Source organism: Burkholderia territorii (assembly GCF_001718335.1).
Classification (GTDB): Bacteria; Pseudomonadota; Gammaproteobacteria; order Burkholderiales; family Burkholderiaceae; genus Burkholderia; species Burkholderia territorii.
The window spans coordinates 3,352,074-3,409,744 of the sequence record NZ_CP013366.1 but is presented as its reverse complement, the minus strand read 5'-3'; the positions used below and the strand labels follow the sequence as shown (position 1 = coordinate 3,409,744).

Here is a 57,671-nt window from a genome sequence, read left to right as displayed (position 1 = left end):
ACGTGTCCTTCTTTCCCGATACGGCCGCCGCACGCGCGGCCGGGTTCCGCCCGTGCAAGCGCTGCCAGCCGGAAGGGCTGCCGCGCGAGCTCGAGATCGTCAACCGCGCGTGCGCGGTGCTCGACGCGCAGCCGGAGCGGCTCACGCTGCAGCAGCTGAGCGACGCGGTGCACGTGAGCCCGTTCCACCTGCAGCGGCTGTTCAAGCGCGTGGTCGGCGTGTCGCCGCGCCAATATCAGGCCGCGCAGCGCGGCGCCGCATTGCGCGAGGCGTTGCAAAGCGGGCAGCCCGTGACGCAGGCGGCCGTCGACGCGGGGTTCAATTCGCCGTCGCGGCTTTACGCATCGGTGCCGCGCGAGCTGGGGATGGCGCCGTCCGCGTTTCGTCGTCAGGGCGCGGGACTGCGAATCGATTATGCGACCGCGTCGACGCCGCTCGGCACGGTGCTCGTCGCCGCGACCGAACAGGGCATTTGCCGGATCGCGTTCGGTGACGAAGCGGCGCCGCTCGTCGGCGAACTGAAGGACGCGTTCGCGCGTGCCGAACTGGTCGAATCGCCGTCGCGGCTCGCGCCGTTCGTCGCGCAGATCCGCGCGTATCTCGACGGCACGCGGCACGCGTTCGACCTGCCGCTCGACATCGCGCCGACCGCGTTCCAGCAACGCGTGTGGGAAGCGCTGACGCATATCCCGTACGGCGAGACGCGCAGCTATTCGGAGATCGCCGAGGCGCTGGGCACGCCGCGCGCGGTGCGGGCCGTCGCGTCGGCCTGCGCATCGAACCCGGTTGCGCTCGCGATTCCGTGCCACCGTGTCGTGCAGAAGGGCGGCGCGCTCGCCGGATATCGCTGGGGCGTGCGCCGCAAGGCGACGCTGCTCGCGTCCGAGGCGCGCCATGCGCGCGACGATGAAACCGAAGCCGTTGCGGAGGGCAACGCAGTTTGAGCATCGATCAAACCACGATCACGTCGATCGCGAACGGCGGCCACGTGCCGCCGTCCGCGCAGATGGCGCTGCGCTTCAAGGCGCCGTACGACTGGGCGCGCGTGCTGCGCTTCTTCAGCGGACGCGCGATTCCGGGTGTCGAACAGGTCGTCGACGGCATGTATCGCCGGATCGTCGACCTGAACGGCGACGCGGGCAGGCTCACGGTCACGAAGCATCCGCGTCGGCATTGCCTGATCGCGACGCTCGAGGGAGCGGCCGCGCGCCATGTCGACGACGCGTTCGCACAGCGCGTCGCGTCGATGTTCGACCTCGGCGCCGACCCGGCCGCGATCGGCGGCGGGCTCGCGCGCGACCCGTGGTTCGCGCCGCTCGTCGAGGCCGCGCCGGGGCTGCGCGTGCCGGGCGCCTGGTCGGGGTTCGAGCTCGCGGTGCGCGCGATCGTCGGCCAGCAGGTGAGCGTGAAGGCGGCGACGACGATCGTCGGCCGGCTCGTTCAGCGGGCCGGCGAGCGCGTCGCGAACGACGACGGCATGGCGGCGCCGGACGGCGCCCCCGCATGGCGCTTTCCAACCCCGGACGCGCTCGCCGCATGCGATCTGGAGAAGATCGGGATGCCCGGCAAGCGGGCCGCGGCGCTGACGGGCATGGCGCGCGCGGTGGCGGCCGGCCACGTGCCGCTCGATCCCGCACAGGCCGATCTCGCGACGCTGCGCCGCGCGTGGCTCGAGCTGCCCGGCATCGGCCCGTGGACCGTCGAATACATCGCGATGCGCGCGTGGCGCGACCCGGACGCGTGGCCTGCGTCCGATCTGGTGCTGATGCAGTCGATTACCGCGCGCGATCCGTCGCTCGACCGGCTCGCGAGCCAGAAAAACCGGACCGAAGGCTGGCGGCCGTGGCGCGCGTATGCGGCGCTTCATCTATGGAACGACGTGGCGGACCGCGCAGGCGGCGCGCGCGGCGGATGACGTCGCCGCGCGCCGGTCGACCGGCGCGACCGTGCAGCACCGCGATGCAACCCGCGACGGGCGCCCGCCGGGCAAGGATCGGTCGGTGGTCCTCATCGTTGCAGTGTTTGACGGCGAGCGATCGGCTGCCCCGGGGGTCGGATGCATTCGGAGAGACCTTGACGACGATGCGTCGCCGATGCGGTTGCGCGGTGGGTTGCTCCTGATGGCGCCGCCGTGCCCGCCGCGCACGTTCCTTCCGACGAATGTCGCGCGATCGCAGCGTTCGTCGATGCCGACGACGGTCTGCCGCGCGCGCGGCCATCGGCCCGTCAGACGGCCTGCCACGGCCCGCGCGCACCGCCCGGCGCCACCTCAAGCGCGCGTTCCGGCGAGATGTTAAAGTGCCCGCTACCAACGAAGCGACCAATAATCCAGCCGGCCGCGCGCGGCATTTCGCGCGCGGCCGTCACGCACTTGCGTCTCCATGCCGAACACCATGACTCACCGCCAGTCCGAACTGCTGCTGAATCGTCTCGAAGCGCTGAGCTCGGGGCCGACGCGGCAGCATCTGCCCGACGGCCTGCGCGGCATCGAAAAGGAAAGCCTGCGCGTGACGCGCGACGGGATGATCGCGTTCACGCCGCATCCGCGCGCGCTCGGTTCGGCGCTCACGCACCCGTCATTGACGACCGACTATTCCGAGGCGCTGATCGAACTGATCACGCCGGCGGAAAGCGACGCGTCGATCACGCTCGAACGTCTCGACGATCTGCACCGCTACGTCTATGCGTCGCTCGGCGACGAGATGCTGTGGAACGACTCGATGCCGGGCCTGCTGCCGGCCGACGATGAAATTCCGATCGCCGACTACGGCACGTCGAACATCGGCCGCCTGAAGACGGTGTACCGCCGCGGGCTCGCGTATCGCTACGGCCGCACGATGCAGTGCATCGCCGGCATCCACTACAACTACTCGCTGCACGAGGAAGTGTGGCGGCGCCTGCATGCGGAAGAGGGCTCGACGGCCACGCTCGTCGACTACCAGTCGGAGCGCTATCTCGCGCAGATTCGCAATTTCCGCCGCCGCAGCTGGCTCCTGATGTACCTGTTCGGCGCTTCGCCCGCGCTCGACGTGAAGTTCCTGCGCGGCAAGCCGCACAAGCTCGACGTGTTCGATGCCGATACGCTGTACCGGCCGTACGCGACGAGCCTGCGCATGAGCGATCTCGGTTACTCGAACACGACCGCGCAGGCGGCCCTGCATGTCGACTACAACACGCTGCCCGGCTATCTCGATGCGCTGTCGAAGGCCGTGAGCGAGCCGTATCCGCCGTACGAGGCGATCGGCACGCATCGCGACGGCGAGTGGATCCAGATCAACACGAACGTGCTGCAGATCGAGAACGAGTTCTACTCGACAATCCGGCCGAAGCGCGTCACGTATTCGGGCGAGCGTCCGCTGCATGCGCTCGCGTCGCGCGGCGTGCAGTACATCGAAGTGCGCTGCCTCGACATCGATCCGTTCGAGCCGACCGGCATCGCGCTGGAGACCGCGCGCTTCATCGACGCGTTCCTGCTCGCGTGTGCGCTCGACGACAGCCCGGCGCTCGACTGCGATGCGTACAAGGAAGCGAATGCGAACTTCGCCAGCGTGACGATGGACGGGCGCAAGCCCGGGCTGACGCTCGTGCGCGACGGCCAGCCGGTCACGCTGCAGGCGTGGGCGGACGACCTGATGGCCGATATCGAGACCGTCGGGCGCCGTCTCGACGAGATCCGCGGCGGCGACGAGCATGCGCGTGCGATCGCCGAGCAGCGCGAGAAGCTCGCCGATCCGGAGCGCACGCCGTCCGCGCGTGTGCTGCGCACGATGCGCGAGAACGGGCAGTCGTTCCTCGCGTTCGCGCGCGCGCATAGCGAAGCGCACGCCGCGCATTTCCGCGCGAACCCGCCGTCGGCCGAGACGATGCGCGCCGAGCAGGCGCTCGCGGCGAAGTCGCTGGCCGAGCAGGCCGAGCTCGAAGCGAAGGAGGCCGGATCGTTCGATGCGTTCGTCGCGGCCTATCGGGCCTATACGCTGAACCGCTTCAGCGTTTGACGGCCGTCGCCCGCTGCGCGGCGCGCGGCGGGCATCGGGCTGCGGGCCCGGTGGTCGAGCGCTCGCGCGGCCGGCACGGCTTCGGCCGCTTCAGTGATGCGCGTACGTGTCGCGGTCGATCACGTGCGGCAGCGTCGGCTTTCCCGATTCCACATTCGCGTGGCCGTCGCTACCGTGGCCGGCCGCGTCGCCGCGCGCCTGCGCGGCGCGCTGCATGATCGTCTGCATGTTCTGCGGAAAATCGGGGCCGCTGGCGAGACTCGGTCGATAGCCGGCGGCCTGCAGTTCCGCGAGTTCCTGGCGAACTTGCGCGCGCGTCAGCGTCGACTCGGCCTGAGCGTGGGCGGCGACGGCCGAGCCGATCAGCATCAACGCGCATGCCGCACGTTTCATGGTCTTCATCTTGTTTGCTCCGTGAGCGTTCCGGAGCCGCGCCTTGGTCTGTGTCGGCGCGGGCGGAATCGATGCAGCGAGTCTAGGCTTCGGATCCCAAACGAAACACCCTGCGCTCCGTCAGTCACCTTTGCCGGTTGAGCAACATTGCGCGGCCGCTTGCTGGCGCGCGCGTCAGCGGGGCGCCAGCGGTCGTTCAGCGGTCGTTCAGCGTGCGGCGGATGCCGCGTAGCGGCACCGCGCGCATCGGGCTTGCCCTCCTTGTAGAAGCGCGATGCGCCTCCTAACCTCTTTTTAAGCGACCGATCGGTCGGCGCGCCGGGATGGTTGCGTGCGCAAGCGTCGGAGGATCGTTGCGGCCGTGGAACGGACGTTTGAACGGGATCGAGGTGTGCGCGGGCGCTGATGCGCGAACCTGGGTCGACCGCGAAGCATGGGATGGGAGTAAGCGCTAAAGCGCTAACTCCGGTCGACTGCAAAGCATGGGACGGGAGCAAGCGCTGAAGCGCTAACTCCCATCGACCGCGAAGCATGGGACGGGAGTAAGCGCTGAAGCGCCAACTCCCGTCGACCGCGAAGCATGGGATGGGAGTAAGCGCTAAAGCGCCAACTCCCATCGACAACGGAGACACGATGAATCCAACTGGAGCCCTGCCGACCGGCATCCTCTTCGCGCAGCCGTTGACGCCCGTCGCCAACTCGCTGTTCCTGTCGTTCCTCGTCGCCGTGATCCCGATCGCGGTCGCGCTGATCGCGCTCGGCGTGCTGCGCCGGCCCGCGTGGCAGGCGTCGCTCGCCGGCCTCGTCGCCGGCCTCGCGGTCGCGATCGGCGCGTGGGGCATGCCGGCCGGCCTCGCGTTCAACGCGGTCGGCGCCGGCATGGCGCTCGCGGTCGTGCCGGTGATGTGGATCGTGTTCAACGCGCTGCTGCTGTACAACATCGCGGTCAAATCGGGCCGCTTCGACCAGTTCCGGCAGTGGATGCTCGACAACCTGCCCGACGACCGCCGCCTCGTGCTGCTCGTCGTCGCATTCTCGTTCGGCTGTCTGCTCGAAGGGATCTCCGGGTTCGGCACGCCGGTCGCGATCACCAGCGCGCTCTTGATCGCGCTCGGCTTCCCGGCGCTCGAAGCACTCACCTACACGCTGCTGTTCAACACGGCGCCGGTCGCGTTCGGCGCGCTCGGCGTGCCGATCACCGTGCTCGGCGCGGTCACGTCGCTGCCGCCCGCGACGCTCGGCGCGATGGTCGGCCGGCAACTGCCGTTCTTCGCATTGCTGCTGCCGTTCTATGTGGTCGGCGCGTACGGCGGCCTGCGCTCGATCTCGAAGCTGTGGCCCGCGTTGCTCGTGTCGGGCGGCAGCTTCGCGATCGCGCAGTTCGTCACGTCGAACTTCCTCGGCTATCAGCTCACCGACGTGCTGTCGTCGCTCACCTCGCTGATCGTCACGATCGGCTTCCTCCAGGTGTGGAAGCCGCAGCCCGATCCGCAATACGCGCTCGCACGCAGCGCGCCCGCTGCAGCCGGCGCCGCGCGCGCAGGCTTCGGCGGCTGGCTGCCGTGGATCGTCGTGTCGGTGGTCGTGATCGTCTGGGTGCACGCGAACGTCGCGGCGATCGGCGACGTGAAAATCAAATGGCCGGGCCTGCACAACGCGGTGTTCGTGTCGCTGTATCACAAGCCGTATGCGGCGATCTGGGACTTCCAGCCGCTCGGCACCGGCACCGCGATCCTCCTGTCGGCAATCATCACGGCCGCGCTCACGCGCACCGGCATCGGCGCGTTCTTCGAATGCGTGGTCAAGACCTGGCGCCAGACATGGATCGCCATCGTCACGGTGATGATGATCGTCGGGCTCGCGTACCTGCTGAACTATTCGGGCATCAGCTATACGCTCGGCACCGGCGTCGCGTCGACCGGCGCGCTGTTCCCGCTCGTGTCGGCGTCGCTCGGCTGGATCGCGGTGTTCCTGTCCGGCAGCGACACGTCCGGCAATGCGCTGTTCGGCAACCTGCAGGTGGTCGCGGCGCGGCAGCTCGGCTTCGATCCGGTGCTGATGGCCGCGACCAACTCGTCGGGCGGCGTGATGGGCAAGATGATCTCGCCGCAGAACATCGCGACGGGCGTGTCGACAACCGATCTGAAGGGGCAGGAAGGCGTCGTGTTCGCGCGCACCTTCTGGCACAGCGTGATCCTCACGCTGCTGCTCGGCGTGCTCGTGTTCCTGCAGCAGCACGTGTTCACGTGGATGATCCCGGCGCTGCCGAAGTGACGCACGGCGGGAAGCAAGAAGGAAGGCACGAGGAAAACGACGACGGCGGGCGCGGGAAAAGCGCCCGGAATATGCAGCGGCGTGCGGGGGAATGCGCGAAATCCGGTGAGCGCGCGGCGGCTCAGCGCGCGTTCGCCGGCCGCGCCGCGTGTGCGCGCTCGTGCGTCGCGGTCGGCACCGGGAGGATGCACGCGAGGAACGCATCGATCGCGGGGCTCTGGCGGCGCGCCTTCAGGTAGTACACGTATTCGTCGATCGTCGTGTCGACGCCGCGCAGCGCGACGACGCGCAGGTCCGGATGGCGCTCGGCCTCGCCGCGCGGAAACAGGCTGCCGCCCACGCCATGCAGGATCGCCTCGCGGATCGCTTCGCGGCTGCCGATCTCGGCGACGGATGTGGCCGCCACGCCGGCGGCCGCGAGGATCGTCTCCGTGCAGCGGCGCGTGACCGATCCTTCCTCGCGAATCAGCAGCCGCACGTCGGCGAGCTGCGCGGCGTCGATCGCGTCGAAGCGCGCGAGCGGATGGTCGCGATGCACGACGAGGACGAGCGGATCGGTGGAGATCACCTTGCGTTCGAGGCCGTCCGCGTCATTGCGTTGCGACGACACCGCGAGATCGATGCGGAATTCCTGCAGCGCCTGCAGGATTTCCTCGGAATTGCCGATCCGGCACGTGAGCGCGATCGACGGATGCGCATGCGAGAAGCGGCCGACCGCGTCCATGATGTAGTACGGCCCCGTCGCGCCGATCCGCAGGTGTCCTTCGAACAGGCCGCCGACGTTGCGCAGCATGATGTCGGCCTGCGCCTCGAGCGCGATCATCTTCTCGACGAGCGGCAGCAGCTCGATGCCGGTCTCGGTGACCTCGAGCTTGCGGCCGCTGCGATAGAACAGCTCGACGCCGTACAGCTGCTCGACCTGCCGGATCTGCGCGGCGATCGTCGGCTGGCTGACGCCCAGATGGCGCGCGGCGCGCGTGATGCTGCCCTGCCGGACCGTCGCATGAAACGCCTTCAGCTGATCGAACACGGCTCGGCTTCTCCCCCCTCTTGATCGCGCGTCAGCGTAGCGCAGGCATGTGTCGGCCGGATGAAAGGCGCGCCGGGAGCCGCTTCGAAAAAAAGCTGGGGATGAGCGCAAGAAACCTGCTGGAACCGGTCACGGCCGGGACACGCCGGTGCGGAGTAATAACGGCAACGCACCGACCGCCGGCCCCGCTCGACCGGCGCCACCCTTACCGACCCACAGGATCTTCTTCATGTCCGCCACCAATCGACGCGATTTCCTGCGCCTTGCCGCCCAGTCGGCCGGCGCGATGGCCGCCTACGCCGGTTTTCCGCCCGCGATCCGCAAGGCGCTGGCCATGCCGGCCGCCTATCGCACGGGCACGATCCGCGACGTCGAACACGTCGTGATCTTCATGCAGGAAAACCGCTCGTTCGACCATTACTTCGGCGGGCTGCGCGGCGTGCGCGGCTTCAACGATCCGCGCCCGCACCTGCTGCCGAGCGGTGCGCCGGTGTGGCAGCAGCCGCCGGCGTCGGTGTTCACGAAGAACTACCATTCGCGCGGGCTCGACCCGTCCGCGCCGTACGTGCTGCCGTTCTACCTCGACCCGAAGCAGACGACCGAATTCCAGCCGGGCACCAACCATGGCTGGAGCAGCGGCCACCTCGCATGGAACAACGGCCAGTGGGACCAGTGGGTGAACCAGAAGCAGGACGTGCTGACGATGGGTTACCTGAAGCGTCAGGATCTTACGTACCACTACGCACTGGCCGACGCGTTCACGATCTGCGATTCGTACTTCTGCTCCGCGCACGCGGACACGGCGCCGAACCGCATCTACCTGTGGACCGGCACGGTCGATTCGCGCAACGTGTACGGCACGCAGCCGAACGGCCCGGGCATCGGCGAGCGCAACGACACGAACGGCTACACGTGGACGACCTACGCGGAACGTCTCGAGAACGCGAAGATCAGCTGGAAGGTGTACCAGGGCGGCACCGGCATCCCGGGCGACCCGACCGACAACTACACCGACAACTCGCTGATGTTCTTCAAGAAGTTCCAGGTGAAGGAGGGCGCGAGCGGCCCGCTGGTCGACAAGGGCGCGTCGAACCACACGCTCGCCGAGCTGAAGGCCGACGTGCAGGCGAACCGGTTGCCGCAGGTGTCGTGGATCGTGTCGCCGTACAAGTACAGCGAGCACCCGCAGGCGTCGCCGACCGACGGCGCGTTCTACATCAACATGGTGCTCGAGGCGCTGACATCGAACCCCGAGGTGTGGGCGAAGACGGTGTTCATCCTCAACTACGACGAGAACGACGGGCTGTTCGACCACGTCGTGCCGCCGGTGCCGCCGGTCACGAGCGGCGTGGGCGGCCAGGGCATCGTGTCGTCGAACCTGCTGTCGAACCTCGGCGACGAATTCCTCGACCTGAACAAGTACCCGGGCGAGATGAGCCCGCTGGTGCCGGGCGCGGATCCGGGCGGCATCCAGCCGATCGGCCTCGGGCCGCGCGTGCCGCTGATCATCATCTCGCCATGGACGAAGGGCGGCTGGGTCTGCTCGGAGACGTTCGACCATACGTCGGTGCTGCGTTTCCTCGAGGCGCGCTTCGGCGTGCAGGAGCCGAACATCAGCGCGTGGCGCCGGTCCATCTGCGGCGACCTCACGTCGGCATTCGACTTCTCCGCGCGGCCCGATACGCGCACGGTGAGCTTCACGGTGCCGCAGCACATCGCCACCGCCGGCCAGGCATACCAGGTGCCGGCGCAGCAGACGATGCCCGCGCAGGAGCCCGGCACGCGCCCGGCGCGCGCGCTGCCGTACGAGCTGTTCGTGCATGCGCGCGTGAACGGGCGTGACGACAGCGTGTCGCTCGACTTCGCGAACTCGGGCGACGCGGGTGCCGCGTTCCACGTGTACGACCGCCGCAATCCCGCGACGCCGCCGCGCCGCTACGCGGTGTCGTCGCACGACCGCTTCGCCGATACCTGGAGCACGTCGGCCGCTCGCGGCGACTACCATCTTGCCGCTTATGGCCCGAACGGCTATCTGTGCGAATTCCAGGGCAACACGCGCCTCGCCGCGGACGGCCGCCACGCGAATCCTGAAGCGAAGATCGGCTACGACGTGCGCAATCGCCACGTGTACCTGCAACTGCGCAACAGCGGCCGTGCGGCATGCCGTGTGGTCGTCGACAACGCGTACAGCCACGCGCATGCGCGCACCTACACGCTGGAGCCGGGCGAGCGCATCGAGGATCACTTCGAGCTGTCGTCGAGCCACGGCTGGTACGATCTGACGATCACCGCGACGACGCTGCGCGGCGGCGACGACAAGGTGGTGCGCCGCTTCGCGGGCCACGTCGAGACGGGCCGGCCGAGCCAGAGCGATCCGGGGCCGGTCAAGCAGACGGCCTGACGGCAGGCCCGCGTCGCGCGGCCCGGCGTGCTCGCGCCGGCCGCGCGGGCGGTTTTTGGAAACTGAAAACTGTTGACAATATTGCGGGCCGAGGGTATACAACGATCATTCGCCGACATGGCGCCCTCGTTCTCATCCGCAGCTTCGCTGCCTGCCCGACCATGACTGCCCCGAACGCGCTCAACGCCATCGAACTCCTGCAAAGCCAGTCGCTCGCGATGATTGTCCAGGACATGCTCGAGCGCGCGATCGTGTCCGGCGAATATGCGCCGGGCGAGAAACTCAACGAAGTCGATATCGCGACGAAGCTGAACGTGTCGCGCGGCCCGGTGCGCGAGGCGTTTCGCGCGCTCGAGCAGGCCGGGCTGCTGCGCAACGAGAAGAACCGCGGCGTGACGGTGCGCGTCGTGCCGCTGCGCGAGGCCGAGGAAATCTACGAAGTGCGCGCGATGCTCGACGAGTCGGTGGCGCGCGCGCTCGCGAAACGCATTTCGCCCGATACGCTGAAGGTGCTGAAGGGCATCATCCAGTCGATGAAGGATGCGGCGAAGACGCACGACGTCACGCGCTACACCGAGCTGAACGTGCAGTTCCACGATGCGATGGTGGTCGGTGTCGGCAATACGCATCTCACCGACACCTATCGCCGGCTCGTGCGCCAGCTCGGTCTGCTGCGCCAGGCCGCCATCGAGGCCGAGGAGAATGCGATCGCGGTGTCGGCCGCCGAGCACGACAAGATCGTGCAGGCGCTCGCGAACGGCGACGAGGAGAAGGCGGTCGCGCTGGTGCGCGAGCACGTCGCGCACGGTCTTGCGCGGATGCGCCGCACGCACGAGCAGGGGCTGCCCGCGGCGGGCAAGGCAGCGCGCGAGAAAGCCGCGCGCGCGTGACGTAGCCGCACGGACAGTCGCGCCAAAGGCAACGGGACGCTTCGCAGCGTCCCTTTTTCATTGCGCGTCACGTCATCGCATCGGCGCATCGTCACGCCTTGTCCGCTTTCCCCGCCGCGCTCGCGAATTTCGCGAGCCACGTGTCGATCCTCGCCGGCCGTCGGCCCTCGTCTTCCGCGCGCTCCTTGCGGCGGATCGCATTGCGCACGACGTGCGCGCCCACATAGCGGATCGGCTCCGGCGGGAAATGGCCGAGCGGGCCGCGCACGATCGGACTGCGCGTCCACGCGTTGTCGAGGCCGAGCACCAGCGACGACAGGATCTGCCCGCCCATGTAGGTCGGCCCGACGCCGTTGCCCGAATAGCCGAACCCGTAGAACACGTTCGGCGCGTCGTCGAGACGGCCGAAGAACGGGAACCCTGTCACCGAGCGGTCCGACGGCCCGTTCCAGCTTGCGGTAACCGGCACGCCGGCGAGCGACGGGAAGAATTCGCGCAGGCTCTGCGTGAGCTGCGCCTCGTACGGCGAACGCCGGTCGAACACCGGCGCGATGCGGCTGCGCCACGAGAACGTGTTGCCGCCCTTGCCGAGCATCAGCCGCCCGTCGGCGGTCGTGCGGTAGTAGTACACGAAGATCCGCGAATCGAGCACCGACACACCGTCCACGAGGCCGGTCCGCTCGAGCAGCTCCGGGCATTTCTCGGTGATGACCATGTCGCTCGACACGACCGCGATCGTGCGCTCGAACTGTGGGAAGCGGCTCGCCATCCACGCGTTGATCGCGAACACCAGCTGGCCCGCACGCACGCTGCCGGACGGCGTGCGCACGACGGCCGGCTGCCCCGGCGTGAAGTCGACGAGCGGCGTGCGCTCGTAGATCCGGATTCCCATGTCGAGCGCGACGCGGCGCAGCCCGCGCACCAGCTTGCCCGGATGCACGGTCGCGGCGATCGGCGAGTACACGCCGTCGAGATTGCGCGCGGAACCCGAGCGGCGCGCGACTTCGGCGGCCGGCAGCGGCTCGTAGCTGTGGATGCCGCACGCGGCGAGCGCATCGAGCACCGGCGCGAGCGTGCCGACCTGCGCGCGCGACGTTGCCGTGTACAGCGTGCCGTCGAGCCGCAGCTCGGCATCGATGCGATGCGCGCGGCAGAAGTCGGCGATGTGCTGGACAGCCGCCTCCGACGCCTTCACGAGCCGGATTGCCTCCGCTTCGCCGAACAGTCGGCGCAACGTCAGGAATTTCGCGGACCACGTGAGCAGGCATCCGCCGTTGCGCCCGCTCGCGCCGGCGCCGCACAGGTCGGCCTCGAGTATCGCGATGTCGAGCGCGGGGTTCTGCTGCTTCGCCTGGATCGCCGTCCAGAGCCCGGTGAAGCCGCCGCCGACGATACAGACGTCGGCCTGCGTTGCGCCTTGCAGCGCGGGGGCGAGATCGCCGTCGTTGAACAATGCTTGTTCGATCCAGAAGGGTCGCATCGGATGTCGTGCCGGTAAGGGTAGGCCGCCGTGCCGCGCACGGCGGGAAAACATGACGAACGTGCCGCCCGGCGATGCATGTCGCCGGGCGGCGGGGCATCGCGTCAGGCCGCCGCTTCGGCGGACACGCGGCGCACGCCCATCGCTTTCAGCGTGTCGGCGATCGCGGCGACCGCGCCGGGAATGCCGCCTTCGCCGAAGTGCCCGATGCAGCCGACGCGGAACGTGTCGACTTCCGTCAGCTTTCCCGGATACAGAATGTAGCCGCGCTTTTTGACCTCCTGATAAAACCGCTTGAAGTCGTAGTTCGGATCGTCCGGCGCATGGAACGTGACGATGATCGGCGCCTGGATCGCCGGATCGAGGAACGGCCGGAAGCCGAGCGCGCGCATGCCGTCGACCAGCGCGCGGTAGTTGCGCTGGTAGCGGCCGCCGCGTGCGGCGAGCCCGCCTTCGTCGACGTACTGCGCGACGGCCGCGTCGAGTGCCGCGACCACGTGCGTCGGCGGCGTGAAGCGCCATTGCGTCGTGCGCTGCATGTAGACCCACTGGTCGTACAGGTCCATCGCGAGCGAGTGGCTGTTGCCCTCGCAGCGTTCGAGCGCCGTGCGCTTCGCGATCACGAAGCCGAGCCCCGGCACGCCTTCGAGACACTTGCCCGACGCCGCGATCACCGCGTCGAACGGCGTCGTGCGCGCGTCGATGTCGACCGCGCCGAACGAGCTCATCGCGTCGACGATCAGCCCGCGGCCGTGTTTCGCCACCACCTGCGCGACGTCGTGCAGCGGATTCAGCACGCCGGCGCCGGTTTCGCAGTGGACGAGCGCGACGTGCGTGATGGTCGGATCGGCGGCGAGCGCACGCTCGACGTCGGCCGGGTCGACACGGCGATCCTCGCTGTAATCGATCGTCGTGAGCGTGCGGCCGAGCACGCGGCAGATCTTCGCGATGCGCTGGCAGTACGCGCCGTTGTTCGGCACGAGCACGTGGCCGTCGCGCGGCACGAGCGTGCCGATCGCCGCCTCGACCGAGAACGTGCCGCTGCCCTGCAGCGGCACGCATTCGTGCGTGCCTTCGCCGTGCACGATCTGCAGCAGCCGTTCGCGCAGCCGCGCGGTGATCGCGTTGAAGTCGCTGTCCCACGAGCCCCAGTCGCGCAGCATCGCGTCGCGGGTGCGCTCCGAAGTCGTCAGCGGGCCGGGGGTGAGCAGGATGGGCTGGGTGGCGAGCGTCATGGTGTCTCCTGGGTGAGGTCGGAACGTCACGTGAATGCGGCGAGGGAATCAGCGGCGATGCGTGGTGCGCCATGCCTGCGTGCGACGCAACAGGCGGTGCGAGATGCACGCGAACAGCACGCACGCGAACGACGAGGTCGCGAGCACGAGCGTCGCCATCGCGGCGGCGGGGCCCATCTGGCCCGCGTCGTCGAGGTTCAGGATCGCGACGGAGGCGGGCTGCGTGTCCGGCGAGTACAGGAACGCGACGGCGGAAACCGTCGTCATCCCGTTGACGAACAGGTAACGCGCAATCAGCAGGATCGCTGGCATGCATACGGGCACGGTCACGCGCAGGAAGGTCTTGTAGAACGGCACCTTCAGCGACGCCGACACGGCCTCGAACTCGCTGTCGATCTGCCGCAGCGCGGTGACGGCGGTCAGGTGGCTCGACGCGTAGTAGTGAACGACCGTGACGATCGCGAGCAGCCACAGCGACCCGTACAGCCCGTTCAGCGGATTGCCGGGCGCGTTGAACAGGAAGATGTAGCTGATGCCGAGCACGAGGCCCGGTACGCCCATCGGCAGGATCGCGCACAGGCTGATGAAGCCGCGCAGCCAGCGCGCGCCGCGCGTCTTCTCGATCAGGTAGGCACCGCCGAACACGACAATCGTGCCGCCGAGCGCGACGGTTGCGGCCATCCGCAGGCTGTTCTTGTACGCATCGAAGATGCCGGCCGCGATCAGGCCCATCCGGTAATGCTGTAGCCCGACGCTCATCTGGTACGGCCAGAACTTCACGAACGACGCGAACACCGAGATGCCGACTACCGCGATGAAGAATGCGCACACGAGCGCGCAGTACGCGAGCATCGCGGCGTCGAAGCCGCGCGACGGCTTCGGCTGGTACGGCGTCGAGCGCGCGCCGAGCTGCGACTGCTGGCGGCGGCGGATGAAGAAGTCGACGCCGAATGCCACGAGCGCGGGGCACAGCAGCATCAGGCTGACGACCGCGCTGCGGTTGAAATCCTGCAACCCGATGATCAGCTTGTAGATGTCGGTCGACAATACGTTGTACGAACCACCGATCACCACCGGCACGCCGAAGTCGTTGATGCACATCGTGAACGCTACCATCGTCGCGCTGATCAGCCCGTACTTGGCACCGGGCAGCGTGATCGTGAAGAACTTGCGCGTGCGGCTCGTGCCCATCGCGTCGGCGGCCTCGTAGAGGCGGCCGTCCGCGAGCGACAGCGCGGTGACGAGAATCATCAGCACGTGCGGAAACGATGCGTACACCATGCTCAGCACGATGCCCGGCAGCCCGTAGATCGAGTGGCCGTGCAGCAGCGGCTTGAGCAGCCCCGCGTTGCCGAACCAGTAGATGAACGACACGGCGGACAGCAGCGTCGGCGCGAGTAGCGGCAGTAGCGCGATCGTGCGCGCGGCGTTCTTCAGCGGCATGCACGAGCGCGTCAGCGCATACGCGAACGTGAACGCCATCGGCACGACGATCGTCGTGACGAGCGCGCCGACCGTGAGCGAATGGAGCATCGAGCGCAGCACGCCGCTGTCCTCGAGATACTCGACGAAGTTGCGCGTGCCGACGAAGCGGCCGTCCGCATCGACGAAGCATTTCTGCACGACCAGCGCGAGCGGCAGCAGCAGGAACAGCGACATCAGCGCAGCCATCGCGACGAGCGCGAGCTGCGCGATGCGATCGTGCCAGTGCGTGAGCTGCCGCACGTCGGCAGGCGCCGCCGCGCCGCGGCGGCGTTCGGTGAGGACGGTGCTCATTGCAGTCGCTCCTTCGCGCACGGGAACACGCGGACATGCTCGCGATCGAGCGCGAGATCGATGCGCGCGCCGGCCTCCACGCCGGTGCGGTCGACGTCGTGATACGACAGGTCGGCGACGATCTCCTGCCCGTTGAGCCCGTCGATGCGAAAACTCACGCGGCAGAACGCGCCGAGGAATTCGAGCTTCTCGACGCGGCCGGCCAGCACGTTGTCGGCCGTTTCGCCCGGCACGCGGATGCGCAGGTCCTCGGGCCGCACGTAGACCGACACGGCCGCGCCTTGCGCCGTGCCGTGGCGGCAGTCGAAGCCGATGCCGCCCGCGCGCAGCGTGCCGTCCTGCGCGACTTCGGCGGGGATCGTGTTGACGCGGCCGATGAAGTCCGCGACGAACGGCGACGCCGGCTGCCGGTAGATTTCGAGCGGCGTGCCGATCTGTTCGATGACGCCGTGGTTCATCACGACGATCCGGTCGGCCATCGACAATGCTTCTTCCTGATCGTGCGTGACCATGATCGTCGTCACGCCGAGCCGTTGCTGCAGCGCGCGGATTTCCTGGCGCAACCGCACGCGCACGCGCGCGTCGAGCGCCGACAGCGGCTCGTCGAGCAGCAGCAGGCCGGGCGAGCTCGCCAGTGCGCGCGCCAGCGCGATGCGCTGCTGCTGGCCGCCGGACAGCTGGCCCGGGTGCTTGCGATGACTGTCGGGCAGGCCGACCAGCGCGAGCAGCGTATGCACGCGTTCGTGGATCGCGTCGCGCTTCATCTTGCGATTCACGAGACCGTATGCGACGTTGTCGTAGACGGTGAGATTCGGAAACAGCGCGTACGACTGGAACACGATCCCGTAGTCGCGCAGTTGCGGCGGCAGCCGCGAGATGTCGCGGCCGTCCTGCATGATGTGACCGGCGCTTTGCGCCTCGAGCCCCGCGATGATCCGCAGCAGCGTGGTTTTCCCGCAGCCGGACGGCCCCAGGAAGCAGATCATCTCGCCCTTCATCACGCTCAGGTTGATGTCGGTGAGAACCTGTGTGTCGTTGTACCGCTTTTCGATGCGTTCTACGCTCAGATAGGGTGCCATGCACGCCTCCACGCTGCGGGCGGCCCGGACGCGGGCCGGTTACGACCATGGAAAGGGATGCGGGGCGGCGCGTGGCGCTGCCCCGCCGCCGGTTGCGGCGTTACCGCCGGGTCATTGCTGCGCCTTCGCTCCGTAGCGCTTCTGCCAGGTCTCGAGGATCGACTGGCGGTTCTTCGCGGACCACACGAAGTCGTTCTTCACGAGCAGGTCCGCATAGTTGTCGGGAATGCCGGCCAGCTTGCGCGCGACGCCCGGGTACGCGACGATCGCCCACCACCGCGCGGTGATCTGGTTCGCTTCCTTGCTCGCCATGAAATCGGCGAGCTTCTTCGCGGCATCGGGCTGCTTCGTCGTCTTCATGATCGCCGTGCCTTCCATGTCCCAGCCGAGCCCTTCCTTCGGGAACACCAGATCGATCGGCGCGCCCTGCGACTGCAATTCGTGGCCGCGGAACTCGAACGAGATGCCGATCGGGAACTCGCCGGTGCCGGCGAGCGTGCACGGCTTCGAGCCCGAGTGCACGTACTGCGCGACGTTCTTGTCGAGCGCGTCCATGAATTTCCAGCCGCGGTCCTCGCCGAAGGTCTGCAGCCATGCGGTGACGTCGAGATAGCCGGTGCCCGACGACACCGGGCTCGGCATCACGATCGCGCCTTTGTAGACCGGTTTCGTCAGGTCTTCCCACGACGTCGGCTTCGGAATGTTCTTCGCCTGTGCGGCGACGCGGTTGTAGCAGATCGTCGCGCCCCACACGTCCATGCCGACCCAGTGCGGCGGCGTGTTCGCGTCGCTGTACTTGCGCGTGAGCTGGTCGAAACCCTTCGGCGCGTACGGCATCAGCATCCCCTGCAGATCGAGCAGCGTGAGGCTCGATGCGGCGAGGCCGAGCACGACGTCCGCGCGCGGGTTGTTCTTTTCCGCGAGCAGCTTCGCGGTAACCGAGCCGGTCGAGTCGCGCACCCAGCGGATCTCGATGTCGGGGTTCGCCTTCTCGAATGCGTCCTTGTAGGGCTTCATCGCCTCGTCCTCCAGCGCGGTGTAGACGAGCAGCGACGTCTTCGCATGCGCCGCCTGCGCGGCGCCGAGCGCGACCGCGACGGCCAGCGCGACGCGCGCCGCACCCGTCGCCCATGCATTCAAACGCTTCTGTACCGGCACTTCGTTCATCTTCAGACCCCTTGACTGTGGCGCCGCCGCTGCGGCGGATGAGTGGAGACCAGCCCTCTTGCTGCTACGTTGTTTTGCTTTCTGTTCTCTGCATGTTGTTGACAATCTACAAATCATCAATTTTAATGTCAAGCATGGAAAACACCTCCTCGGCGCGGCGCGGGCGCCGACAGCTCAACCCTCTTCGAACCGAAAGGACTGAACGTCATGAGTGAAACGCCTGTATCCGTGGAAGTGAACGGCCGCCGCTACAACTGGATGAGCCGCCCCGTGGTGGTGGTTTGCGTCGACGGCTGCGCGTATGAATATCTCGAGATGGCGGCCGAGGCCGGCGTCGCGCCATTCCTGCGCACGCTGCTGAAGCCGGGCACGGCGCTCAAGGGCGAGTGCGTGGTGCCGAGCTTCACGAACCCGAACAACCTGTCGATTGTCACCGGCGTGCCGCCGGCGATCCACGGGATAAGCGGCAACTACTTTTACGATCGCGACACCGGCGCCGAGGTGCTGATGAACGATCCGAAGTACCTCGTCGCGCCCACCGTGCTCGCGACCTTCGCCGAACGAGGCGCGCGCGTCGCGGTCGTCACCGCGAAGGACAAGCTGCGCCGCCTGCTCGGCAAAGGGCTCAAGGGCATCTGCTTCTCGTCGGAGAAGGCCGATGAGGCGAGCCTCGAGGAAAACGGCATCGACAACGTGCTCGAACTGGTCGGCAAGCCGGTGCCGAGCGTGTACAGCGCGGAGCTGTCCGAGTTCGTGTTCGCGGCCGGCGTGCGCCTGCTCGAGACGCGCCCGATCGACCTGATGTATCTGTCGACGACCGACTACGTGCAGCACAAGTGCGCGCCCGGCACCGCCGGCGCGAACGCGTTCTACCAGATGATGGATGCGTACCTGAAGCGGCTCGACGAACTCGGCGCGATCGTCGCGATCACAGCCGACCACGGGATGAACGCGAAGCACGACGGCGAGACCGGCGAGCCGAACGTGATCTACCTGCAGGAGCTGTTCGACGAATGGCTCGGCCACGACGCCGCGCGCGTGATCCTGCCGATCACCGATCCGTACGTCGTGCACCACGGCGCGCTCGGTTCGTTCGCGACCGTCTACCTGCCGGCTTCCGTCGATGTCGATGCGCTGCGCGCGCGGCTCGCGGCGGTGGACGGCATCGAGGTCGTGCTGACGGGCGCCGAAGGCTGCGCGCGTTTCGAACTGCCGCCCGCGCGGATGGGCGACCTGATCGTGATTTCGAAGCAGGACGTCGTGCTCGGCACGCGCCGCGTCAAGCACGACCTGTCGGGCCTCGACGTGCCGCTGCGCTCGCACGGCGGGATCTCCGAGCAGATCGTGCCGCTGATCTTCAGCAAGCCGGTCGCGACCGACGTCGCGGGCCGCGCGCGACTGCGCAACTTCGACATCATCGACATCGCGCTCAACCATCTGCAGTGACGCGGACGCATCCGCGAGGGAGACATCATGAACGCCATTGCAGCATCGACGGAAGCGGGGACGGTTCATCGTGAAGCACTCCGAATCGACGGAGAAAGGATCCATCGCGACGCGGTGATCGAAGTGCGCAATCCTTACGACGGATCACTTGTCGGCACTGTGCCGAAGGCGACACTCGACGACGTGCGGCGCGCATTCGCCGTCGCGCGCGCCTACCGGCCATCGCTCACGCGTCACGAGCGTGCGGCGATCCTGCGCCGCGCGGCCGACATCGTGCGCGCGCGCACGGCCGCGATCGCGGCGCTGATCACGGCCGAGGCCGGGTTGTGCATCAAGGATTCGACGTACGAAGCCGGGCGCGTTGCCGACGTGCTCACGTTCGGCGCGGGCGAAGTGCTGAAGGACGACGGTCAGATCTTCTCGTGCGATCTGACGCCGCACGGCAAGAAGCGCCGCGTGTACACGCAGCGCGAACCGCTGCTCGGCGTGATCTCCGCGATCACGCCATTCAACCATCCGATGAACCAGGTCGCGCACAAGGTCGTGCCGTCGGTCGCGACCAACAACCGGATCGTCGTGAAGCCGTCGGAGAAGGTGCCGCTGTCGTGCTACCTGTTCGCGGACATCCTGTACGAAGCCGGCCTGCCGCCGCAGATGCTGCAGGTGATCACCGGCGACCCGAAGGAAATCGCGGACGAGCTGATCACGAACCCGGCGATCGACCTGATCACGTTCACCGGCGGCGTGTCGATCGGCAAGTCGATCGCGTCGCGGATGGGCTACCGGCGCGCGGTGCTCGAACTCGGCGGCAACGATCCGATCATCGTGATGGAAGACGCCGATCTCGACGAGGCGAGCACGCTCGCCGTGTCGGGCTCGTACAAGAACTCCGGGCAGCGTTGCACCGCGATCAAGCGCATGCTCGTGCACGAGGCGGTGGCCGATCGCTTCACCGAGCTGGTCGTCGAGAAAACCCGCGCGTGGACGTACGGAAATCCGGCCGATCCGTCGGTCGACATGGGCACCGTGATCGATGAAGCGGCCGCGAAATTCTGCGAGCAACAGGTGAACGACGCGATTGCGCGCGGTGCGCGGCTCCTGGTCGGCAACGTGCGCGACGGTGCGCTGTATTCGCCGACGGTCGTCGATCGCGTGACGCCCGACATGCCGCTCGTGAAGTACGAGACGTTCGGGCCCGTGTCGCCGATCATGCGCTTTCGCGACATCGACGAGGCGATCCGGATGTCGAACAGCACCGACTATGCGTTGTCGTCGTCGGTCTGCACGAACCGCTTCGACAACATCACGCGCTTCATCACGGAGCTCGAGGTCGGCAGCGTGAACGTACGCGAGGTGCCGGGCTACCGGCTCGAACTCACGCCGTTCGGCGGCGTGAAGGATTCGGGTCTCGGCTACAAGGAGGGCGTGCAGGAGGCGATGAAGAGCTTCACGAACACGAAGACCTATTCGCTGCCGTGGTAAGCGGCATGTAACGTGCCCGCGCCCGCATCGGCTTCGCGGTCGGTGCGGGTGTTGTTCGTTCCGCGCATTCGTCGGGTGGTCGCGCAGGCGGCGGTGTTTGTCGCGGATGGCCGTGCCGGCGCGGCCGGTGCATCGCGCGGCCGGTTCGGGCGACCGCGCGAGCCGCGAACTGCGTCGCGATGCCCGCGCAGAGCGTGCCGGTAATCCTACGGCCACACGACATGGCTGCGTGGGCGATCAATCCGGTCGGTGGCCGTCGAGCACGGCGGCGACGATCGCTTCCGGCGCATCTTCCTGAACGAGATGGCCCGCACGCGGCACGCGGATCAGTCTGCCGCCCGCGATGCGATCGGCGAGGGCTTGCCCCTGTTCCAGCGGAATCCACGCATCGTCCTCGCCCCACACGATGCGCACCGGGAAGTCCGGCGGCGCATAGCGTGCCTCGGCTTCCTCGATGTAACGCTGGCGCATCTGCGCGATCTGACGATAGAAAGCCGGCTGGCCGGCCGGCGTGAGCCATGGCGAGCGATAGATCGACAGCGCGTCGTCGCTCAGCGGTTGTGCGACGGCATTGCCGATATAGGCTGACACGAGCGCATGGTGCGCATACGCCGGCAGCCCGGCGAACGCGGCTTCGTGTTGCGCGACGTGCCGCACGAACGGCGAGCCTTGCGGCGCGATCGCGACCGGGTTCACGAGCGTCAGGTCCGAATACGCGATGCCGTCGAGGAAGTGCGCGCGCAGCACGGTCGCCCCGCCGTAATCGTGCGCAAGCACGCGCGGGCGGGAAATATTCCATTCATCGAGCAGGGCGCCGAACAGCACGTTCTGCCGGCCGAGCGAGACGTCCGCGTCGGGCATGTCCGACGCACCGTAGCCGAGCAGGTCGTAGAAGAACACGCGATGGCGCCGCGCGAGCCACGGCGCGATCCGGCGCCACACCTGCGACGAAAACGGCGTGCCATGCACGAGCACGAGCGGCGGCCCTTCGCCGAGCGTGCCCCATGCGATCCGGTGACCGTCGAAAACGAAGCGATTCGCGAGATCGAGCATCGGTGCCTCCGTGATAACCTGTTTCTGTTGATAACAGGTTACGCCTGTTCATCCGGATATGAAACCGATAGGTGGAAATAAATGGTTACTCGACATGAGCCGGCGCGACGGGCGCACGCGTGGAGCGCGGCCGATTTCGTCGGCGGTCATCCGGCGCTCGACTTCCTGAATACGGTGGCGGACACCGGCAAGACGCGCGACGAGGACAAACTCGTCGACTGGGCGGCCGTGCACGCATGGGCGGGCAAGTCGGGATTGCTGTCCCGGGCCGACCTGACGCGGTTCATGCGTCATACCCGGCACGACGGCGCGGACACGCTCGCCGCGCTGCACGATTTTCGCGAGGATGCATACGTGGCGCTCGAGCACCTGACGAGCGGCGGCGGTAGCGTCGGCACCGGCGCGCGAGCGGTCGGCCGGCTCGCGGAGGCCATCCGCGATGCGATCGGGCGCAGTTCGCTCGACGCGGTCGATGGACGCTTCGCGTGGCGGCCCGATGCGCGTGGCGTGTCGCGCTGGGTCGACGCGGCCGCGCTCGGCTTCGAGCATCTGCTGCGGGGCGACGACTTCGCGCGCGTGCGGCAGTGCGGTCGCTGCACGTGGTTCTTCGTCGACCGCGGCCGTGGCGTCGGGCGGCGCTGGTGCGACATGCGCACGTGCGGGAATCGCGCGAAGGTGGCGGCGTTCAGGGAGCGGTGAGGCCGCGATGTCGACGGCCCGGCCACTGCGCGCTCGTTATTCAGCGAGTTCGTGCGGCCGGTGGTCGGGCCACAGCGCGCCGATGACGAACAGTCCGCCGACGAGGAACGGCGCGCCGATCGCGAACAGGATCGCCGTAAGCCCCCACCGGTCCCAGAACCGGTCGATGACCGCGCGCTCGGGTATGACGGGGTCGTACAGCACGTTGACCACTTCGCCCTCGTACAGCCCGGGGCGCGATGAAGCCGAGCCTTGCGCGAACGTGACCGGGCGGCCGCTGTCGGTCGTGAACGCGATGGTTGCCGAATAGAGCGGCGACGTGCGTGTGCGGGACGATTGTGCGGATTCGTTGATCTCGACGACGTGGCCGGTCGAATGCGCGTAATGACGCGCGATCTGCCACTGGCGCAGCCCGGCCGCGCCGGCGCCGGCCAGGAAGCCGGTGCCGATCACGATCGGCATCAGCGCGATCGCGATGTTCCAGCGGCGCCGGCCCGGCTTGCCGCCGGCCGGCGCGGGCAGCGAGTCGGCTTGCCTGCCGCGTTGCCCGTTCGCGTACAGCAGGCTGCCGATCGCAAGTGACGCGACCGCGAGCAGTGCCGGCACTGCGACGGGAAGCCAGCGCTGCGTGAAATCGTCGATCAGCGCGGGGCGATCCGGATGGTCCGGATCGACCAGCACGTCCACGCTTTCGCCGATGTCGTATGCCGGGACCACCGATGCGGTATTGCCGGCGACTTCCCGGCGGCGGCCGTCGTTCGCGAGATAGGCGACGATCGGCCGATATCCACGCATCGCGTCGCTGTCCTGCACGATGCGCACGACGGTGCCCGGCGCCCGGACCAGCCCGCCCACCGCATGGTTCGCGGTGACGGCGAGCATCGCCGCGACCACGAGCAGCGCGATGCCGAGCGCGAGTGCGACGAGCGCGTCCTTACGTGGCATGACCGGATCCGCGGCGTGCGTCGTGCGATGCGGCCGGATGCGATCGGAGGCGTGGCGCGACTCGACGCGCGCGCCGCTGTCGGCGTGACCATGCCCTCTGAATGGTCGCGTCTCGCTCACATGATTCCATGTCTGACGTCCCATGCTCTCTCAGTGCCGGCGGCGATACGGCGTTCGCCGTGCCGGTCGTGTGATAATTTTGTCGGACGATTCTAGCGGAAAGTGTCGGCGGCGAGGCATGTATGTAATTGCATGCCGTGATGCAGCGAGTCGGGCGGGCGTGTGAATCGCGGCGCCGAAAATGGAAAAAGGCCGGTCAGCTTGCGCTGACCGGCCTTTGGAATTCCTGGTGGGGCGTGAGTGACTCGAACACTCGACCTACGGATTAAGAGTCAAACCAAGCGCCTTGTAGGTTACAGGCAATGCCTTGATTTCTCAAGAGATTTCGTCACCGGCGATCATCTGCGGTATGTGGAATTTACTCACATAGTCCGTCAAAATTCCGGCAGAAGGGGAGTATTCATAAGGGGCGTTCATGAAGGGATTTTTCGTAGCTTGAGCGTCGCGACCATCCCTGATCGACCCAGAATCGATAGCCAACCGCCCTGAAAGTGGACCCGAAGAGGCCTACAGCCCTAGGTGTGCGGTTGCCATCCAAGTGACAACCAAAGTACAGACGAATAGACAAACTACTGCGAATACTGCATATTTATACAGTATTCGCGTGTCAACCGGGGGAAATTCGTGCGAACGATCGGTATCAGAGCTGCGCCCAAAGCAGTGACCTTTGTCGTGTTCGACGCGGACGCAGATGCCGTGTTGAACGTGGAAGACATTCGCATACCGATCGCGTTCCACACCCCCGAGGCCTTGAAGTACGTCCGCAATAACCTGCTCGATATCCTGCGCGAGTATGGCATCGAGCGCGCTGGTATTCGTGTGACGGAACCGAGTGCTCAATCGCCCAACATCGCAAGGATTCAGATAGAGGGGGTTGTACAAGAGGCGTTTGCCAGCAGCCTTCTTAAGTCGTATTACGTCGGGCAGATTTCGTCCATCTCCGCACGGCTCGGCATCGAGCGTGCCGACTTCAAACGGTACGTCGATGGCCAGCTCGACTGGCCAGTGGAGAATTGGGCCAGCCTGCGCAAAGAGCAGCGTGAGGCGCTGCTGTGCGCGATGGGAGCCAGTCGTGCTTAAGCCATATAGCAAAGCAGAAGTTTCCTTCGATCTGCGCCAGGAGATTGGACAGGAAGGCGCGAACTCCAATACGTATGTCGCCCACGACAATCAGTTGGATGCTGAGATCGTGATTAAGAAGATTCCGAAGAACTCACTTGACTCAGTCGACACCTTCTTCGAGGAGTCAAGGATTCTGTACCTCAGCAGCCATCCGAATGTGGTGCAGATTTACTACGCATGCCAAGATGCTGACAGCATCTTTATCGCGATGCCGTACTACAGGCGCGGATCGCTCAATGCCTTGATCAATAGCCGATATCTCACTGTCCGTGAGATCGTTGTGCTCGGCTGCCAAATCGCGAGTGGACTTCATAACATCCACTCGAAGCGGCTTGTGCACTTCGACGTCAAGCCGGACAACATCTTATTGTCTGACCGAGGTGAGGCATTGATTTCCGACTTTGGACTTTCGCGGCGGTTGACCACTGCGGGAACGGCCGGGCAAGACCGCATGTACTTCAAGATGCGACCGCCGGAGGCTTACGGGACTTCAGATTTCACACGTGCCTTCGATATCTACCAACTCGGCCTCACTTTGTATCGTATGTGCAGCGGCAATGTTGCTTTCGAAGAGCAGTTTGCGCGATTCGGCACCACGCCGAGCACCTTCGACCGAGACGGGTTCAAGTTTGCAGTGAGGAATGGGCGGTTTCCAGACCGAGACGCCTTTGAAGATCATATCCCCGATCGTCTCCGGCGACTTGTGCGGAAGTGCTTGGAGCCAGCCGCGGCGGATCGCTTCCAGGCCGCGATCGACGTTTCCAATGAGTTGGCTCAGGTCGAGGATCGTTTGGACTGGCAGTTCGAGAGGCAAGGAACGACGCGTATATGGACTAGAGTTGACGGTAGCAAGCGCTACCAACTTACGGTCGATGCTAGCGATACCTCTCTTGCGGAGAAGACAACTGAGTCAGGGCGCACGTCACGGATCACAGGCTACTGCAAAACGGGGATCACCAGTCGCGAGATCCGACGTTTCTTGGGAGAAACCTGATGGCCTCTAAGATCAAGAACGATTCATCTCGCTACCTAACTCGCGCGGCGTTGGCTGGCCGCTCCTTGGATTCGAAGGGGGATAAGCCGCCCCGAGCCACCGATCGAGCGCGCGCCGAGGCAGAGCACCGTGACGCCAAGGGGATACTTGATAGTCGATGGTACATCCAGCTCCCACCCAAGCACTGATGGGCGTTTCATCGCCGTTGGTGCGAAGCAGTCAGCATCCCGGCGAAGACTCAGTAGAAACATTCCGTAGATTCTGAGTAAGGGGAAATCTTGGGAAAACGTCGTAGCGCTCCGAAGCAGACGAATGCGTCGCGTGAAACTCAACTGCAGCACGGGGAAATTTGGTGGAAGCGTATATTGATCGCACTCTTAGCAGCTACTGCCAGTGTCGGCTTGATGGCATATCAATCGAACCTCACGCATATCGTAGAGCCTTGGATATCTGACGCCTTCGGGTGGGCCGAGGATCACATCAGACCGATGCCTGATGACAAGCTCATCGGCATTAGTCTTCGGTTTTGGCAGCCCTCCGATACCGATAGAGGGGAGCTTTTTGAAGGTCTGAGCATCACCATCGGCCCGAAGCAATGTCGACAGCCGGGAGGCTATGAATTAACTAGGATTTTCAATGATCACGATTCCAACGCCTATACGCATGCTTTCGTTCATGTGACTTGCCGCGCTTCGGGTCGAGTAATCGTTACATTGGTACCGCGCGATGGGGCTGCCACGAACGTATATGATGGACTCGCAAAGGAATGGGTGCAGCTTCCGTTTCCCGGTGTTAAAGGCAGCTATTCTTACGGTGATGTAGTGGTCACGACATTAAATCGCGACCCGCCTGCCGGGCCTTGGATTCCTGCTAACAAGTGTCAGCTAACTAACAGCTGTGCAGCGGAACTTGCTGCTGACCTTGGCGCAAGTTCGCTCCCCTCAGAAAAAAATAACTAGGCTCTGCTATATCGATAGGACGCGGAGTCATGAGCGCAGTCGCAGACGTGCACGTTCTTGTTTCGCAGCCTGAAACACGCTGCGGATGACTACGCATGCAGGGGTTCCCGCTGGAAATCCATAATCGGGGCGAGATAACCAAGGAATACCTCGGTCCCACAGAACCCCCCATTGCCAACTGTATAGGGCGAGCATCTCCGGCCAATCCTCGGGGCTGGCCTTGCGGTTTACCAGTGAGCAGATCGATTCGAGGCTATCGGACCATTCGGCATATTTGAGCCTGCGGTATGTCGGCCAATCGCCCTCGTAGCCGAGTTGAAGGTCCGTCGAATTGCTCTCGCCCAAATCGAGCTCATCTGCCGGCGTGCCAACCACGAGGTCTAGGCGATGAGAGCCTGGGCCGCCGAGCAGGGAATTGTTCTCGACCACAACTACATGGGCAGGCCTTTTCAAAAACCTCGCCACCCTGACTTCCAGCTGCTGGACCGAACCAGCTTGTGGCGCACGCGTCTTCGCGACGATCGGATATTGTGAATAGCGAAACGCCTGCCCATCGGGAAGCCCGAGAGCTTGATCGAGTTTTGGATAGCTCAGACCGGAAACGTCACGGGCCTCTTCAATCAACATTGCCGCGAATCGCGACAGAGCAAGTCGGAGCTTTCTTCCTTTGTTTGGTCCGATGTTCGCCATAACATCGACCTCCTCACGAAAAACTGGCCCATGCGGCCCGCTGCTTGAAATTCTACGATTGCCATTAGCTAAACCACAAGTAACTGGTGATCACGAATGGCGAAAGCAGACATGAATTTTCGGCAGGCATTTGCCAGGATGGCGCCTCAAGCCATTATCAATCGCGAGGAACTGGCGTCATTGCTCGCGACGACAGCGGGCGCGGTAACGCAGATGGCTTACCGAGGTGAGCTGCCGCCCACTGCTTTTCCCGGAAAGCGGCGCGCATGTTGGTTTGTGTCGGATATACGGGCGTGGCTCGACGATGTGGCCGCGAAGGCACATGTGTCGAGCACGCAATCTAACGATACCGAAGCAAAACGTCGCGTCGGCCGGCCGCGCCTCCCGTTGTCAGGAGAGATCTACTGATGGCCAAGTACCGCCCGATTTCGCCGGCGCAGGCTTGGCGATCATCAATATCGTGCGATCTGACAATCAGCGAGAGGTTTGGTGAGTACTACGCACTTACTAGCCCATTCACCAACACGATTGGCTGCTATCCGATCGTGCCGCGCATTGCCGCAGCCGAAATGGGGTTGTCCGTTGACGAGTTTACGAACGTCCTCGCCCGTCTCGGCGACCGCAGAATCGTCGTATTCCAAGATGGCTGGCTTTTGGTGAGAACTTGGTTCCTTCATAACCAATGGGAGGCGACCTTCGTGGGCAATGTGGCAAAAGCAGTTCGAAGAGAAGTGGCCTCGCTTCCCACGGCCTTGCATGACGAGTGGTTGATAGCGTGTCGGGATGCTGGCGTCCCGGAAGATACCTTACGACCTTTGGCGCACGTATCAAGCACGGCATGCACGATCGGTGGGCGTGACGTGAATCGCTTCGAAGTTGTCAGCGAGTCACTGGCAAGGGGATCGGGAGGGGCTTCAAAGGGGCTACCAAGGGGCTCCGAAGCGTTCGACAAGGGTGTTGCACACAACAACAACAACGACAACAAACCGAACTTGAACATAACGACAACGACAACCGCGTCGCGGTTTGCGTCGCTCATTTCTCCGCATGAGCCCATGCTCGACCAGCTATTCAAAGATATCGATGCAGCAACGAAGTCGAAGGTGATGCAGGAACTGGTCGGAGCATTGGATGCCGCGCGGCGGGGGAAGCGTCCTCCAATCGATAGTGTGCGCGCGTGGGTTGCTGATCTCATCAAAAAGGAAAAGCAAGGGCTGTTCTTTCCCGAATACGCGTCCCTGGACGCAGACATCGATTCCGAAGCGCTTCATCAGAGAGACGACAGTTCGCGCATTACTGCCGTCGGAAGCTTCGCGCTGAAAGAGGCGTTGCGCGGACTGAAGGGGGAGGGTCAATGATGGTGATTGATGTGCTGTCCTCTACCGCAGGGGGCAATCGGGCTTCTCGTTGCAAAGCGGCGGGAGCCGCCATCGAGGGGGAACCCCTCGCCTTTGATGGCAAACATGGAAGAGTCGCGCGGGAGCGCGACGGTGCCTTCCGGACGCTATGTCAATCGTGTATTGCGCAATACAGAACTCAAGGAACTTTCGTCAACGAAAGTCGCGAAGTGTCTTGTGATCTAAGGCAGGAAACACTTTCTTCTAGAAAGTGGGCGCAAACCGGAGGTTTGGCATGACTGAGTACACAACAATTCGAGTCCGCGTTTCTCGGGCGACGAGCTTGAAGCTTGCTGCCGCAGCGAGGCATCACGGATGCAGTAGCTCACAGCTTTTGAGGCTGATGCTTTCGAAGGTGTTGCATGACGAGCCGCCCGTGGCGTCTACCGTCAAACCTGCATCCGCCGAGAAGATTCAACTGAATATCCAGCTCACGCAGGATGAGCATTCGGCGCTTTGTGCCGCAGCGGCATCGGAAGGCCTGCGGCGCACCGAATGGGTCGTCAAGCTCATTCGCGCCACGCTTACGAGAAAGCCACAATTCAATCGCGCCGAGCTCGACGCCCTGATGGAATCGAACCGGCAGATAGCTGCGATCGGACGGAATCTCAACCAGATCGCGCGCAACATAAACATGGATCCGAATGCCAGCCGAAGCGTTACCGTCGAGCGCATCCGCGAATTGCTTGCGGAGATCGACGAGCACCAGGTCGAGGTTCGCATGTTGACCGACGCAAGCTTGAACCGCTGGAGCACGTCATCATGACGGAGCACGCGATCGAAAGATTATTCGATACGCTCGGCGTACTTGATTCGATGGACGCTGACGAACTTCGTCGATTGGTATCCGGCCAGTTGGGTAACCAGTCGGCGAAGCGTCTGCGCCTACCGAACCTGAATACACGAGCCAAGGGGCAACGCTCCTCCGCCGGGCAGAAAGGGGCTGCGCGAGCTGCTATCTCTCGCGTTGTTCACCGGGCTCCCGAGGTCATCGTCAAAGTGAGCAGCGTGGCTAAAACCGAGGGCCGGGTATGGTCGCACCTGACTTACATCACCCGAAATGGGCAGATCGTAGCTGAGACTGACGGGGAGCAGGAGCTCTCGGGAATCGACGATATTCGCCTGTTGCATGAGGACTGGGCTATGTGCCCTCGTAAGCGTCGGGCGAACGAGAAGCTCACCGTGAACATGGTGCTTTCGATGCCGGTCGGCACGAACGTTGAGCGATTGACCTCGGCCGCACGAACATTTGCCCGGCAGGCGTTTTCTGGGCACGAATATGCCTTCGTATTGCATACACCGGATACCGACCCGGATCACGATGCACCGCTGCACCCACATGTTCACATTTGCGTCAGGTCGAGGGCGGTCAACGGTCGTCGCCTTCTCCACGGTCCTACCGAGCTACAGGCGTTCCGGCAATTGTTCGCCGAGAAGCTTCGTGAGCAGGGCATCGAGGCCGCGGCCACGCCTCGCTCAGTACGCGGTGTGGTGCGCAAACCTAAGCGCCAAGCGATTTATCACGCTTCGCGTGGAAATGCTCAGCAGCAGCGCTCGAACGTTCAGTTGAGCAAGCTTCGCGAAGCTGCGAGGGCGGTGTTGAACGGCGAAAACGCCGATGGCACCTGGGAAGCGATTGCCACACGGCGGCAGGAGCAAATACGTAGGGAATGGCTGATGTTGTCGAGCGCACTCGAAACATCTGGCCGCCCGGATGACTCGATATTGAGTGGGGACATCAAACGCTTCGTCGATGGCATGCCGGCTCCTCACACTGAGAGGCGCGAACTCATGGATGCGATGAAGAAAGCGGCAGACAAGCGACGTGACATTGAGGCCGCTCATGTGCGCGATGCCTCTGATACCAGATCGGAGACCAGCTCGGGAGCAGGGCTAAAGGTGAGGATAACGCGAGCACAGGGAAGGGGGAATGATGATCTCGAACGTTGAGCTAGCGATGAATTGCGCAGCAATAGCGATCGCGATTTGCGGGTTCGGGCGAGCAATCCATGACGGGCGGCTATTCACCAACCCGGAACTGGATTGCCTACGCCTGATGGCGATCGTATGGGGGCTGTGTGCAATTGTTGTACAGCAGGGGGCGATCGTGTCCCTGAGCTTCGTCGGGCTGATGCTCATGGTGGACAAAGTAAGGCAGCCTCCCGACGACGGGCAAGCGGGGCGCTAAGCGCCCCGCATCTCTTGACGATATTGGCTTACAAGGAGTGAATGATGGCGGACATCATTGAAGCTGACGACTTGTTGACTTGGTACACGTCGCTCCAATCCACGGTGCATGGAATGGGGCAATGTATCGACTTGCTCCGGATGAACCCGAGCTATGACGATATAGCCACCATGATCGGTGTTTTTCATCGGCATCTCGACCACTTGCTGATCGACGGGTTTTCGAACGTCACGGAAAAGCTTCCTCGAAAAACTTTCGTCAACGAAAGTCCCGTGGGCCGGACGATGAATGGAGACGCGGCATGACCGTGACGATCTTCACCAACATAATGACGCACTTTCAAAGTGCAATCGAATCCTTTCTTGCCGTTGCAGTTCAGCGGACTATTAGTGCAATGCTACCCATAGTGACCACGTGCTTGGGCATCTACTTCATCCTGTATGCGTGGGCTGGCATCCGAGGCAAGGTGCAGGACTGGGGAAACGATATGGTATTTCGGACCATCAAAATCACCCTCATCCTGAGCATAGGGTTTTCGGTGTCGGGCTACGGGCAATACGTGCTGAATCCTGTCCTCAATCTCCCGAGCGATTTAACCAGTGCTGTTACAGGGCAGACAGCCGACTCGGTCGCAGGCCCGTCTATTCTCGACCAGCAACTCGGCCAGGCATGGAGCCTCGGACACAATGCGATGTCGAGCGGGTCACTGCTTACCTCAAACGGGATTTCATTCTATCTGACTGGCATCTTGTACTACGTCGCAGGCACCATTATGACGGCTTATGCTGCATACCTCATCCTGCTCTCTAAGGGCATGTTGACGGTGCTGCTGGCCTTTGGCCCGATCTTCATTGGGTGCCTGATTTTCGACGTGACTAAGCGGTTTTTCGACGCGTGGCTCGGGCTCATCGTCAATTACATTTTCGTCAACGTGTTCGCGGTAACCGTCCTGTCCCTAACGTTTGTTGCTTTTCAGGATTACATGAATAAGATGACGCCCGATTCCGGGTTAGGTGCCGCATTGGGATTGCTGGTCGTCGCGATCATCGACGTCCTCGTCATTATGGGAGTTCCGCAAGTTGCGTCTAGTCTCGCCGGCGGTGCACCTGTTGCAACTGGTTTCGGTAACTGGATCGTTTCGGCCGCAACAGGCGGAGCGTCACGGATACTCGCCAACAAAGCTGGGCAAGGATCGAGGTGGTTGGGTGGAAAGGCCGCAGCAGGCGTGACAACAGGTGCTAGAGCCGCTGCACAAGCCGCAACCAGTCGATTTCGCATGAACAGCGTCAAAGGGCTGTAATACGCGCTATTAGAGTCGCTAACACAACCTGGACATGCAGCCATGAAAGCCATATCCTGGCGTGATGTCCAGACGAAAAATCAGTAATGAACTATGGGCGGCGTTGGAGCCGCTGATTCCGTTGTTCGAGCCGTCGCCCAAAGGTGGCCGACGCCGCACGGTTGATGACCGTGCAGCATTGAACGGCATCCTGTATGTCCTGCAAACAGGCATCCCGTGGGAAGACCTGCCGCAGCAACTGGGTTTCGGCAGCGGGATGACATGCTGGCGACGACTGCGGGACTGGCAGGCCGAAGGCGTATGGGAGCAACTGCATCTGGCGATGCTTCGCCGGTTGCGTGAGCATGACCAGATTGATTGGGAGCGGGCGAGCCTTGATGCCGCTAGCGTTTCCAGCCCCCGGGGGGGCAGGAAACCGGCCCGAACCCGACAGACCGGGGCAAGCTCGGGTCGAAACGGCACATCGTCGTAGATGCACGCGGTATTCCTCTGGCCATCACGGTCACGGGTGCCAACCGCCACGACTCGATGGCGTTCGAGCCCACGCTCGATGCCATTCCGGCCGTCTCGGGCCTCAATGGCGCGCCCCGTAAGCGCCCAGACAAGCTGCATGCGGACAAGGGATATGACTTTGCACGTTGTCGGCATTATCTGAAGCAGCGCGGCATCACGGCACGTATCGCCCGACGCGGGGTGGAAAGCCGCGAGCGGCTCGGGCGGCATCGCTGGGTGGTCGAGCGCACGCATGCCTGGTTTGCCGGTTTCGGCAAATTGCGCATTCGTTTCGAACGGCGTCTCGACATTCATATGGCGTTGCTTTCCCTGGCGGCTGCCGTTATCTGTTCACGCTTCGTTGACGACTTGTGTTAGCGACTCTTAGTCGATTCCATCTTAGGGGGTGTCAATTGAAGCGACTCACCTGTTTCGTTTTTGTGCTGAGCATTGCTGTTGTTCTTTGGGGATGCAAGCAACACTCGCCGGAGACGCTTGAGGGCGAGTACGGCGCCACACAGAACGGAAAGCTCGTGCCGCTGATTAAGGTCGAGAAAACCGGCGTCGGTTATGTTTTTGACGATTACCACAATGGGGCATGGCGACGGGGTGATGTCGCCGAACCGATGACTAAAGACGAGTTTGCAAAGCTGACGGGGACTACCGTCGATGGTTCGTTTATCGGACTGAAGTCCAAGGTGGCAGTGGTCGCTAGAGTTCAGCCTGGTTTTACGGCAGGGAAATTCAAGACGTCAACGGGTTACCTGATGGTATTCATGTTCGGTCCCGTCGAGTTGACTAAGCTATAGCAAATACAAGGATGAGGGACTTTGAACGCCGACACGTCCCTGCATCCAGCTTCCCTTTGCTTGCCTCGCACTCCCGCGCGAGCCCGACGAACGAAACCAGCTATTGCAGAGGCGAGGGGTACCCCCTCGTTAGCGGCTCCCGCCGCAAAGGCTGGGCACTCGTCGAGACTGTCGCGCGGTACGTTACGATACGATTGATACGTTATGTTATGAAATCGCGGATGCCATTAGCTGAATCTCACGATATAAGTCACGCGCTCGAAGTCAAGCTCGATCTGGGCTCTAGGGCGCGCGCACGATTCCGGCAAGAGGCCGAGGATTCGTGGCAGGCGTTTCGGACGACCGGCCTTCACCTGACAGGAGGCGAGGTATACGCATGGCTCGACACTTGGGGCACGGACACAGAAAAGGCAGTGCCTGAGTGCCACAATTGATTACGGGTGAAGTCGTGCGGATTGCACGGCTGTTACAGGGATGAGATGCACCGTGAACACTATCCGCACCGATGCAGACGTCTATCGGGAGGCTAAACAGCTTACGCTGGACGAGCAAATCGAGCTTGCTCGCCATGCCGCTACAGGGGGCAGCGCGTGACGCTTTCGCGCGTTTTCGACGGCTCGCGACGGTGCTAGCTTAGATCTGGCCTCACGTATTGAACGCTCGGGCACGGGCTCTGCACGGTTCTGGATGCACTTGGAAAGCAATTACGAGCCTTGGCAGGCGGAGCAGCGCGCATAGTCTCGCGAGAGGCCGCTAGCGACAAACCGTACATCAAGGTATTGTGCACATCGTCGCGCTACATTAGCCATTTTCAGCCTACGGATTTGCTTGCATAGCTATCCAGCAGTAAATTGAGTATGAAGTCCGACGCGACGTCCTGGTGACTGTCGTCAATCGAAATCAGCCCGTTACGGCTTAGCTCAATAGCATGTGTTGTCGGTCCAAAAGGATGCTCAATCCTGATTTTGTCGACGCTTATGGCGCTATCTCCAAAGAAACGCTTTAGATCCGAAGCGGCGTTCTTACTAGAGATCACATCGATCTTCGCTGTGGAATCCGGTGTGAGCTTGAGTTGAGACGCTTTGACGCGTGTGAGACGTGCCATCGTGGAATTTTTTCGCAATAAGCCAAAAATTTCCAAAAGCGGTAATTGCACCTCGGAGACTGACAGGCCGTTGGCAATGTCAGCTAAAGCAGCTACAAGCGTCCGAAGTGTTCTGGGAGGAGAATTAACCTCCATTAGATACGATGAAACTCCATTTTCTGTCGAAAATGCGATAAGCTGAAAGTCTATCGACGAATACCTTGTCGTCTCAATGCTAGTGCTTACTCCAAAGGGATCGGTGATGATTTCGATGGATGCAATTTTCTCAGAGAATTTGGCTTTGAGTCGCCGTCCATCTCGAAAAGACAAATCAAATCCATGCCCGATTCTCTCGTCGAATTGAGCGGCGCGAATTGCGGCTACTAGAGCTTTATGTGCGCAGTCAACCTCAATTTTAAGCCATTTAGCCCTCTGCATCGTTATCCCCAATTAAGTTTGCTAATGTGGATCGCGCTGCTAATTCGATCAATTTCCCGAGGCGATACTCTTCCTCGTTGGTGAAGCCGGTTCTATTTTTGGAGAATTCGTACCCTTCTAGGTGTCTGTAAAATCCTCTTGGTAGATAGGTAAACCCGCTGCAATCATCGGGTGATGAAAATTGAGCTTCGAACTCGTAAAGGTCGGAATCGATTTGGCCATTTTTGCTTGTCCAAACGATCTTGCTGATATAGAAACCTTTATTTTCTAAAAGCTTCAATTCATCCGAGTGAAGAACTCCTTGGCCTTTTAGTGAAGCTTTTGAGATGTGAATACCGGTAGAGACTTTTTCAGAATCATCATCGTCATCGTCTTCTTCCACGCGAGGATGGGAGACATACACATCAGATACGTCGGCAAGATGATGTCCGTCTATCGATTTGATGAGATTGGTAAAGAACGAACTTTTTTGTTTTGCGGAAAAATTGGGTGGCAATTCAATATCGTCAAATTCAAGATCCTTTCCGCTCTTTTCGCTAGCAGTTTTTCCGAGTTGATCAATCCATTCCCGGACATCTTCATTATGAGGTCCATGGAAAACAAGGTCGTCACCTTCCCGCTGTACTGAGATCATGGCAGTTCGATTGACAACTTGCCGAAATTCGCTCTTGTTGAATTGAAGCTTTTGGTATTTGACTTCTATATCGAGGCGATTTCCTTTTGTGGCGTAGACTTTTACCACTGCCCCCGATTGTTCGAGATTGGCTTTTAGTTCGTGCGCGCTCGATTCGAATGTCGAAATTGGTACGTCGGTCGTAATCCGAGTGCTGGATATTTTTTCGTGATGAACTTGGCTGCCGAAAATTCTGGCAAGCCGATCGTAATCCAGATAGTCATGTGATAATCGGGAGAAATGTAATGCAAGACTCTTTCGGCTGGAGTCCTTCGAAATCAAAATTCCCCTGCTTAGAAATAGCTCTCGAAGATCGGAATTTGTTACGGTTTTTTGGTTGAGCGCATCATTAATTGACTTGTCGCTTGCGCTAAAAATCGTTCCGCCTCGCATCATCGCTCCCAGCCAATATCTGTTCTTGAAAACGAATATCTATAAATTTCAACTATTTCCAGTTCGATCGACTCTAGTCTGCTGAGCTTATGTTGATCAAATCCCCACTCTTGAGCATATAAAGAAATTGCCCGTTTAAAATTACTGCGAGGATCGCTTCCTGGGGTGCGGTGTGCGATTCTAACTCTTATTTTATGTTGACCATCTAAAATTTGATATCCGGAGAGCACATCGAGAAAATATGCAAATTCCTCTGCGGAATCGCCAGGTCTGTTATAGTAAATAACGTAGCCCTCTGGATATCGAATTTCTGCTTCACCCGTCGATTCGTTAAACTTCTTGACCTGGTCGTGACGAATAATTAAATATGGGCCAGCTAGCATTTCAGCGGTGGCAGGGCGTTCGAATTCTGCTCCGCTTGCTTTGTGTAGTCTCAGATCTGGATAAAAGAATTCATAGTTTTTCTCGGGAAAGGAGCCCTCGGTATGCAATCGGTGAGCGTCAGTGACAATCGTGGTGAGGTAGCTGATTAAGCTGGGCTCGACAACATGAATTACCTGGCCGTCAGCTATTGGGAGGGTTTCTAATTTAATGGGCGTTTTATCCGAGGCGCCTCGGCGTCTTACAGGGGTTGAAAGAAGATCATAGAAAGACTTGTCGAATTCCGCGTCATGGTTGTAAACGAACAGCATGCCGCGGACTTCGTAAGGCAAATCTCCTAAGGTGTGGTATCGACCTTGCCATTCGTCGGAAACGCGCGCGCAATCAATCGTCAACGCAAGCGACTTTAGAGCGGCAAATATGCGATTGGCGTCGATGCTGCCGCTTGCATAGCTTTTTAGGTCGGTGTTTAGGTAGATGATTTTATTGAGATATGGGTCCGTGTACCAGAAAACGGCATCGACGGGATGCGTATGGTTATCTTTACTTGGGGCATGCGCTGCGGTCTTCACGCAATCGAAGTTCAGATCAGGAAGGGGAATCCTTTTCCAACGGAACCATCCCAAAATCTCATCCGATACGTAGGCTGCCATCTTCGCGATAGCACTGGTCTCACCGGCCAAGGACGTTCTCCTACTTGTAAGTTATTGTTACATTGTCATGGTAGCTGAAAAAGGGGCGTTTATGGCCTGCCGCACAAGCCCCTTGTGGCTCGAAGATCGTCCAACGATCGGTGAGGTTACTAAGCAGAGTGGAGTTGCGAAGTATTCGCGACTCCACATCGGGACAATGCTACCCCAATTTCTCAAGAAGGCTCTCCGGCCGCAGATGTGTATATCTTTTGAGCATCTGCATCGATTTATGGCCGGTAATGCTCGCAACCTCCATTGGGTGCAGGCCTTTTTCGAAGAAGCGGCTTGCCGCCTCGTGGCGCAGATCATGCCATCGAAGGGAGCTTGCTGCCGGATCGTCGAGGCTCGCTTTCTTCAACGTTCGCTTCCAGATGCAGATCACCGCATTGGCGCTGGTGTTGAAGACTCGTCCAGCCAGTTTCTCTGGGGCTACGTTGGCAGGACCAGATAGGGAGCGGTGTGCGCGTGCTTCAGGGTTTTCTGCGATGGCCGCAAGGAGGCGAAATATAGCGACGGCCCGTCTAGAAAGTGGCAGAGCTGCCGGGACCCCCTTGTTCTCCGCGCCGCGAGCATCGGGGGGAAAGCGGAGGAGGCGATTGTCAAGATCAAGCCATTCCCATCGCACACTGAATAGCGCGCCTTGGCGCAGGCTGGTTTCGATCGCCAACTCAAAGGCAGGCGCCGCCCAAGGATTGGCACTGGCCGAGAGGAGCGCGTGCAGTTTTTCGAATTCGCCGGGGCGTAAGCGTCGATCTCGTGCCTCGCTGCCGGACGGTTTGCGAATGTTTTTCAAGGGGTTCATCAGCGCTTCCATGCCCCATTCTTTGCGGGCGATTTCGAAGAGATGGCTGATAACTTGGAGTTCGAGCCGAATGGTGTTTTCTGCGCGCCCTGCTGCCCTGCGTTCGTCTCGATACTTCGCGAAATCGGCGCCGCGCAAGTTGGCTAGAGTTCGATGCGCAAGGTGGTTGTCGATCCAGCGTTGGATGCGTCGATTTTCTTGATAGGGGTGGCGCTTCTCGGGGACGATTTCGCGCCGGTAACGCTCCAGCGCTTCACGGAGCGTCGTTCGTTCGGCTTCGGTGCGATCGACGTACGCCCCACTATCCATCTCCGACTCCACCCTCCTAGCCCATTGCTGCGCCTGCTGTTTGGTGTCGAACGATCGATAGACGGGCTTGTAACCGCGTCGGCGGATTTCGGCGCGCCAGTAGGCGCCGCGCTGGCTGATATAGGCCATTTCCAGACTCCATGCGAAAGATTGAGTTCGCTTGGTCTGGATTCTTCCGTTCCGGCAGTTTTCCGGCAAAGGCCAGTTTTTGACGCCTGCGCACGCTGGCTATAGACGAAAAAAAAGCACCACGATTTCTCGTAAGTGCTTGATTTTCTACAGCTAAATTCGGTGGTGGGGCGTGAGTGACTCGAACACTCGACCTACGGATTAAGAGTCCGCTGCTCTACCAACTGAGCTAACGCCCCCAACAGAAGAAAGATTATGCATGGGTATTTCGGTCTTGGCAAGCCCTTTCTGCAAATTTCCTGAAAATACTTCGTCACGTCCCCGCCGGCCCTGCGTGCGGTAGCGAGCGATCGCAGTTGGCGCGCTCCCGGTATGATGACGTCCACATCTGTTGCGCGGCGGTCGCGCAACATTCTCTGGACTTCCGAAGATGGACGAAAACGCAGTCCGCGAATTGCTGGATCGCCTGCTGGCCCCGTGGGTCCGCTCGCTCGGTCTGGTCCCCGTATCGATCGGCGACGACAGCGTCACGATGCGCCTGCCGTTTTCCGGCGAATTCCGTCATTCGGGCGGCATCATCTGCGGGCAGGTGTTCACGGCCGCGGCGGACACCGCGATGGTGGTGGCGATCTCGGCCGCGCTCGGCGAGTTCCGGCCGATGACCACCGTATCGCTGAACACGAATTTCATGCGCCCGGTGCGCAAGGGCGACGTGCTCGTCACCGCGCGCGTGCTGCGGATGGGCCGCAACCTGGTGTTCGGCGAAGTCGAGCTGTTCGACGAGGACGGCAAGATGGCCGTCCATGCGACGTCGACCTACGCGCTCGTCGGCTGAGCGCCGCGATGTTCGACCAGATCGTATTCGCGGGCGGCGGCAATCGCTGCTGGTGGCAGGCCGGCTTCTGGGACGTTGCCCGGCCGGCGCTCGGCTTGCGTCCGCGCGTGATCGCCGGTATCTCGGCCGGCGCGGCCACCGCCTGCATGCTGTATACACGCGACGCCGCGTGGGTGATGCGCTATTACGAGGAAGCGCTGCGCCACAACCGCAAGAACGCGTACTGGGGCAACCTGTTCGGGCGCGAGCCGGTGTTTCCGCATTACCGGATCTATCGTCAGGCGCTGCTCGACATCTATGGCGAGCCGTTCGCGAAGCTCGCCGACGCGCCGGAGATCCGCATCGGCGTGTCGCACGTGCCGCGCTGGCTCGGCGCGCGCAGCGCGGTCGCGGCGGGCCTCGTCGCATACAACATCGAAAAGTACGTGCGCAAGACGCTGCACCCGACGCTCGGGCGCAGGCTCGGCTTCCGGCCCGAGTTCGTGCGCGCGCAAGCATGCGCGAGCGTCGAGGAACTCGCCGACCTGATCCTGCAGTCGTCGTGCACGCCGCCGTTCACGCCGGTGCTGCGCCGCGGCGGCCGGCCGGTGCTCGACGGCGGCATGGTCGACAACGTGCCGGTCGACGCGCTCGACGCATCGCCGGGCGACGTGCTGGTGCTCGTCACGCGGCTGTATCCGCGCCCGCAAATGTTCACGGTCGCGCACGGCGACCAGCGACGGCTGTATGTGCAGCCGTCGAGCAAGGTGCCGATTTCGAGCTGGGATTACACGAGTCCGTCGCAGATGCTGCATGCGTACGACCTCGGGCGGCGCGACGGCGAGCATTTCCTCACGCGCGTGGTCGCGATGACGGGCGGCCGCGTGGCTGCCTGAGGGCGGAAAGGAAGAGCGAGCGCGGCCCGCTTCGGTCAGCGTACGCGGCGCGGCGTCAGTGCTTCCGGGTTGACGACGCTCGACAGGTCGCCCTGGTCGAACGCGAGGATGTTGCGGAACGCCGCGCTGAAGTAGAGCTCGTAGCTTTCGCGCTCGACGTAGCCGATGTGCGGCGTGCAGATCACGTTTTCCATGCGCAGCAGGCTGTAGCCCTGCAGGATCGGCTCGCTCTCGAACACGTCGATCGCGACCATCCCCGGACGGTTGTGCGACAGCGCGTTGACGAGCGCGTTTTCCTCGAGCAGCTCGGCGCGGCTCGTGTTGACGAGCAGCGACGTCGGCTTCATCCGCATCAGGTCTTCCTGCGTGACGATCCCGCGCGTGTCGTCGTGCAGGCGCAGGTGCAGCGACAGCACGTCGCTCTGCTCGAACAGCGCTTCGCGGCTGTCGGCGGCCGTGTAGCCGTCGGCGCGCGCGGCCTCGAGCGAATGCTCGCGGCCCCAGATCAGCACGTTCATCCCGAACGCCTTGCCGTAACCGGCGACCAGCCGGCCGATCTTGCCGTAGCCCCAGATGCCGAGCGTCTGGCCGCGCAGCACCTGGCCGAGACCGAAGTTCGGCGGCAGCGCCGACGTCTTCAGCCCCGACTGCTGCCACGCGCCCTGCTTCAGGTTCGCGACGTATTGCGGGATGCGGCGCTGGGCGGCCATCACGAGCGCCCAGGTCAGTTCGGCCGGTGCGATCGGCGACCCGGTGCCTTCGAGCACCGCGATGCCGCGGTCGGTACACGCGTCGAGGTCGATGTGGCTCGAGATGCGGCCGGTCTGGCTGATCATCCGCAGGTTCGGCAGCTTGGCGAGCAATTGCGACGAAATCGGCGTGCGCTCGCGAATCAGCACGAGCGCCTCGACTTCCGCGAGACGGCTCGCGAGTTGCCCCAGGCCGCGTACCGTGTTGTTGAAGACCTTCACGTCGTGCTCGGCGAGCATCTCGAAGCAGTTCAGCTTGCGGACGGCGTCCTGGTAGTCGTCGAGGATGGCAATTTTCATGATCAGCGGGAGTCGCGCGTTGAAAGCGGCAGTGGCGGCGGCGCACGTCGCGCACCCGTCCCGCCCGGCCGGGGCCGACATGATGCTACGTCGGCGCACGGCGTGGGGTCTTTTTAACAGGTTGTTACGCTCCGCCGCAATCGGCGCTGGCCTGAGCCGGCGCCGCCCCCATCGGACGCGGCCGAGTGCGATGTTGTGTCGCATCAGACACGTCCTTTCTGATTCGGCCGCTTACCGGACGAGGTTCACCCAATTGTTGCTCCAATCAGAATAATTGGATCATCCATTCGCGATGACTGAGGATTTTTGACTATTTTTATCGTCAACCGCGGCCCTGTTGAGCAACTCTGCATCATTTCCGCTGTCGTAGGAGAATTACGCATTTGCTTCAACTTTTTGAAGTTGTAACAGCGGCAGGAGTCGTTTATGGATCATTTGCAGTCGATGCGCGTGTTCGTCAAGGTTGCGGATCTCGGCAGTTTCGCGCGGGCCGCGAGTGCAATGGATATCTCCAACGCGGTCGCGACGCGTCACGTCGCCGATCTGGAAGGCCGGCTCGGCACGCGGTTGCTGAACCGCACCACGCGCAGCCTTTCGCTGACGGAGTCGGGCCAGGTCTATCTGGAGCGGGCACGCCAGATTCTCGATGAACTCGAGGATGTCGAGCAGATGGTCGTCGCGCGCAATCACGAGCCGGTCGGCACGCTGCGCATCGTCGCGCCGGTCGTGTTCGGGCTGCACAATCTCGCGCCCGTCCTGCAGTCGTACACCGAGAATTTCCCGAAAGTGGTGCCGGATCTGACGCTGGTTGATCGGCAGGTCGATCTCGTCGAGGAAGGCTTCGACGTCGGCATCGTCGTCACGCGCCAGATGCGCAGCGCGAGCATCGTCACGCGGCGGCTCACCACGGGCTGCATGACCGTGTGCGCGACGCCGAGCTACCTGGAAAAGCACGGCGTGCCGACCCACCCGGAACACCTCGCCGAGCATCCGGCGCTGAGCTTGCCGACCGAATACTGGGGCGACGAGCGCGTGTTCACGGGGCCCGACGGCGAAGTGCGCGTGCGCCCGACCAACGTGATCGTCGCGAACAACACGGCGATGCTGCGCCAGTTCGCGCTGCTTGGAATGGGCGTCGCGATCCTGCCGAGCTACCTGATCGGTAGCGACATCGCGCGCGGCGCGCTGGTGCGGCTGCTGCCGGATTTCCGGCTGCCGCAGGTGGAAATCAACATCGCGTATCCGAGCCGGCGCCATCTGCCCGCGAAGGTGCGCACGTTCATCGATCACCTCGTCGAGTATTTCAGCCACTCGACCGACGCGATGATGGGCGAACAGTGGGCCGCACAGGGGGCCGCGCCCGCGCCGATCGGCGTCGAGATGCGTGCCGAGCCGCCCGAATCGACCGACCCGAACCTGCAGCCGCGCCTCGCGCGTTCGACGCGCGCGCGCGTTGCGGTGCCGTCGCCGCTGTAACTCACGTCGCGGCGGTCGCGCACCGGCACGGCCACCACCAAGAAAAAACGCGGATCGAGCGATCGATCCGCGTTTTTTTTATCACCGCGTTGACGGGCGTTCGCCCGGCGCATGACGCGCCGGCGGCCGGAGCATCACGAGCCCGTCTTGCGCGCCGTCGTCTTGCGGGCGGCGGTCTTGCGGGCCGGTGCCGGCTTCTCGTCGGCGCCTTCCGTCACGGTTTCGGCGTCCTTCGTCGCCGATTTTGCCGTCTTCTTCGCGGCGGCGGCCTTCGGCTCCTTCTTCTCGAACTCGAAACCGATCTTGCCGTCCGGCTGCTTCACGAGGAAGGCCTTGAAGTTGCGGCCCGTGCGCGACGACTTGAAGTTCGGCAGCAGATCCGTGCGGCCGTCGGCCAGCAGCTTCGCCATCTGCTCGCGCGTGATTTCCTGCTGCAGGATCACCTTGCCCGAACGGAAGTCGCAGGTCTTCGGATTCGCGACCGAGTGCTCGCACACGTAGCTCATCCCGTGCTCGAACACGCGGCCCTTGCACTTCGGGCACGCGCCGACCGGTTCCTGCGCGGAGAAGTCGGGCGCCTCGCCTTCCTCGCCGCCCTGGTCCTGGCCGAAGTCGAACTCGAGCTTGTAGTTCTTCGTTTCGTCGTCGAACGACAGCTTGAGGATCGCCGAGAACGGACGGCCCATCTTGCTGCGGAAGCCGGACAGCGGGCCGATGGTCTTCTCCCGCAGCAGCTCCTCGACTTCGGCGATCTCGAACTGCCGGCTGCCCGGAATCTTCGAGATCGAGAAGTCGCACTTCGTGCACGCGAAGCGGCGGTAGTTTTCCTTCACTTGTCCGCCGCAGTTCGGGCACGGCGTCTCGAGCGTCGCGTAATCGCCGGGGATCGTGTCGGAATCGTATTCCTTCGCGCGCTTGACGATCTGCTGCGTCATGCGCGCGATTTCCTGCATGAACGCGTCGCGCCCGAGGTTGCCGCGCTCCATCTGCGACAGCTTGTATTCCCATTCGCCGGTGAGCTCGGGCGCGGTCAGCTCCTTCACGCCGAGCCCGCGCAGCAGCGTCATCAGCTGGAATGCCTTCGCGGTCGGGATCAGTTCGCGGCCTTCGCGCACGAGATATTTTTCGCCGAGCAGGCCTTCGATGATCGCCGCGCGCGTCGCCGGCGTGCCGAGGCCCTTCGCGGCCATCGCCTCGCGCAGCTCGTCGTCCTCGACGAGCTTGCCCGCGCCTTCCATCGCGGACAGCAGCGTCGCTTCCGAGTAGCGTGCGGGCGGCTTCGTCACGAGCGCGACCGCCGCGATCTCGTCCGTCTTCACCTTCTCGTCCTTCTGCACCGGCACGAGGTTCGCGTCCGCGCCTTCGGCGTCGCGGCCGTACACCTGCAGCCAGCCCGGCTCGACGAGCACCTTGCCTTCGGTCTTGAAGTGATGGCCGGCGACTTCGGTGATCCGCGTCGTGACGCGGAATTCGGCTGCCGGGAAAAACACCGCGAGGAAGCGCTTCACGACCATGTCGTACAGCTTCTGCTCCGGCTCGGACAGCGACTTCGGCGCCTGCAGCGTCGGGATGATTGCAAAGTGGTCGCTGATCTTCGAGTTGTCGAAGATCCGCTTGTTCGGCTTCACCCAGCCCTTGTCGAGCACCTGCTTCGCGTGCGGCAGGTAGTTGTGGCTCTCCTTGAGCATCTCGAGCGTGGACTGCACCGTCGAGAGGTAGTCTTCGGGCAGCGCGCGGGCATCGGTACGCGGGTACGTCAGCACCTTGTGCTTTTCATACAGTGCCTGCGCGAGACCGAGCGTGTTTTTCGCGGAGAAGCCGAAGCGGCTGTTCGCCTCGCGCTGCAGGCTCGTCAGGTCGAACAGCAGCGGCGACAGCTGGGTCGACGGCTTCGATTCCTCCGACACCGTGCCGATCTGGTCGCGGCACGCGGCGACGATCGTTTCGGCGGCCGGCAGGCTCCAGAGGCGCGAGTCGCGCTTTTCCGGATCGAATTCGTCGCGCTTGAATTTCGGGTCGAACCACTTGCCTTCGTAGAAACCGCCGGCGCATGCGAACTCGGCCTTCACTTCCCAGTAGTCGCGCGGGACGAAACGGCGGATTTTCTCTTCACGTTCGACGACGATCGACAACGTTGGCGTCTGAACGCGACCGACGGTCGTCAGGAAGAAGCCGCCGCCCTTGCTGTTGAACGCGGTCATCGCACGCGTGCCGTTGATCCCGACGAGCCAGTCGGCTTCCGAGCGGCAACGCGCGGCGTCGGCGAGCGGTTGCATGTCCGAGTCGCTGCGCAGATGCGCGAAGCCGTCGCGGATGGCCTGCGGCGTCATCGACTGCAGCCACAGGCGCTGAACCGGCTGCTTCGCCTTCGCGTGCTGCACGATCAGGCGGAAGATCAGCTCGCCTTCGCGCCCCGCGTCACATGCGTTGATCAGGCGATCGATGTCCTTGCGCTTCATCAGCTTGGTCAGGACTTTCAGGCGCGACTCGCTTTTTGCGATCGGGTTCAGGTCGAAATGCGGCGGAATGACGGGCAGATGAGCGAAGCTCCATTTTCCGCGCTTGACCTCGTACTCTTCCGGGGCGGCGATTTCGAGCAGGTGGCCGACCGCGGACGAAAGGACGAATTCGTCGCTCTCGAAGTATTCGTCATGCTTGGTAAAGCCGCCCAAAGCGCGCGCGATGTCGTTCGCGACAGAAGGCTTTTCCGCAATGATCAGTGCTTTGGACATGACAGATGTGTGTTGGTAGACCGGGTTCGCCGGTGTGGGTCCCTTTTACGACGGCTTTATAGCACACGCTGCGGCGACGGCGGCGCGGCGTGCAAAAAGCGGCTCATCATAGTGGGGGGCCGCAACGGCGGCAAGCGCCCGGCACGGCGGCGCGCGCAATGGCGCGAAAAGCTGCCGGGTCGGTGCGTGGCTTACGCCTCTACATTCAGGACGTTGCGCAATTTCGGTGCGTGCGGCGCGCCGGGCACGGCGCTCAGGTCGGACAGCATTCGTTCGACGATTGCCGCGTGCGGCAGCACCGTGCCGAAGAAGCGCGCGGTGTTCGCGTCCTCGATCAGGATCGTCGGGAAATTCTCGACGTCGAGATCGTCGAGCCGGTCGGCATGGGTTTCGACGTCGATCCACGCGAAGCACACGTCGGGATGGGCGTCGGCGAGCTGGTCGAAGGCCGTTCGGTAGTCGCGGCAGGTGCCGCACCATTCGGCGCACAGGCAGGCGACGAGCAGCGTATCGGGATCGGCGAGGCGCTCGGCGATCCGATCGGCATCGGTGTCGAGATTCAGCGCGGGCATGGAATTCCTTGGGTAGCATCGGCGGCACGGCCGCCTCTATGCGGGGGAATGTAGCACGCCGGACGCGGGCGGGGTGGGCGTTGCGTCAAGCCGCGCAAAGCGTCCGCCGGGCATGCTGGCGACCCGCCCGGCCAGTTCGAGCGCGAGCAGCGCCCGGTGCAGCGCGTCGTCGGAAAGGGCGGTGTGCTCGGCGAGCCATTCGTAGGTCACGGGGCCGTATCCCAGCGCGGTGAGCACGGATCGTTCGGCCGGGTCGCCGGGCGGCGCGGCATCGATCTCGGCGGAGGCGACGGCTGGCGCAGCGGGGTCCGTTTTGCCGGCCTGCTCGCCCGTACCGCGCCCTGCGGTTTCGGCTGTTTCTTCTTTATCGGGGCGCGAACGCGAATTCGTCGTGGCGCGGGCTGCAGGAGTCGCCGGTTCGCCCAGCCCGTATTCCTCCAGCACGTCGAGCGGTGTCGCAGTGAGCTTCGCGCCGTCGCGGATCAGCGCGTGGCAGCCTTGGGCAAGCGGCGCGTGGATCGAGCCCGGCATCGCGAATACGTCGCGGCCGAGCTCGTTCGCAAGGCGGGCAGTGATCAGCGAGCCGGAGCGCGGCGCGGCTTCGACGACGAGCACACCGAGCGCGAGCGCGGCGATCAGCCGGTTGCGCTGCGGGAAATGCGACGCCCGCGCGGGTGTGCCGAGCGGCCATTCGGAAACGATCGCGCCGCGTGCGGCAATTTCGTGCGCGAGGGCGCGGTGCCGTGCCGGATAGACGAGATCGGCACCCGTCGCGATCACCGCGATCGTGCCGGCGCGGCCGTCGAGCCCGCCGCGATGTGCGGCCCCGTCGATGCCGAGCGCGAGGCCGGAGACGACCGCGAGGCCCGCATCGGCGAGCGCCTGCGAGAAGCGCGTGGCATCTGCGAGCCCCTGCGGCGTTGCGTGGCGGCTGCCGACCACGGCGAGCCCGCGTGCGTGCAGCAGGTCGAGCCTGCCCTTTACATATAGCAGCGGCGGCGGATCGTGAAGGTCGCGCAAGCGCGACGGATAGACGGGGTCGCCGAGCGTGACGATCGCGTTGCCCGGTGCATCGAGCCATGCGAGCGCGGCGTTGGTGCGCGCGTCCAGGTCGCTCCGCTCGCTTGCGCGTACCGCACGCGCGACCGCCGCGCTGCTCGCCGCGCCGATGGCCTGGTCGGATGCGCGCAGCAGCGCCGCCGGCGAGCCGAATGCGTCGAGCAGCGCGTGCAGCGCGGCAGGCGACAGGCCCGGCGCCTGCGCGAGCTGGAGCCACGCGCGCAACGTCGAGGGCGTCAGCGCTTGCGGCGACATGAGGTTCCCCTCGAATGCGACGGCCAGCGGACCGCGTGGCGCCATGATAAAATTTTCATCATCCGAAATACTCGACAGGGCCGTGCGCACGAGCGTCCGGCCAATTGCAGGAGGCAGACCTGCGGCATTGACATGCCGCGCGTCAGCCTCATCTTCATTGCATCCCGGCGGCGGCGCCAGCCGGCCGGATGGCCGATGCGGCACGTCGCTCCACCGAATACCGAACACCATGGCTTTGCTGAACATTCTTCATTACCCCGACAAGCGGCTGCACAAGGTCGCCAAGCCCGTCGACAAGGTCGACGACCGGATCCGCAAGCTCGTCGCCGACATGGCCGAAACCATGTACGCGGCACCGGGCATCGGCCTCGCGGCGACGCAGGTCGACGTGCACGAGCGCGTGATCGTGATCGACGTGTCCGAGGAGAAGAACGAGCTGCGCGCGTTCATCAATCCCGAGATCATCTGGTCGAGCGACGCGAAGCAGGTCTACGAGGAAGGCTGCCTGTCGGTGCCCGGCATCTACGATGAAGTCGAGCGTCCCGACCACGTGCGTGTGCGCGCGCTCAACGAGCACGGCGAGACCTTCGAGCTCGACTGCGAGGGCCTTCTGGCGGTGTGCGTGCAGCACGAGATGGATCACCTGATGGGGCGTGTGTTCGTCGAATACCTGTCGCCGCTGAAGCAGACCCGTATCAAGACGAAGATGAAGAAACTCGAACGCGCGATGTGACGCGCGTGTGCCCAGCCCGATCCCGAACGCTGTCATGACCCATACGTTGCGCGTGATTTTTGCCGGCACGCCGGAATTTGCCGCGGCCGCACTCGCCGCGATCCACGAGGCCGGTTTTCCGGTGCCGCTCGTGCTGACCCAGCCCGATCGCCCCGCCGGGCGCGGGATGAAGCTGCAGGCGAGCGCCGTGAAGCGCTATGCCGTCGAGCACGGCATGCCCGTCGCGCAGCCGCCGTCGCTGCGCCGCGCGGGCAAGTACCCGCAGGAAGCCGCCGATGCGATCGAGCTGCTGCGCACGACGCCGCACGACGTGATGGTGGTCGCCGCATACGGGCTGCTGCTGCCGCAGGAAGTGCTCGACATTCCGCGCGCGGGCTGCATCAACATCCACGCCTCGCTGCTGCCGCGCTGGCGCGGCGCCGCGCCGATCCATCGCGCGATCGAGGCCGGTGACGCCGAGACGGGCGTCACGCTGATGCAGATGGACGTCGGCCTCGACACCGGCGCGATGATCGAGGAAGCGCGCGTCGCGATCGCGCCCGACGATACGACCGCGACGCTTCACGACCGGCTGGCCGCCGACGGCGCGCGGCTGATCGTCGACGCACTGGTGCGGCTCGAGCGCGACGGCACGCTGCCTGCCACGCCGCAGCCGGCCGACGGCGTGACCTACGCGGAAAAGATCGGCAAGCACGAAGCGGCGCTGGACTGGCGCAAGCCGGCCGACGTACTCGCGCGCCAGGTGCGCGCGTTCGACCCGTTCCCGGGCGGTGTCGCGATGATCGACGGCGCGGCAATCAAGCTGTGGGCGGCCGAGCCCGTGGCGACGCACGACGGGCTCGTCGACACGGCGCCCGGCACGATCGTCGACGCTGCGCCGGAAGGCGTGGTCGTCGCATGCGGCAGCGGCGCGCTGCGCGTCACGCAACTGCAGAAGCCGGGCGGCAAGCGGCTGCCCGCGCGCGAATTCCTGGCCGGCTCGCCCCTCGCCGCAGGCCAGCGCTTCGCGTTGCCCGACGGGTCTTGAGCGCCATTCGACCCGACCTGCCGGTCGCGCGCAATCGGCCGGATGGCCGAGTCGCGCGGCGCGACAGGCGCGCGTAGAATTTCCGTGCGCTCTCCGGTTTCGAGGTTTTCATGCTTGGCATTACCCATTTCGGCTTCTTCGTGCTGGCGGTTTTCCTGCTGAACATCACGCCTGGCCCCGATACGGCGTACATCGTCGGCCGCAGCGTCGCGCAGGGCCGTGGCGCGGGGCTGATGTCCGCGCTCGGTATCTCCGCCGGTTGCTGCGTGCACGCGCTTGCGTGCGCGTTCGGCCTGACCGCGCTGCTCGCGGCGTCGGCGGCCGCGTTCACGGTGATCAAGCTGGTCGGTGCCGCTTACCTGATCTACCTCGGCGTGCGCATGATCCTCGCGAAGCAGGCCGCCGCGCCGGCGGGCGCCGAGGCCGCGCGGGCCACGGCCGCGAAGCCGCTGCGCCAGCTGTTCATGCAGGGTTTCTGGACCAACGTGCTGAACCCGAAGGTCGTGCTGTTCTTCGTGTCGTTCTTCCCGCAGTTCGTGTCGGCCGACAGCCCGCACAAGGCGCTGGCGTTCCTGGCTCTCGGTTCGGTGTTCGTCGTGATGAGCACGGTCTGGACGTGTATCGTCGCGTGGGTCGCGGGCAGCGTCACGCAGCGCTTTTCCGGCAAGCCGGGCGTCCGGAAGTGGCTTGACCGCACGGTCGGCAGCGCCTTCGTCGGCCTCGGGCTGCGGCTCGCGGCGACGCAACGCTGAAATTGAATTTTTCCGGCAAGACCTTATCTAACAAATCGCTTACAATTTTTCGCCGCGCACATGAGGTGCGGCGGTCCCCTGACGGATAAGGAGTGGGTATGTTCAATTGGGTCAAAACGGCGATGCTGATGGCCGCGATCACGGCCCTGTTCATCGTGATCGGCGGCATGATCGGCGGCTCGCGCGGCATGACGATCGCGCTGCTGTTCGCGCTCGGCATGAATTTCTTCTCGTACTGGTTCTCCGACAAGATGGTGCTGCGCATGTACAACGCGCAGGAAGTCGACGAGAGCACGGCGCCGCAGTTCTACCGGATGGTGCGCGAACTCGCCACGCGCGCGAACCTGCCGATGCCGCGCGTCTACCTGATCAATGAGGACGCGCCGAACGCGTTCGCCACGGGGCGCAATCCCGAGCACGCGGCGGTTGCCGCGACCACGGGCATCCTGCGCGTGCTGTCCGAGCGCGAGATGCGCGGCGTGATGGCGCATGAGCTCGCGCACGTGAAGCATCGCGACATCCTGATCTCGACGATCACCGCGACGATGGCGGGCGCGATTTCGGCGTTGGCCAACTTCGCGATGTTCTTCGGCGGTCGCGACGAAAACGGCCGTCCGGCCAATCCGATCGCGGGGATTGCGGTCGCGCTGCTCGCACCGATCGCAGGCGCGCTGATCCAGATGGCGATCTCGCGCGCGCGCGAGTTCGAGGCCGACCGCGGCGGCGCGCAGATTTCCGGCGATCCGCAGTCGCTGGCCACCGCGCTCGACAAGATCCATCGCTATGCGGCCGGCATTCCGTTCCAGGCGGCCGAAGCGCACCCGGCCACCGCGCAGATGATGATCATGAATCCGCTTCACGGCGGCGGTCTGCAGAATCTGTTCTCCACGCACCCGGCGACCGAAGAACGCATCGCGCGCCTGATGGAAATGGCGCGCACCGGCCGCTTCGACTAAGTCGCCGCGCCCCCGCACATCGCCCCGCATGCCCCGCGCTGCGGGGCGTTTCATTTGCGCGCCCCGTAAAGGGGCCGCATGGCCTCACGCTACAATGCTCGGTTTGGAATCGAGGCGGCCACTGCGGCCGCAGGGTTCCCGCCGCTCGCGGCGCCCGTTTGCCGATTTTGCTCCGATGACACGAACCCGCTCCTCCGCTCAGTCCTCCTCCGGCCGCGCCGCGCGCCTGTCCGCGCTGCATCTCGCGCCCGATTCGCTGAGCTTCGCGCTCGACGCGGCCGCGCAGGCCGTCGGTGCGGTGCGGCGCGGCACCGCGCTGCCGGCGGCGCTCGCCGCGGTATTCGCGCAGATGCCGGCCGGCGCGCAGGCGCTGGCGCGCGGCGCGACGCAAGACGTCGCGTACCGGACGATGCGTCGTCTCGGCAGTGCGGACTGGCTGATCGGCCGGCTCGTCAGCAAGGCGCCGCCCGCGCATGTGCATGCGGTGCTCGCCGGGGCGCTCGCGCTGCTGCTCGATCCGCAGGAGGCAGCGGCATACCCGGCCTTCACGATCGTCGACCAGGCCGTGACCGTGATCGGCGCGCGGCGCGAATTTGCGTTCGCGAAGGGGCTGGTCAACGCCGTGCTGCGGCGTTTCCAGCGTGAGCGCGACACGCTCGTCGCGGCGATGCAGAACGATCCCGTCGCACGCTGGAATTACCGCGCCTGGTGGGTCGATGCGGTGAAGCGTGCATGGCCGGATGCGTGGCAGGCGATTCTTGCGGCCGGCGAACATCAGGGGCCGCTGACGTTGCGCGTGAACGCGCGCCGCGCGACCGTCGACGCGTATCTCGACACGCTGCGCGCGAGCGGAATCGAAGCGACGGCGATCGGCCGCCATGCGGTGCGGCTCGCGTCCGCGCTGCCGGTCGACCGCATTCCGGGCTTCGCCGATGGTGTCGTGTCGGTGCAGGATGCCGGTGCGCAACTCGCGGCCGAATGGCTCGGTGCGCGCGGCGGCATGCGCGTGCTCGACGCGTGTGCGGCACCGGGCGGCAAGACCGGGCATATCCTCGAGCTGGCCGATGCCGAAGTCGTCGCACTCGAAAGCGACGCGACCCGCGCGGAGCGCATCGGCGAGAACCTCGCGCGCCTGTCGCTCGAGGCGGACGTGCGCGTCGGCGATGCGGGGGCGCCGGGCGCGTGGTACGACGGCCGTCCGTTCGACCGCATCCTGGCCGACGTGCCGTGCTCGGCGTCGGGCATCGTGCGTCGTCATCCCGACATTCGCTGGCTGCGCCGCGAAGCCGACATCGACGCGCTCGTTGCGGAGCAGCGCCGCATCCTGACGGCGTTGTGGCCGCTCGTGAAGCCGGGCGGCGAACTGCTCTACGTGACCTGTTCGATCTTTCCGGAGGAAGGCGAGTTGCAGGCTCGCTGGTTTGAAGCGGCCTGTGAAGATGCGGTACGATTGGACGCGCCCGGCCAACTGCTGCCGGGCGGCGCGCACGGCGGGGCGGCCGGCGCACTCGACCAGAACACCGATCACGACGGATTTTTCTACGCGCGGTTTCAGAAACGGTGACAATCAAACACCTTTTTCCACTACGGCTCGCGGCCGTCCTGCTGGTCGCGTTGACGCTGTGCCTGACCGTCGTTCGGTCGGCGCGTGCCGAGTCCATCGCCGTGCAGCGCGCATCGCTGCAGGCCGACGGAAGCGGCTGGAGCCTCGATGCCCGCTTCGATTTCGAGCTGAATCCGAACCTCGAGGATGCCGTCAACAAGGGCATCCCGCTTTACTTCACGACCGACTTCGAACTGAGCCGCGCGCGCTGGTACTGGTTCGACGAGCAGCCGGTGTCGGTATCGCAGACGATGCGCCTGTCGTTCCAGCCGCTCACACGCGAATACCGCGTGTCGACGGGCGGGCTGCAACTCGGCTTCCCGTCGCTGAAGGACGCGCTCGCGGTCGTTCGGCACATCACGTCGTGGCACGTGATCGACCGCAACCAGGTGCGCGCGGGCGAAACCTACACCGCCTCGGTACGCATGCAGCTCGATACGGCGCTGATGCCCAAGCCGTTCCAGGTCGACGCGGTGAACAACCGCGACTGGACGCTCGGGTCCGACTGGAAGCGCTTCACTTTCACGGTGACCGAACGTGCTAAATAAAGTGCGCCGCGCGGCCAGCGGGAAAAGCCTCCTCGTTCGCGTGATCGTGTCGACCGTCGCGCTCACGGCGCTGCTGCTGCTCGTGCTGCTCGCGGCCGCGAGCGCGAACACCGAATTCTTCGACCGCTACTACTCGTGGCTGTACGCGATGAACATCATCGTCGCGCTTGTGTTCCTGCTGGTGGTGCTCGGGCTGATCGGGATGATCGTCGTGCGCCTGCGGAAGGGCAAGTTCGGCACGCGGCTGCTCGCGAAGCTCGCGGTGTTCTTCGCGCTCGTCGGCGTGGTGCCGGGCGGGATCATCTACATCGTGTCGTACCAGTTCGTGTCGCGCAGCATCGAGTCATGGTTCGACGTGAACGTCGAGACCGCGTTGACGGCCGGCCTGAACCTCGGCCGCGGGATGCTCGACGCGTCGCTGTCCGACCTGCAGACGAAGGCGCGGCTGATGTCGGACCAGCTCGCGAGCGTCGATGCGAACACGAACGGCACGACGCTCACGCTGTTGCGCCTGCGCGATCAGTTCGGCGTGCAGGACGCGACGATCGTCGAGCCGAGCCGCGGCGGCTCCGGCGCGGCGCCCGACCTGCACATCGTCGCGCAGGCATCGGGCAATTTCGCCGCGCTGATTCCGGACGACCTGCCGACGCCGCTGATGCTGAGCCAGGCGCGCGAACACGGCGCATACGCGGCGATCGAGGGCGAAGTCGATGGCGATCCGCGCGCGCACGGCGCGAAGGGCGCGCTGCGGCTGCGCGTCGTGCGGCCGATTCCCGATGCGACGACGTCGTTGCTGCAACCGGCGGAGCGATTCCTGCAGCTCACGCAGCCGGTGCCGCCCGCGCTCGCGCACAACGCCGACGCGGTGCAGCGCGCGTATCGCGAATATCAGGAGAAGTCGCTCGGCCGCACCGGGCTGCGCAAGATGTACATCGGCACGCTGACGCTCGCGCTGTTCCTTGCGACCTTCATCGCGATGATGCTCGCGCTCGCGCTCGGCCAGCAGCTCGCGCGGCCGCTGTTCCTGCTCGCGCAGGGCACGAAGGAGATCACGGAAGGCGACTACACGCCGAAGCGCGAGATCAAGTCGCGCGACGAGCTCGGCTTCCTCACGCAGTCGTTCAATGCGATGACGCGCCAGCTGTCCGAGGCGCGACAGGCGGTCGAGAAGAACCGGATCGCGCTCGAGCATTCGAAGACGTATCTCGAGAGCATCCTCGCGAACCTGACGGCCGGCGTGTTCGTGCTCGACCGCCAGTTCCGGCTGACGACGGCCAACCGCGGCGCGGAGCGCATCTTCCGGCAGCCGTTCGGCTCGATGATCGGCACGGCGCTCGACCGGATCGGCGTCGTCGCGGAATTCGGTGCGATGGTGCGCAAGGCGTTCGCCGATCGCGAAGCGGCGTCGGACGGCGGCAGCGGCGATCGCGGACACTGGCAGCAGCAGTTCGCGATCGAGGTGCCGGGCGAAGCCGATCCGCTGACGTTGCTCGTGCGCGGCACGCGCCTCGTGTCGACGGTCGAGGGCGAGGCCGACGATCCGCAAACATCGGGCTACGTCGTCGTGTTCGACGACATCTCCGACGTGATTTCCGCGCAGCGCTCGGTTGCATGGGGCGAGGTCGCGCGGCGGCTCGCGCACGAGATCAAGAATCCGCTGACGCCGATCCAGCTGTCGGCCGAACGGCTGCAGATGAAGCTGTCCGACAAGCTCGCGCCGTCCGATGCGGATGTGCTCAAGCGCGGCGCGACGATGATCGTCAACCAGGTGGCCGCGATGAAGCGGATGGTCGACGACTTCCGCGAATATGCGCGCACGCCGCCGGCGGTGCTCGCGAATCTGCAGTTGAACGACCTGGCGAGCGAAGTGCTCGGGCTATACGGCGTGGGCGAAGGCAAGAGCGCGATCGTCGCAGAGCTCGCGCCGTCGCTGCCGGTGATTCGCGGCGACGCGACGCAATTGCGCCAGGTGATTCACAACCTGCTGCAGAACGCGCAGGATTCGGTCGCGGAAGTCGCGCATCCGCGTGTGTTGATCGAAACCAAGACAGTAGAATATGGCGATCCCGACGCCGAGGGCAAAACGCGCGTCGCGGTACGTCTTACCGTGTCCGATAACGGGCCGGGTTTTCCGGCACGCATCCTGACCCGTGCGTTCGAGCCTTACGTGACGACGAAGGCGAAGGGTACGGGTCTCGGGTTGGCCACGGTCAAGAAAATCGTCGACGAGCACGGCGCGCGAATCGATCTGCGCAATCGCATGCACGGCGAGACCGTCGAGGGTGCGCAGGTGTCGATCCTGTTCCTGCAGATGGCGAGCGATACGCCGGGCGTCGAAACGGGCGCGCAGGGCGGGGCGGCCCCCGCAAAGACAAAAGCAAGTGTGCAGACAAAGGCAGCGTAAATGGCAACCATCCTGGTGGTAGATGATGAAATGGGCATCCGGGAATTGCTCTCGGAGATCCTCAGCGATGAAGGACATGTCGTCGAGGCGGCGGAAAACGCGCAGGCCGCGCGGGAATACCGTCTGAATCAGGCGCCCGATCTCGTGCTGCTCGATATCTGGATGCCCGATACAGACGGCGTCACGCTGCTCAAGGAATGGGCGGCACAGGGCCTGTTGACGATGCCCGTGATCATGATGTCCGGGCACGCGACGATCGACACGGCCGTCGAGGCGACGAAGATCGGCGCACTCGATTTCCTCGAGAAACCGATCGCGCTGCAGAAACTGCTGAAGTCCGTCGAGCACGGGCTCGCGCGCGGCGCGGCACCGGTGTCCGTCAACGCAGCGGCGAAATCCGGTGTCGGGCCAGCAGCGGGGCCGGCGGCAGTCGCATCCGCGGCGGCGCTGCCGACGCTCGGCGACGACATGGCCTCGGCACTCGGCCTCGCGGGCCAGACGGCCGCGATTCCGTTCGACATCCCGTTGCGCGAAGCGCGCGACGCCTTCGAGCGCGCGTACTTCGAATATCACCTCGCGCGCGAGAACGGCAGCATGACGCGCGTCGCGGAAAAGACGGGCCTCGAGCGCACGCACCTGTATCGCAAGCTCAAGCAACTCGGCGTCGAGCTCGGCAAGAAACCGTCCGAAGGCGCCGCGTAAAATATTTCGCGAAAACACTTGCGCAAGTGGAGATGGGTGGATATACTTTCTCTTCTTCGTTGGCCCGGTAGCTCAGTTGGTAGAGCAGCGGATTGAAAATCCGCGTGTCGATGGTTCGATTCCGTCCCAGGCCACCAGCAGTTCCAACCCCAAGAATCGGAAGATTCTTGGGGTTTTTCGTTTGTGGTGGCCTTGCGCGGCATTGGCGGTGCGCCCGGCAGCATTCGCCGGGGCGTGATAAAATCCGTGCCCGCTCAATGACTTAGCGCACCGCTTCATGCGCACGGCAGGGCAGCCCGCAGGCGCCGCCGTGACGCGCGGCAACGATGCCGCGCGATGGGCGGTATAAGCGCGCTGCCGCGTTCGCGGCCGACTGCGCTGCCTATACTGGTCGAGCCGGCGCAGGCCGGCACGCGTCGGGCCGTCCGGCGGCAGCCGGCCCCGGGCGCAGCGCGACGCGAGCCTACACATTCACGGAGTATCACGGTGATTCGGACAGACGCTAAAGACGGCGCGCTCGTGTTGTTTTCCGGCGGGCAGGACTCGGCCACGTGCGTGGCCTGGGCTCTGGAACGCTACCAGACGGTCGAGACGCTCGGCTTCGATTACGGCCAGCGTCATCGCGTCGAACTCGAATGTCGCGAAGGCGTGCGCGACGCGCTGAAGCGTCAGTTTCCCGCGTGGGCGGGCCGTCTCGGCGACGATCACATGATCGACCTGTCGGTGCTCGGCGCGATCAGCGATACCGCGATGACGCGCACGATCGAGATCGAGACCGCGGCGAACGGCTTGCCGAACACGTTCGTGCCGGGCCGCAACCTGCTGTTCATGACGATCGCGGCCGCGATTGCCTATCGCCGCGGCTTGCGCGTGCTGGTCGGCGGGATGTGCGAGACCGACTTCTCGGGCTACCCGGACTGCCGCGACGACACGATGAAGGCGCTGCAGGTCGCGCTGAACCTCGGGATGGACACGCGCATCGTGCTCGAGACGCCGCTGATGTGGCTGGACAAGGCACAGACCTGGCAACTCGCCGAGCAACTCGGCGGCGAGGCGCTCGTCGAGCTGATTCGCGTCGAGACGCACACGTGCTACGTAGGCGAGCGCGCGGAACTGCACGACTGGGGCTTCGGCTGCGGCGAATGCCCGGCCTGCAAGCTGCGCAAGCGCGGCTACGAGGCCTACCTGAAAGGCGAGCGGGTGACCGAAGCGCCGCTGTGAAGCGGTGCGCCGGCAGCGCTGGATGAACAACGGATTCTGATCGACAACGAGCGGCGCGAGCCGGACGAAGCACGATGACTTACGCGGTCAAGGAAATTTTCTACACGTTGCAGGGCGAGGGCGCGAATGCGGGCCGTCCGGCCGTGTTCTGCCGGTTCGCCGGCTGCAATCTGTGGTCGGGCCGCGAAGAGGATCGGGCGGACGCCGTGTGCCGCTTCTGCGATACGGACTTCGTCGGCACCGACGGCGAGAACGGCGGCAAGTTCAAGGACGCCGAAGCGCTGGTGGCGACGATCGCCGCGCTGTGGCCGGACGGCGAAGCGCACCGTTTCGTCGTCTGCACGGGCGGCGAGCCGATGCTGCAGCTCGACCAGCCGCTCGTCGATGCGCTGCACGCGGCAGGCTTCGAGATCGCGATCGAGACCAACGGCTCGCTGCCGGTGCTTGAGACGATCGACTGGATCTGCGTGAGCCCGAAGGCCGACGCGCCGCTCGTCGTCACGAAGGGCAACGAACTGAAGGTCGTGATCCCGCAGGACAACCAGCGGCTTGCCG

52 protein-coding genes and 2 tRNA genes (2 of these 54 cut by a window edge) are annotated in these 57,671 nt (G+C 64.1%); 35 read left to right on the top strand and 19 right to left on the bottom strand.

Annotation, left to right across the window (positions count from 1 at the left end):
* The 3 genes from ada to gshA all read left to right on the top strand — a co-directional run.
* Positions 1-944: the 3' portion of a bifunctional DNA-binding transcriptional regulator/O6-methylguanine-DNA methyltransferase Ada gene (gene ada, locus WS51_RS26195; protein WP_059448387.1), read on the top strand. The gene continues 148 nt to the left of window position 1, outside the view; 944 of the gene's 1,092 nt are visible here — the last part of the coding sequence; its start codon lies beyond the left edge, outside the window; its stop codon occupies positions 942-944.
* Entirely contained in the window at positions 941-1,915 is a 975-nt protein-coding gene (locus WS51_RS26190; protein WP_059952908.1) for a DNA-3-methyladenine glycosylase family protein, read from the top strand. The genes ada and WS51_RS26190 overlap by 4 nt, the downstream gene beginning before the upstream one ends.
* A 466-nt stretch (positions 1,916-2,381) precedes the next feature.
* Complete coding sequence (gene gshA / locus WS51_RS26185) at positions 2,382-3,995, top strand: glutamate--cysteine ligase (protein ID WP_069229959.1); 1,614 nt, start codon at positions 2,382-2,384, stop codon at positions 3,993-3,995.
* A gap of 90 nt (positions 3,996-4,085) precedes the next feature.
* Here gshA and WS51_RS26180 read toward each other — a convergent pair whose 3' ends face one another.
* Positions 4,086-4,397 (bottom strand): DUF4148 domain-containing protein, encoded by a 312-nt coding sequence (locus WS51_RS26180; RefSeq protein ID WP_060023669.1) that lies wholly within the window; start codon positions 4,395-4,397, stop codon positions 4,086-4,088.
* Positions 4,398-5,021: 624 nt separating this feature from the next.
* Here WS51_RS26180 and WS51_RS26175 point away from each other — a divergent pair.
* Entirely contained in the window at positions 5,022-6,662 is a 1,641-nt protein-coding gene (locus WS51_RS26175) for an L-lactate permease (RefSeq protein WP_069229958.1), read from the top strand.
* 121 nt (positions 6,663-6,783) lie between these two features.
* Here the strand turns inward: WS51_RS26175 and WS51_RS26170 are convergent, their stop codons facing one another.
* Positions 6,784-7,692 carry a LysR family transcriptional regulator gene (locus WS51_RS26170; RefSeq protein ID WP_059542649.1) on the bottom strand — a complete coding sequence of 303 codons (909 nt, stop codon included), beginning with the start codon at positions 7,690-7,692 and terminating at the stop codon, positions 6,784-6,786.
* A 229-nt stretch (positions 7,693-7,921) separates the two neighbouring features.
* Between WS51_RS26170 and WS51_RS26165 the strand changes: the two genes are divergently transcribed.
* Together WS51_RS26165 and WS51_RS26160 are read left to right on the top strand one after the other, a co-directional pair.
* Positions 7,922-10,093, top strand: coding sequence for a phosphocholine-specific phospholipase C (locus WS51_RS26165; RefSeq protein WP_069229957.1), 2,172 nt, complete (start codon positions 7,922-7,924; stop codon positions 10,091-10,093).
* 161 nt (positions 10,094-10,254) lie between these two features.
* Positions 10,255-10,983, top strand: a complete 729-nt coding sequence (locus tag WS51_RS26160; protein WP_059504411.1) for a phosphonate utilization associated transcriptional regulator — start codon at positions 10,255-10,257, stop codon at positions 10,981-10,983.
* A gap of 91 nt (positions 10,984-11,074) precedes the next feature.
* Here WS51_RS26160 and WS51_RS26155 read toward each other — a convergent pair whose 3' ends face one another.
* The 5 genes from WS51_RS26155 to WS51_RS26135 all read right to left on the bottom strand — a co-directional run bounded on the left by WS51_RS26155 (position 11,075) and on the right by WS51_RS26135 (position 17,720).
* Complete coding sequence (locus WS51_RS26155) at positions 11,075-12,463, bottom strand: FAD-dependent oxidoreductase (protein WP_059771715.1); 1,389 nt, start codon at positions 12,461-12,463, stop codon at positions 11,075-11,077.
* A gap of 104 nt (positions 12,464-12,567) precedes the next feature.
* Positions 12,568-13,698: a 2-aminoethylphosphonate--pyruvate transaminase gene (locus WS51_RS26150; protein ID WP_069229956.1), complete on the bottom strand. Its 1,131-nt coding sequence runs from the start codon at positions 13,696-13,698 to the stop codon at positions 12,568-12,570.
* Between the two features lie 48 nt (positions 13,699-13,746).
* A complete protein-coding gene (locus tag WS51_RS26145) occupies positions 13,747-15,474 on the bottom strand; it encodes a putative 2-aminoethylphosphonate ABC transporter permease subunit (protein ID WP_059771720.1) in 1,728 nt (575 codons plus the stop codon).
* Positions 15,471-16,553, bottom strand: coding sequence for a putative 2-aminoethylphosphonate ABC transporter ATP-binding protein (locus tag WS51_RS26140; RefSeq protein ID WP_069229955.1), 1,083 nt, complete (start codon positions 16,551-16,553; stop codon positions 15,471-15,473). Before WS51_RS26140 ends, WS51_RS26145 begins: the two co-directional genes overlap by 4 nt.
* A gap of 111 nt (positions 16,554-16,664) precedes the next feature.
* The gene (locus WS51_RS26135) at positions 16,665-17,720 is read right to left on the bottom strand and encodes a putative 2-aminoethylphosphonate ABC transporter substrate-binding protein (protein WP_059504421.1); all 1,056 of its coding nucleotides are present in this window, start codon (positions 17,718-17,720) and stop codon (positions 16,665-16,667) included.
* A gap of 207 nt (positions 17,721-17,927) precedes the next feature.
* Here WS51_RS26135 and phnA point away from each other — a divergent pair, with 207 nt between their 5' ends.
* Entirely contained in the window at positions 17,928-19,166 is a 1,239-nt protein-coding gene (gene phnA, locus WS51_RS26130; protein WP_059542638.1) for a phosphonoacetate hydrolase, read from the top strand.
* 27 nt (positions 19,167-19,193) lie between these two features.
* Positions 19,194-20,648 (top strand): phosphonoacetaldehyde dehydrogenase, encoded by a 1,455-nt coding sequence (gene phnY, locus WS51_RS26125; RefSeq protein WP_059504425.1) that lies wholly within the window; start codon positions 19,194-19,196, stop codon positions 20,646-20,648.
* Between the two features lie 237 nt (positions 20,649-20,885).
* On the opposite strand, the gene WS51_RS26120 is transcribed toward phnY, so the two are convergent.
* Entirely contained in the window at positions 20,886-21,701 is an 816-nt protein-coding gene (locus tag WS51_RS26120) for an alpha/beta fold hydrolase (RefSeq protein WP_059798838.1), read from the bottom strand.
* 81 nt (positions 21,702-21,782) lie between these two features.
* Between WS51_RS26120 and WS51_RS26115 the strand changes: the two genes are divergently transcribed.
* On the top strand, positions 21,783-22,400 hold the full coding sequence (locus tag WS51_RS26115; RefSeq protein ID WP_069229954.1) for a CGNR zinc finger domain-containing protein: 618 nt from the start codon (positions 21,783-21,785) through the stop codon (positions 22,398-22,400).
* Between the two features lie 36 nt (positions 22,401-22,436).
* Here WS51_RS26115 and WS51_RS26110 read toward each other — a convergent pair whose 3' ends face one another.
* The gene (locus WS51_RS26110; protein ID WP_059504431.1) at positions 22,437-23,489 is read right to left on the bottom strand and encodes a DUF3592 domain-containing protein; all 1,053 of its coding nucleotides are present in this window, start codon (positions 23,487-23,489) and stop codon (positions 22,437-22,439) included.
* A gap of 600 nt (positions 23,490-24,089) precedes the next feature.
* Here WS51_RS26110 and WS51_RS26105 point away from each other — a divergent pair.
* The 3 genes from WS51_RS26105 (at position 24,090) to WS51_RS32275 (ending at position 26,540) form a co-directional block, all read left to right on the top strand.
* Positions 24,090-24,545, top strand: a complete 456-nt coding sequence (locus WS51_RS26105) for a hypothetical protein (RefSeq protein WP_059542628.1) — start codon at positions 24,090-24,092, stop codon at positions 24,543-24,545.
* Positions 24,538-25,581, top strand: a complete 1,044-nt coding sequence (locus WS51_RS26100) for a serine/threonine-protein kinase (RefSeq protein WP_069229953.1) — start codon at positions 24,538-24,540, stop codon at positions 25,579-25,581. The genes WS51_RS26105 and WS51_RS26100 overlap by 8 nt, the downstream gene beginning before the upstream one ends.
* 278 nt (positions 25,582-25,859) lie before the next feature.
* Entirely contained in the window at positions 25,860-26,540 is a 681-nt protein-coding gene (locus WS51_RS32275; RefSeq protein ID WP_155623638.1) for a hypothetical protein, read from the top strand.
* Between the two features lie 27 nt (positions 26,541-26,567).
* Here the strand turns inward: WS51_RS32275 and WS51_RS32270 are convergent, their stop codons facing one another.
* The gene (locus tag WS51_RS32270) at positions 26,568-27,230 is read right to left on the bottom strand and encodes a hypothetical protein (RefSeq protein ID WP_155623637.1); all 663 of its coding nucleotides are present in this window, start codon (positions 27,228-27,230) and stop codon (positions 26,568-26,570) included.
* 96 nt (positions 27,231-27,326) lie between these two features.
* Between WS51_RS32270 and WS51_RS32265 the strand changes: the two genes are divergently transcribed.
* From WS51_RS32265 to WS51_RS26065, 9 genes are all read left to right on the top strand, one after another.
* Positions 27,327-27,638, top strand: a complete 312-nt coding sequence (locus WS51_RS32265) for a helix-turn-helix transcriptional regulator (RefSeq protein ID WP_155623636.1) — start codon at positions 27,327-27,329, stop codon at positions 27,636-27,638.
* Entirely contained in the window at positions 27,638-28,588 is a 951-nt protein-coding gene (locus tag WS51_RS32260) for a hypothetical protein (protein WP_155773620.1), read from the top strand. Before WS51_RS32265 ends, WS51_RS32260 begins: the two co-directional genes overlap by 1 nt.
* A gap of 415 nt (positions 28,589-29,003) precedes the next feature.
* Positions 29,004-29,393, top strand: coding sequence for a plasmid mobilization protein (locus WS51_RS26090; RefSeq protein ID WP_167358006.1), 390 nt, complete (start codon positions 29,004-29,006; stop codon positions 29,391-29,393).
* Positions 29,390-30,577 (top strand): relaxase/mobilization nuclease domain-containing protein, encoded by a 1,188-nt coding sequence (locus WS51_RS26085; protein WP_155773619.1) that lies wholly within the window; start codon positions 29,390-29,392, stop codon positions 30,575-30,577. Before WS51_RS26090 ends, WS51_RS26085 begins: the two co-directional genes overlap by 4 nt.
* A complete protein-coding gene (locus tag WS51_RS32255; RefSeq protein WP_155623634.1) occupies positions 30,558-30,815 on the top strand; it encodes a hypothetical protein in 258 nt (85 codons plus the stop codon). The genes WS51_RS26085 and WS51_RS32255 overlap by 20 nt, the downstream gene beginning before the upstream one ends.
* Positions 30,816-30,859: 44 nt before the next feature.
* A complete protein-coding gene (locus WS51_RS26080; protein ID WP_155773618.1) occupies positions 30,860-31,120 on the top strand; it encodes a hypothetical protein in 261 nt (86 codons plus the stop codon).
* Positions 31,117-32,115 carry a TrbL/VirB6 family protein gene (locus tag WS51_RS26075; RefSeq protein WP_059542616.1) on the top strand — a complete coding sequence of 333 codons (999 nt, stop codon included), beginning with the start codon at positions 31,117-31,119 and terminating at the stop codon, positions 32,113-32,115. Before WS51_RS26080 ends, WS51_RS26075 begins: the two co-directional genes overlap by 4 nt.
* A 64-nt stretch (positions 32,116-32,179) precedes the next feature.
* A protein-coding gene (locus WS51_RS31565) for an IS5 family transposase (RefSeq protein ID WP_155773625.1) occupies positions 32,180-32,985 on the top strand; the annotation gives its coding sequence in 2 pieces (ribosomal slippage) (positions 32,180-32,510 and positions 32,510-32,985; 807 coding nt in all).
* 35 nt (positions 32,986-33,020) lie between these two features.
* Positions 33,021-33,416 (top strand): hypothetical protein, encoded by a 396-nt coding sequence (locus tag WS51_RS26065; protein ID WP_069229949.1) that lies wholly within the window; start codon positions 33,021-33,023, stop codon positions 33,414-33,416.
* Between the two features lie 811 nt (positions 33,417-34,227).
* Here the strand turns inward: WS51_RS26065 and WS51_RS32250 are convergent.
* The 5 genes from WS51_RS32250 to WS51_RS26050 all read right to left on the bottom strand — a co-directional run bounded on the left by WS51_RS32250 (position 34,228) and on the right by WS51_RS26050 (position 38,556).
* Complete coding sequence (locus tag WS51_RS32250) at positions 34,228-34,938, bottom strand: hypothetical protein (protein ID WP_155623632.1); 711 nt, start codon at positions 34,936-34,938, stop codon at positions 34,228-34,230.
* Positions 34,925-36,007, bottom strand: coding sequence for a hypothetical protein (locus WS51_RS32245; RefSeq protein ID WP_155773617.1), 1,083 nt, complete (start codon positions 36,005-36,007; stop codon positions 34,925-34,927). Before WS51_RS32245 ends, WS51_RS32250 begins: the two co-directional genes overlap by 14 nt.
* Positions 36,004-37,068: a PD-(D/E)XK nuclease domain-containing protein gene (locus WS51_RS31555; protein WP_191624276.1), complete on the bottom strand. Its 1,065-nt coding sequence runs from the start codon at positions 37,066-37,068 to the stop codon at positions 36,004-36,006. The genes WS51_RS32245 and WS51_RS31555 overlap by 4 nt, the downstream gene beginning before the upstream one ends.
* Before the next feature lie 169 nt (positions 37,069-37,237).
* Positions 37,238-38,317 (bottom strand): tyrosine-type recombinase/integrase, encoded by a 1,080-nt coding sequence (locus WS51_RS26055; protein ID WP_069229948.1) that lies wholly within the window; start codon positions 38,315-38,317, stop codon positions 37,238-37,240.
* Positions 38,318-38,480: 163 nt separating this feature from the next.
* A tRNA-Lys gene (locus WS51_RS26050) sits at positions 38,481-38,556 on the bottom strand.
* Positions 38,557-38,747: 191 nt separating this feature from the next.
* On the opposite strand from WS51_RS26050, the gene WS51_RS26045 reads away from it, so the two are divergent.
* Both WS51_RS26045 and WS51_RS26040 read left to right on the top strand, forming a co-directional pair.
* Complete coding sequence (locus tag WS51_RS26045) at positions 38,748-39,152, top strand: PaaI family thioesterase (protein ID WP_057924645.1); 405 nt, start codon at positions 38,748-38,750, stop codon at positions 39,150-39,152.
* Between the two features lie 8 nt (positions 39,153-39,160).
* Positions 39,161-40,027, top strand: a complete 867-nt coding sequence (locus WS51_RS26040) for a patatin-like phospholipase family protein (RefSeq protein ID WP_059794463.1) — start codon at positions 39,161-39,163, stop codon at positions 40,025-40,027.
* A gap of 35 nt (positions 40,028-40,062) precedes the next feature.
* On the opposite strand, the gene WS51_RS26035 is transcribed toward WS51_RS26040, so the two are convergent.
* The gene (locus WS51_RS26035) at positions 40,063-41,076 is read right to left on the bottom strand and encodes a D-2-hydroxyacid dehydrogenase family protein (protein ID WP_059794467.1); all 1,014 of its coding nucleotides are present in this window, start codon (positions 41,074-41,076) and stop codon (positions 40,063-40,065) included.
* A 426-nt stretch (positions 41,077-41,502) separates the two neighbouring features.
* On the opposite strand from WS51_RS26035, the gene WS51_RS26030 reads away from it, so the two are divergent.
* The gene (locus tag WS51_RS26030; protein WP_059448408.1) at positions 41,503-42,552 is read left to right on the top strand and encodes a LysR family transcriptional regulator; all 1,050 of its coding nucleotides are present in this window, start codon (positions 41,503-41,505) and stop codon (positions 42,550-42,552) included.
* 134 nt (positions 42,553-42,686) lie between these two features.
* Here WS51_RS26030 and WS51_RS26025 read toward each other — a convergent pair whose 3' ends face one another.
* From WS51_RS26025 to dprA, 3 genes are all read right to left on the bottom strand, one after another.
* A complete protein-coding gene (locus tag WS51_RS26025; protein WP_059448409.1) occupies positions 42,687-45,284 on the bottom strand; it encodes a DNA topoisomerase III in 2,598 nt (865 codons plus the stop codon).
* Positions 45,285-45,475: 191 nt separating this feature from the next.
* Complete coding sequence (locus tag WS51_RS26020) at positions 45,476-45,856, bottom strand: thioredoxin family protein (RefSeq protein ID WP_059448410.1); 381 nt, start codon at positions 45,854-45,856, stop codon at positions 45,476-45,478.
* Between the two features lie 36 nt (positions 45,857-45,892).
* Entirely contained in the window at positions 45,893-47,215 is a 1,323-nt protein-coding gene (gene dprA, locus WS51_RS26015; protein WP_069229947.1) for a DNA-processing protein DprA, read from the bottom strand.
* A gap of 184 nt (positions 47,216-47,399) precedes the next feature.
* Here dprA and def point away from each other — a divergent pair, with 184 nt between their 5' ends.
* The 11 genes from def to queE all read left to right on the top strand — a co-directional run.
* Positions 47,400-47,903, top strand: coding sequence for a peptide deformylase (gene def / locus WS51_RS26010; RefSeq protein ID WP_040142555.1), 504 nt, complete (start codon positions 47,400-47,402; stop codon positions 47,901-47,903).
* Positions 47,904-47,937: 34 nt separating this feature from the next.
* Complete coding sequence (gene fmt / locus WS51_RS26005; protein ID WP_069229946.1) at positions 47,938-48,930, top strand: methionyl-tRNA formyltransferase; 993 nt, start codon at positions 47,938-47,940, stop codon at positions 48,928-48,930.
* 110 nt (positions 48,931-49,040) lie between these two features.
* Positions 49,041-49,682: a LysE family translocator gene (locus WS51_RS26000; RefSeq protein WP_059448413.1), complete on the top strand. Its 642-nt coding sequence runs from the start codon at positions 49,041-49,043 to the stop codon at positions 49,680-49,682.
* Positions 49,683-49,780: 98 nt separating this feature from the next.
* Complete coding sequence (gene htpX / locus WS51_RS25995) at positions 49,781-50,638, top strand: zinc metalloprotease HtpX (RefSeq protein ID WP_034208696.1); 858 nt, start codon at positions 49,781-49,783, stop codon at positions 50,636-50,638.
* A gap of 175 nt (positions 50,639-50,813) precedes the next feature.
* Entirely contained in the window at positions 50,814-52,202 is a 1,389-nt protein-coding gene (gene rsmB, locus WS51_RS25990; protein WP_069229945.1) for a 16S rRNA (cytosine(967)-C(5))-methyltransferase RsmB, read from the top strand.
* Positions 52,199-52,789 (top strand): DUF4390 domain-containing protein, encoded by a 591-nt coding sequence (locus tag WS51_RS25985; RefSeq protein ID WP_059448520.1) that lies wholly within the window; start codon positions 52,199-52,201, stop codon positions 52,787-52,789. Before rsmB ends, WS51_RS25985 begins: the two co-directional genes overlap by 4 nt.
* Positions 52,779-55,193 carry a sensor histidine kinase EsaS gene (gene esaS, locus WS51_RS25980; protein ID WP_059448416.1) on the top strand — a complete coding sequence of 805 codons (2,415 nt, stop codon included), beginning with the start codon at positions 52,779-52,781 and terminating at the stop codon, positions 55,191-55,193. Before WS51_RS25985 ends, esaS begins: the two co-directional genes overlap by 11 nt.
* Positions 55,194-55,895 (top strand): response regulator transcription factor EsaR, encoded by a 702-nt coding sequence (gene esaR, locus WS51_RS25975; protein ID WP_059448417.1) that lies wholly within the window; start codon positions 55,194-55,196, stop codon positions 55,893-55,895.
* A 61-nt stretch (positions 55,896-55,956) separates the two neighbouring features.
* Positions 55,957-56,032 (top strand) — tRNA-Phe (locus WS51_RS25970).
* Between the two features lie 349 nt (positions 56,033-56,381).
* Positions 56,382-57,116, top strand: coding sequence for a 7-cyano-7-deazaguanine synthase QueC (queC, locus tag WS51_RS25965; protein ID WP_059504443.1), 735 nt, complete (start codon positions 56,382-56,384; stop codon positions 57,114-57,116).
* A 74-nt stretch (positions 57,117-57,190) separates the two neighbouring features.
* Positions 57,191-57,671, top strand: the 5' portion of a protein-coding gene (queE, locus tag WS51_RS25960; protein WP_059448419.1) for a 7-carboxy-7-deazaguanine synthase. 152 nt of this gene lie beyond the right edge of the window; only the first 481 of its 633 coding nucleotides appear in the window; its start codon is at positions 57,191-57,193; the stop codon falls past the right edge of the window.

Excerpts from the sequence above, each read along its gene's own strand:
- WS51_RS26045 (WP_057924645.1), top strand. The coding sequence starts at position 38,748 with ATGGACGAAAACGCAGTCCGCGAATTGCTGGATCGCCTGCTGGCCCCG.
- WS51_RS26020 (WP_059448410.1), bottom strand. The coding sequence starts at position 45,856 with ATGCCCGCGCTGAATCTCGACACCGATGCCGATCGGATCGCCGAGCGC.
- WS51_RS26055 (WP_069229948.1), bottom strand. The coding sequence starts at position 38,317 with ATGGCCTATATCAGCCAGCGCGGCGCCTACTGGCGCGCCGAAATCCGC.
- WS51_RS32265 (WP_155623636.1), top strand. The coding sequence starts at position 27,327 with ATGGCGAAAGCAGACATGAATTTTCGGCAGGCATTTGCCAGGATGGCG.
- WS51_RS32255 (WP_155623634.1), top strand. The coding sequence starts at position 30,558 with ATGATGATCTCGAACGTTGAGCTAGCGATGAATTGCGCAGCAATAGCG.
- WS51_RS26025 (WP_059448409.1), bottom strand. The coding sequence starts at position 45,284 with ATGTCCAAAGCACTGATCATTGCGGAAAAGCCTTCTGTCGCGAACGAC.
- WS51_RS26160 (WP_059504411.1), top strand. The coding sequence starts at position 10,255 with ATGACTGCCCCGAACGCGCTCAACGCCATCGAACTCCTGCAAAGCCAG.
- WS51_RS26175 (WP_069229958.1), top strand. The coding sequence starts at position 5,022 with ATGAATCCAACTGGAGCCCTGCCGACCGGCATCCTCTTCGCGCAGCCG.
- WS51_RS26135 (WP_059504421.1), bottom strand. The coding sequence starts at position 17,720 with ATGAACGAAGTGCCGGTACAGAAGCGTTTGAATGCATGGGCGACGGGT.
- WS51_RS26030 (WP_059448408.1), top strand. The coding sequence starts at position 41,503 with ATGGATCATTTGCAGTCGATGCGCGTGTTCGTCAAGGTTGCGGATCTC.
- dprA (WP_069229947.1), bottom strand. The coding sequence starts at position 47,215 with ATGGCGCCACGCGGTCCGCTGGCCGTCGCATTCGAGGGGAACCTCATG.
- WS51_RS26110 (WP_059504431.1), bottom strand. The coding sequence starts at position 23,489 with ATGGGACGTCAGACATGGAATCATGTGAGCGAGACGCGACCATTCAGA.
- WS51_RS32250 (WP_155623632.1), bottom strand. The coding sequence starts at position 34,938 with ATGCAGAGGGCTAAATGGCTTAAAATTGAGGTTGACTGCGCACATAAA.
- phnA (WP_059542638.1), top strand. The coding sequence starts at position 17,928 with ATGAGTGAAACGCCTGTATCCGTGGAAGTGAACGGCCGCCGCTACAAC.
- WS51_RS32260 (WP_155773620.1), top strand. The coding sequence starts at position 27,638 with ATGGCCAAGTACCGCCCGATTTCGCCGGCGCAGGCTTGGCGATCATCA.
- fmt (WP_069229946.1), top strand. The coding sequence starts at position 47,938 with ATGACCCATACGTTGCGCGTGATTTTTGCCGGCACGCCGGAATTTGCC.
- WS51_RS26120 (WP_059798838.1), bottom strand. The coding sequence starts at position 21,701 with ATGCTCGATCTCGCGAATCGCTTCGTTTTCGACGGTCACCGGATCGCA.
- WS51_RS26155 (WP_059771715.1), bottom strand. The coding sequence starts at position 12,463 with ATGCGACCCTTCTGGATCGAACAAGCATTGTTCAACGACGGCGATCTC.
- WS51_RS26080 (WP_155773618.1), top strand. The coding sequence starts at position 30,860 with ATGGCGGACATCATTGAAGCTGACGACTTGTTGACTTGGTACACGTCG.
- WS51_RS26040 (WP_059794463.1), top strand. The coding sequence starts at position 39,161 with ATGTTCGACCAGATCGTATTCGCGGGCGGCGGCAATCGCTGCTGGTGG.
- def (WP_040142555.1), top strand. The coding sequence starts at position 47,400 with ATGGCTTTGCTGAACATTCTTCATTACCCCGACAAGCGGCTGCACAAG.
- WS51_RS26150 (WP_069229956.1), bottom strand. The coding sequence starts at position 13,698 with ATGACGCTCGCCACCCAGCCCATCCTGCTCACCCCCGGCCCGCTGACG.
- rsmB (WP_069229945.1), top strand. The coding sequence starts at position 50,814 with ATGACACGAACCCGCTCCTCCGCTCAGTCCTCCTCCGGCCGCGCCGCG.
- WS51_RS26165 (WP_069229957.1), top strand. The coding sequence starts at position 7,922 with ATGTCCGCCACCAATCGACGCGATTTCCTGCGCCTTGCCGCCCAGTCG.
- WS51_RS26145 (WP_059771720.1), bottom strand. The coding sequence starts at position 15,474 with ATGAGCACCGTCCTCACCGAACGCCGCCGCGGCGCGGCGGCGCCTGCC.
- WS51_RS26115 (WP_069229954.1), top strand. The coding sequence starts at position 21,783 with ATGGTTACTCGACATGAGCCGGCGCGACGGGCGCACGCGTGGAGCGCG.
- gshA (WP_069229959.1), top strand. The coding sequence starts at position 2,382 with ATGCCGAACACCATGACTCACCGCCAGTCCGAACTGCTGCTGAATCGT.
- WS51_RS26085 (WP_155773619.1), top strand. The coding sequence starts at position 29,390 with ATGACGGAGCACGCGATCGAAAGATTATTCGATACGCTCGGCGTACTT.
- WS51_RS32245 (WP_155773617.1), bottom strand. The coding sequence starts at position 36,007 with ATGATGCGAGGCGGAACGATTTTTAGCGCAAGCGACAAGTCAATTAAT.
- WS51_RS32270 (WP_155623637.1), bottom strand. The coding sequence starts at position 27,230 with ATGGCGAACATCGGACCAAACAAAGGAAGAAAGCTCCGACTTGCTCTG.
- htpX (WP_034208696.1), top strand. The coding sequence starts at position 49,781 with ATGTTCAATTGGGTCAAAACGGCGATGCTGATGGCCGCGATCACGGCC.
- WS51_RS26075 (WP_059542616.1), top strand. The coding sequence starts at position 31,117 with ATGACCGTGACGATCTTCACCAACATAATGACGCACTTTCAAAGTGCA.
- esaR (WP_059448417.1), top strand. The coding sequence starts at position 55,194 with ATGGCAACCATCCTGGTGGTAGATGATGAAATGGGCATCCGGGAATTG.
- WS51_RS26035 (WP_059794467.1), bottom strand. The coding sequence starts at position 41,076 with ATGAAAATTGCCATCCTCGACGACTACCAGGACGCCGTCCGCAAGCTG.
- WS51_RS26140 (WP_069229955.1), bottom strand. The coding sequence starts at position 16,553 with ATGGCACCCTATCTGAGCGTAGAACGCATCGAAAAGCGGTACAACGAC.
- WS51_RS26000 (WP_059448413.1), top strand. The coding sequence starts at position 49,041 with ATGCTTGGCATTACCCATTTCGGCTTCTTCGTGCTGGCGGTTTTCCTG.
- WS51_RS26180 (WP_060023669.1), bottom strand. The coding sequence starts at position 4,397 with ATGAAGACCATGAAACGTGCGGCATGCGCGTTGATGCTGATCGGCTCG.
- phnY (WP_059504425.1), top strand. The coding sequence starts at position 19,194 with ATGAACGCCATTGCAGCATCGACGGAAGCGGGGACGGTTCATCGTGAA.